The sequence below is a fragment of the Amycolatopsis stemonae genome (assembly GCF_054781455.1).
Genome location: NZ_BAAGUJ010000004.1, coordinates 566,342 through 620,563, shown reverse-complemented (window position 1 = coordinate 620,563; position 54,222 = coordinate 566,342). Strand labels below are relative to the sequence as shown.

59 protein-coding genes (2 of these 59 only partly in view) are annotated in these 54,222 nt (G+C 72.3%); 25 read left to right on the top strand and 34 right to left on the bottom strand.

Annotation, left to right across the window (positions count from 1 at the left end; genetic code table 11):
• Window positions 1–2,200: the 3' portion of a type 2 lanthipeptide synthetase LanM family protein gene (locus ACYVLJ_RS18650; RefSeq protein ID WP_460439549.1), read on the top strand. Its footprint begins 596 nt before the window's first position; the window shows 2,200 of its 2,796 coding nt (coding positions 597–2,796); its start codon lies off the left edge, out of view; its stop codon occupies window positions 2,198–2,200.
• 36 nt (window positions 2,201–2,236) lie between these two features.
• Here ACYVLJ_RS18650 and ACYVLJ_RS18645 read toward each other — a convergent pair whose 3' ends face one another.
• The gene (locus ACYVLJ_RS18645; RefSeq protein ID WP_460439548.1) at window positions 2,237–3,625 is read right to left on the bottom strand and encodes a KamA family radical SAM protein; all 1,389 of its coding nucleotides are present in this window, start codon (window positions 3,623–3,625) and stop codon (window positions 2,237–2,239) included.
• A 131-nt stretch (window positions 3,626–3,756) separates the two neighbouring features.
• Between ACYVLJ_RS18645 and ACYVLJ_RS18640 the strand changes: the two genes are divergently transcribed.
• The 4 genes from ACYVLJ_RS18640 (at window position 3,757) to ACYVLJ_RS18625 (ending at window position 8,671) form a co-directional block, all read left to right on the top strand.
• Entirely contained in the window at window positions 3,757–5,355 is a 1,599-nt protein-coding gene (locus ACYVLJ_RS18640) for an amidohydrolase (RefSeq protein ID WP_460439547.1), read from the top strand.
• 11 nt (window positions 5,356–5,366) lie between these two features.
• On the top strand, window positions 5,367–7,001 hold the full coding sequence (gene lnt, locus ACYVLJ_RS18635) for an apolipoprotein N-acyltransferase (RefSeq protein ID WP_460439546.1): 1,635 nt from the start codon (window positions 5,367–5,369) through the stop codon (window positions 6,999–7,001).
• Between the two features lie 26 nt (window positions 7,002–7,027).
• Complete coding sequence (locus ACYVLJ_RS18630) at window positions 7,028–7,795, top strand: polyprenol monophosphomannose synthase (RefSeq protein ID WP_451972718.1); 768 nt, start codon at window positions 7,028–7,030, stop codon at window positions 7,793–7,795.
• Window positions 7,796–7,879: 84 nt separating this feature from the next.
• On the top strand, window positions 7,880–8,671 hold the full coding sequence (locus tag ACYVLJ_RS18625; RefSeq protein ID WP_460439545.1) for a PIG-L deacetylase family protein: 792 nt from the start codon (window positions 7,880–7,882) through the stop codon (window positions 8,669–8,671).
• Here ACYVLJ_RS18625 and ACYVLJ_RS18620 read toward each other — a convergent pair.
• Window positions 8,604–9,353, bottom strand: coding sequence for a DeoR/GlpR family DNA-binding transcription regulator (locus ACYVLJ_RS18620; protein ID WP_460439544.1), 750 nt, complete (start codon window positions 9,351–9,353; stop codon window positions 8,604–8,606). The two genes, ACYVLJ_RS18625 and ACYVLJ_RS18620, sit on opposite strands and share 68 nt — an antisense overlap.
• Window positions 9,354–9,401: 48 nt before the next feature.
• Between ACYVLJ_RS18620 and ACYVLJ_RS18615 the strand changes: the two genes are divergently transcribed.
• Entirely contained in the window at window positions 9,402–10,016 is a 615-nt protein-coding gene (locus tag ACYVLJ_RS18615) for an NUDIX domain-containing protein (RefSeq protein WP_451972724.1), read from the top strand.
• 221 nt (window positions 10,017–10,237) lie between these two features.
• Here the strand turns inward: ACYVLJ_RS18615 and ACYVLJ_RS18610 are convergent, their stop codons facing one another.
• The 3 genes from ACYVLJ_RS18610 to ACYVLJ_RS18600 form a co-directional block, all read right to left on the bottom strand.
• A complete protein-coding gene (locus ACYVLJ_RS18610; RefSeq protein WP_003081521.1) occupies window positions 10,238–10,585 on the bottom strand; it encodes an RNA polymerase-binding protein RbpA in 348 nt (115 codons plus the stop codon).
• Window positions 10,586–10,811: 226 nt separating this feature from the next.
• Window positions 10,812–11,483, bottom strand: a complete 672-nt coding sequence (locus tag ACYVLJ_RS18605) for a thymidine kinase (RefSeq protein ID WP_460439619.1) — start codon at window positions 11,481–11,483, stop codon at window positions 10,812–10,814.
• 115 nt (window positions 11,484–11,598) lie between these two features.
• Window positions 11,599–12,999, bottom strand: coding sequence for an MFS transporter (locus ACYVLJ_RS18600; RefSeq protein WP_460439543.1), 1,401 nt, complete (start codon window positions 12,997–12,999; stop codon window positions 11,599–11,601).
• 245 nt (window positions 13,000–13,244) lie between these two features.
• Here ACYVLJ_RS18600 and ACYVLJ_RS18595 point away from each other — a divergent pair, with 245 nt between their 5' ends.
• Window positions 13,245–13,916 (top strand): transglycosylase family protein, encoded by a 672-nt coding sequence (locus ACYVLJ_RS18595; RefSeq protein WP_451972728.1) that lies wholly within the window; start codon window positions 13,245–13,247, stop codon window positions 13,914–13,916.
• 4 nt (window positions 13,917–13,920) lie between these two features.
• Here ACYVLJ_RS18595 and ACYVLJ_RS18590 read toward each other — a convergent pair whose 3' ends face one another.
• Complete coding sequence (locus ACYVLJ_RS18590; RefSeq protein ID WP_460439542.1) at window positions 13,921–14,715, bottom strand: glycerophosphodiester phosphodiesterase; 795 nt, start codon at window positions 14,713–14,715, stop codon at window positions 13,921–13,923.
• Between the two features lie 66 nt (window positions 14,716–14,781).
• Between ACYVLJ_RS18590 and ACYVLJ_RS18585 the strand changes: the two genes are divergently transcribed.
• The gene (locus ACYVLJ_RS18585; protein WP_451972732.1) at window positions 14,782–15,168 is read left to right on the top strand and encodes a hypothetical protein; all 387 of its coding nucleotides are present in this window, start codon (window positions 14,782–14,784) and stop codon (window positions 15,166–15,168) included.
• Between the two features lie 142 nt (window positions 15,169–15,310).
• A complete protein-coding gene (locus tag ACYVLJ_RS18580; protein WP_460439541.1) occupies window positions 15,311–16,372 on the top strand; it encodes a tryptophan dimethylallyltransferase family protein in 1,062 nt (353 codons plus the stop codon).
• Here ACYVLJ_RS18580 and ACYVLJ_RS18575 read toward each other — a convergent pair.
• From ACYVLJ_RS18575 to ACYVLJ_RS18555, 5 genes are all read right to left on the bottom strand, one after another.
• Window positions 16,361–17,350 carry a tyrosine-type recombinase/integrase gene (locus ACYVLJ_RS18575; protein WP_460439540.1) on the bottom strand — a complete coding sequence of 330 codons (990 nt, stop codon included), beginning with the start codon at window positions 17,348–17,350 and terminating at the stop codon, window positions 16,361–16,363. The two genes, ACYVLJ_RS18580 and ACYVLJ_RS18575, sit on opposite strands and share 12 nt — an antisense overlap.
• 537 nt (window positions 17,351–17,887) lie before the next feature.
• A complete protein-coding gene (locus tag ACYVLJ_RS18570) occupies window positions 17,888–18,328 on the bottom strand; it encodes an SRPBCC family protein (RefSeq protein ID WP_460439539.1) in 441 nt (146 codons plus the stop codon).
• Window positions 18,329–18,330: 2 nt separating this feature from the next.
• Window positions 18,331–18,666, bottom strand: coding sequence for an ArsR/SmtB family transcription factor (locus tag ACYVLJ_RS18565; RefSeq protein ID WP_460439538.1), 336 nt, complete (start codon window positions 18,664–18,666; stop codon window positions 18,331–18,333).
• Window positions 18,663–19,106, bottom strand: coding sequence for an SRPBCC family protein (locus ACYVLJ_RS18560; protein ID WP_460439537.1), 444 nt, complete (start codon window positions 19,104–19,106; stop codon window positions 18,663–18,665). Before ACYVLJ_RS18560 ends, ACYVLJ_RS18565 begins: the two co-directional genes overlap by 4 nt.
• A gap of 31 nt (window positions 19,107–19,137) precedes the next feature.
• Entirely contained in the window at window positions 19,138–19,656 is a 519-nt protein-coding gene (locus ACYVLJ_RS18555) for a GNAT family N-acetyltransferase (RefSeq protein ID WP_460439536.1), read from the bottom strand.
• Between the two features lie 43 nt (window positions 19,657–19,699).
• Here ACYVLJ_RS18555 and ACYVLJ_RS18550 point away from each other — a divergent pair, with 43 nt between their 5' ends.
• From ACYVLJ_RS18550 to ACYVLJ_RS18535, 4 genes are read left to right on the top strand one after another with little or no spacing between them, the layout of a single operon-like run.
• On the top strand, window positions 19,700–20,263 hold the full coding sequence (locus ACYVLJ_RS18550; protein WP_460439535.1) for a helix-turn-helix domain-containing protein: 564 nt from the start codon (window positions 19,700–19,702) through the stop codon (window positions 20,261–20,263).
• 49 nt (window positions 20,264–20,312) lie between these two features.
• The gene (locus ACYVLJ_RS18545; protein ID WP_451972748.1) at window positions 20,313–20,954 is read left to right on the top strand and encodes a DUF1345 domain-containing protein; all 642 of its coding nucleotides are present in this window, start codon (window positions 20,313–20,315) and stop codon (window positions 20,952–20,954) included.
• Between the two features lie 56 nt (window positions 20,955–21,010).
• A complete protein-coding gene (locus tag ACYVLJ_RS18540; protein ID WP_451972750.1) occupies window positions 21,011–21,616 on the top strand; it encodes a TetR/AcrR family transcriptional regulator in 606 nt (201 codons plus the stop codon).
• On the top strand, window positions 21,600–23,222 hold the full coding sequence (locus ACYVLJ_RS18535) for an acyl-CoA dehydrogenase family protein (protein WP_460439534.1): 1,623 nt from the start codon (window positions 21,600–21,602) through the stop codon (window positions 23,220–23,222). Before ACYVLJ_RS18540 ends, ACYVLJ_RS18535 begins: the two co-directional genes overlap by 17 nt.
• A 24-nt stretch (window positions 23,223–23,246) precedes the next feature.
• Here the strand turns inward: ACYVLJ_RS18535 and ACYVLJ_RS18530 are convergent, their stop codons facing one another.
• Complete coding sequence (locus ACYVLJ_RS18530; protein WP_460439533.1) at window positions 23,247–23,813, bottom strand: TetR/AcrR family transcriptional regulator; 567 nt, start codon at window positions 23,811–23,813, stop codon at window positions 23,247–23,249.
• Window positions 23,814–23,894: 81 nt separating this feature from the next.
• Here ACYVLJ_RS18530 and ACYVLJ_RS18525 point away from each other — a divergent pair, with 81 nt between their 5' ends.
• A complete protein-coding gene (locus ACYVLJ_RS18525; RefSeq protein WP_460439532.1) occupies window positions 23,895–24,905 on the top strand; it encodes an aldo-keto reductase family protein in 1,011 nt (336 codons plus the stop codon).
• Window positions 24,906–25,094: 189 nt separating this feature from the next.
• Here the strand turns inward: ACYVLJ_RS18525 and ACYVLJ_RS18520 are convergent, their stop codons facing one another.
• From ACYVLJ_RS18520 to ACYVLJ_RS18505, 4 genes are all read right to left on the bottom strand, one after another.
• Complete coding sequence (locus ACYVLJ_RS18520) at window positions 25,095–26,186, bottom strand: SWIM zinc finger family protein (protein WP_451972758.1); 1,092 nt, start codon at window positions 26,184–26,186, stop codon at window positions 25,095–25,097.
• Window positions 26,186–28,648 carry a DEAD/DEAH box helicase gene (locus ACYVLJ_RS18515; protein WP_460439531.1) on the bottom strand — a complete coding sequence of 821 codons (2,463 nt, stop codon included), beginning with the start codon at window positions 28,646–28,648 and terminating at the stop codon, window positions 26,186–26,188. Before ACYVLJ_RS18515 ends, ACYVLJ_RS18520 begins: the two co-directional genes overlap by 1 nt.
• A gap of 71 nt (window positions 28,649–28,719) precedes the next feature.
• Window positions 28,720–29,502 carry an ABC transporter permease gene (locus ACYVLJ_RS18510; RefSeq protein ID WP_460439530.1) on the bottom strand — a complete coding sequence of 261 codons (783 nt, stop codon included), beginning with the start codon at window positions 29,500–29,502 and terminating at the stop codon, window positions 28,720–28,722.
• A complete protein-coding gene (locus ACYVLJ_RS18505) occupies window positions 29,499–30,425 on the bottom strand; it encodes a DrrA family ABC transporter ATP-binding protein (protein WP_460439529.1) in 927 nt (308 codons plus the stop codon). The genes ACYVLJ_RS18510 and ACYVLJ_RS18505 overlap by 4 nt, the downstream gene beginning before the upstream one ends.
• Window positions 30,426–30,504: 79 nt before the next feature.
• Between ACYVLJ_RS18505 and ACYVLJ_RS18500 the strand changes: the two genes are divergently transcribed.
• Window positions 30,505–31,281, top strand: coding sequence for a TetR/AcrR family transcriptional regulator (locus tag ACYVLJ_RS18500; protein WP_460439528.1), 777 nt, complete (start codon window positions 30,505–30,507; stop codon window positions 31,279–31,281).
• Here ACYVLJ_RS18500 and ACYVLJ_RS18495 read toward each other — a convergent pair.
• The gene (locus tag ACYVLJ_RS18495) at window positions 31,264–32,433 is read right to left on the bottom strand and encodes a cytochrome P450 family protein (protein ID WP_460439527.1); all 1,170 of its coding nucleotides are present in this window, start codon (window positions 32,431–32,433) and stop codon (window positions 31,264–31,266) included. The genes ACYVLJ_RS18500 and ACYVLJ_RS18495 overlap by 18 nt on opposite strands.
• 86 nt (window positions 32,434–32,519) lie before the next feature.
• Here ACYVLJ_RS18495 and ACYVLJ_RS18490 point away from each other — a divergent pair, with 86 nt between their 5' ends.
• From ACYVLJ_RS18490 to ACYVLJ_RS18470, 5 genes are read left to right on the top strand one after another with little or no spacing between them, the layout of a single operon-like run.
• Window positions 32,520–33,590 (top strand): TetR/AcrR family transcriptional regulator, encoded by a 1,071-nt coding sequence (locus ACYVLJ_RS18490; protein WP_460439526.1) that lies wholly within the window; start codon window positions 32,520–32,522, stop codon window positions 33,588–33,590.
• 23 nt (window positions 33,591–33,613) lie between these two features.
• Complete coding sequence (locus tag ACYVLJ_RS18485; protein ID WP_460439525.1) at window positions 33,614–34,885, top strand: RNA polymerase sigma factor; 1,272 nt, start codon at window positions 33,614–33,616, stop codon at window positions 34,883–34,885.
• The gene (locus tag ACYVLJ_RS18480) at window positions 34,882–35,646 is read left to right on the top strand and encodes an alpha/beta fold hydrolase (protein WP_460439524.1); all 765 of its coding nucleotides are present in this window, start codon (window positions 34,882–34,884) and stop codon (window positions 35,644–35,646) included. The genes ACYVLJ_RS18485 and ACYVLJ_RS18480 overlap by 4 nt, the downstream gene beginning before the upstream one ends.
• A 1-nt stretch (window position 35,647) precedes the next feature.
• Entirely contained in the window at window positions 35,648–35,980 is a 333-nt protein-coding gene (locus tag ACYVLJ_RS18475) for a YciI family protein (RefSeq protein ID WP_451972776.1), read from the top strand.
• Complete coding sequence (locus ACYVLJ_RS18470) at window positions 35,980–36,465, top strand: AraC family transcriptional regulator (protein ID WP_451972778.1); 486 nt, start codon at window positions 35,980–35,982, stop codon at window positions 36,463–36,465. The genes ACYVLJ_RS18475 and ACYVLJ_RS18470 overlap by 1 nt, the downstream gene beginning before the upstream one ends.
• 1 nt (window position 36,466) lies before the next feature.
• On the opposite strand, the gene ACYVLJ_RS18465 is transcribed toward ACYVLJ_RS18470, so the two are convergent.
• Both ACYVLJ_RS18465 and ACYVLJ_RS18460 read right to left on the bottom strand, forming a co-directional pair.
• A complete protein-coding gene (locus ACYVLJ_RS18465; protein ID WP_460439523.1) occupies window positions 36,467–36,922 on the bottom strand; it encodes an anthrone oxygenase family protein in 456 nt (151 codons plus the stop codon).
• Window positions 36,923–36,939: 17 nt separating this feature from the next.
• Window positions 36,940–37,761 carry an NAD(P)H-binding protein gene (locus tag ACYVLJ_RS18460; RefSeq protein ID WP_460439522.1) on the bottom strand — a complete coding sequence of 274 codons (822 nt, stop codon included), beginning with the start codon at window positions 37,759–37,761 and terminating at the stop codon, window positions 36,940–36,942.
• A gap of 82 nt (window positions 37,762–37,843) precedes the next feature.
• On the opposite strand from ACYVLJ_RS18460, the gene ACYVLJ_RS18455 reads away from it, so the two are divergent.
• Window positions 37,844–38,770, top strand: a complete 927-nt coding sequence (locus tag ACYVLJ_RS18455; RefSeq protein ID WP_460439521.1) for an AraC family transcriptional regulator — start codon at window positions 37,844–37,846, stop codon at window positions 38,768–38,770.
• Between the two features lie 9 nt (window positions 38,771–38,779).
• Here the strand turns inward: ACYVLJ_RS18455 and ACYVLJ_RS18450 are convergent, their stop codons facing one another.
• From ACYVLJ_RS18450 to ACYVLJ_RS18420, 7 genes are all read right to left on the bottom strand, one after another.
• Window positions 38,780–39,211: an SRPBCC family protein gene (locus tag ACYVLJ_RS18450; protein WP_460439520.1), complete on the bottom strand. Its 432-nt coding sequence runs from the start codon at window positions 39,209–39,211 to the stop codon at window positions 38,780–38,782.
• Entirely contained in the window at window positions 39,208–39,549 is a 342-nt protein-coding gene (locus tag ACYVLJ_RS18445) for an ArsR/SmtB family transcription factor (RefSeq protein ID WP_460439519.1), read from the bottom strand. Before ACYVLJ_RS18445 ends, ACYVLJ_RS18450 begins: the two co-directional genes overlap by 4 nt.
• Before the next feature lie 39 nt (window positions 39,550–39,588).
• Entirely contained in the window at window positions 39,589–40,647 is a 1,059-nt protein-coding gene (locus tag ACYVLJ_RS18440; protein ID WP_460439518.1) for a coiled-coil domain-containing protein, read from the bottom strand.
• A gap of 205 nt (window positions 40,648–40,852) precedes the next feature.
• On the bottom strand, window positions 40,853–41,716 hold the full coding sequence (locus ACYVLJ_RS18435) for a helix-turn-helix transcriptional regulator (protein ID WP_460439517.1): 864 nt from the start codon (window positions 41,714–41,716) through the stop codon (window positions 40,853–40,855).
• Window positions 41,717–41,767: 51 nt separating this feature from the next.
• Entirely contained in the window at window positions 41,768–42,571 is an 804-nt protein-coding gene (locus tag ACYVLJ_RS18430) for a Rossmann-fold NAD(P)-binding domain-containing protein (protein ID WP_460439516.1), read from the bottom strand.
• Between the two features lie 104 nt (window positions 42,572–42,675).
• A complete protein-coding gene (locus ACYVLJ_RS18425; protein ID WP_460439515.1) occupies window positions 42,676–43,875 on the bottom strand; it encodes an RNA polymerase sigma factor in 1,200 nt (399 codons plus the stop codon).
• Window positions 43,872–44,216 (bottom strand): YciI family protein, encoded by a 345-nt coding sequence (locus ACYVLJ_RS18420; RefSeq protein ID WP_451972797.1) that lies wholly within the window; start codon window positions 44,214–44,216, stop codon window positions 43,872–43,874. The genes ACYVLJ_RS18425 and ACYVLJ_RS18420 overlap by 4 nt, the downstream gene beginning before the upstream one ends.
• A 79-nt stretch (window positions 44,217–44,295) precedes the next feature.
• Here ACYVLJ_RS18420 and ACYVLJ_RS18415 point away from each other — a divergent pair, with 79 nt between their 5' ends.
• The gene (locus ACYVLJ_RS18415) at window positions 44,296–45,330 is read left to right on the top strand and encodes a site-specific integrase (protein WP_451972799.1); all 1,035 of its coding nucleotides are present in this window, start codon (window positions 44,296–44,298) and stop codon (window positions 45,328–45,330) included.
• A 1-nt stretch (window position 45,331) separates the two neighbouring features.
• On the opposite strand, the gene ACYVLJ_RS18410 is transcribed toward ACYVLJ_RS18415, so the two are convergent.
• Window positions 45,332–45,502 carry a hypothetical protein gene (locus ACYVLJ_RS18410; RefSeq protein ID WP_460439514.1) on the bottom strand — a complete coding sequence of 57 codons (171 nt, stop codon included), beginning with the start codon at window positions 45,500–45,502 and terminating at the stop codon, window positions 45,332–45,334.
• A 25-nt stretch (window positions 45,503–45,527) separates the two neighbouring features.
• On the opposite strand from ACYVLJ_RS18410, the gene ACYVLJ_RS18405 reads away from it, so the two are divergent.
• Window positions 45,528–46,037: a CGNR zinc finger domain-containing protein gene (locus ACYVLJ_RS18405; protein WP_460439513.1), complete on the top strand. Its 510-nt coding sequence runs from the start codon at window positions 45,528–45,530 to the stop codon at window positions 46,035–46,037.
• Here ACYVLJ_RS18405 and ACYVLJ_RS18400 read toward each other — a convergent pair.
• A complete protein-coding gene (locus tag ACYVLJ_RS18400; protein ID WP_460439512.1) occupies window positions 46,034–46,906 on the bottom strand; it encodes an alpha/beta fold hydrolase in 873 nt (290 codons plus the stop codon). The two genes, ACYVLJ_RS18405 and ACYVLJ_RS18400, sit on opposite strands and share 4 nt — an antisense overlap.
• 42 nt (window positions 46,907–46,948) lie before the next feature.
• Between ACYVLJ_RS18400 and ACYVLJ_RS18395 the strand changes: the two genes are divergently transcribed.
• Window positions 46,949–47,725 carry an SGNH/GDSL hydrolase family protein gene (locus ACYVLJ_RS18395; protein ID WP_460439511.1) on the top strand — a complete coding sequence of 259 codons (777 nt, stop codon included), beginning with the start codon at window positions 46,949–46,951 and terminating at the stop codon, window positions 47,723–47,725.
• Here ACYVLJ_RS18395 and ACYVLJ_RS18390 read toward each other — a convergent pair.
• The 5 genes from ACYVLJ_RS18390 to ACYVLJ_RS18370 all read right to left on the bottom strand — a co-directional run bounded on the left by ACYVLJ_RS18390 (window position 47,705) and on the right by ACYVLJ_RS18370 (window position 51,460).
• On the bottom strand, window positions 47,705–48,313 hold the full coding sequence (locus ACYVLJ_RS18390) for a TetR/AcrR family transcriptional regulator (RefSeq protein WP_460439510.1): 609 nt from the start codon (window positions 48,311–48,313) through the stop codon (window positions 47,705–47,707). The genes ACYVLJ_RS18395 and ACYVLJ_RS18390 overlap by 21 nt on opposite strands.
• Window positions 48,294–48,770, bottom strand: coding sequence for an SRPBCC family protein (locus ACYVLJ_RS18385; protein ID WP_460439509.1), 477 nt, complete (start codon window positions 48,768–48,770; stop codon window positions 48,294–48,296). Before ACYVLJ_RS18385 ends, ACYVLJ_RS18390 begins: the two co-directional genes overlap by 20 nt.
• Window positions 48,767–49,087, bottom strand: a complete 321-nt coding sequence (locus tag ACYVLJ_RS18380; protein ID WP_460439508.1) for a metalloregulator ArsR/SmtB family transcription factor — start codon at window positions 49,085–49,087, stop codon at window positions 48,767–48,769. The genes ACYVLJ_RS18385 and ACYVLJ_RS18380 overlap by 4 nt, the downstream gene beginning before the upstream one ends.
• A 144-nt stretch (window positions 49,088–49,231) precedes the next feature.
• Complete coding sequence (locus tag ACYVLJ_RS18375; protein ID WP_460439507.1) at window positions 49,232–50,755, bottom strand: FAD-dependent monooxygenase; 1,524 nt, start codon at window positions 50,753–50,755, stop codon at window positions 49,232–49,234.
• An 81-nt stretch (window positions 50,756–50,836) separates the two neighbouring features.
• Window positions 50,837–51,460 (bottom strand): acyl-CoA-like ligand-binding transcription factor, encoded by a 624-nt coding sequence (locus tag ACYVLJ_RS18370; RefSeq protein WP_451972817.1) that lies wholly within the window; start codon window positions 51,458–51,460, stop codon window positions 50,837–50,839.
• A gap of 195 nt (window positions 51,461–51,655) precedes the next feature.
• Here ACYVLJ_RS18370 and ACYVLJ_RS18365 point away from each other — a divergent pair, with 195 nt between their 5' ends.
• A complete protein-coding gene (locus ACYVLJ_RS18365; protein WP_460439506.1) occupies window positions 51,656–53,002 on the top strand; it encodes an MFS transporter in 1,347 nt (448 codons plus the stop codon).
• A 51-nt stretch (window positions 53,003–53,053) separates the two neighbouring features.
• Here the strand turns inward: ACYVLJ_RS18365 and ACYVLJ_RS18360 are convergent, their stop codons facing one another.
• Window positions 53,054–54,222 carry the 3' portion of an SPFH domain-containing protein gene (locus ACYVLJ_RS18360; RefSeq protein ID WP_451973312.1) on the bottom strand. The gene runs 166 nt beyond the window's last position, so 1,169 of the gene's 1,335 nt are visible here — the last part of the coding sequence; its start codon lies beyond the right edge, outside the window; its stop codon occupies window positions 53,054–53,056.

Genomic DNA, 54,222 nt, shown 5'->3' with positions numbered 1-54,222 from the left:
GACCGCCGAGCGGATCCGGGTGCCCGCGGTGCTGCTGCGCGAAGGCTACGGCTGGGCCGACTACGTCGAGCCGCGCTACTGCGCCGACGAGCACGAACTCGCCGCCTTCTACCGCAACATCGGGCACTGGCTGGCGATCCTGCGGCTGTGCGGTGGCACCGACATGCACGCGGAGAACATGATCGCGGCGGGCCCGGTGCCGGTCATCGTGGACGCCGAGACGTTGTTCGACGCCCCGGCGGAGTTCCCGGCCAGTGGTCAGGGCGACGCCGTGGACGTCGCGACCGCGGCGATCCGCCGGACGGTCCTGCGCACGGGGCTGCTCCCGGTCCGCGGTACCGGGTACGCGCTGGGCGGGGTCGACATCTCCGGGATCGGCGCGCTGCCCGGGCAGCAGCCGCGCATCCCCGCGCCGGTCATCGCGGACGCGGGCACGGCCGCCGCGCGCCTGCGGGTCGACCTGGTGGACGTGCCGGCCGCGGGCAACCACCCCAGCCCGGAACCGGTGCTCCACGCCTACTGGGACCGCGTCCTGGCGGGCTTCCAGGAGATGACCGCGCACCTGCACCGCCTCGACGTGGCGCACCTGCTGCGGCACTTCGAGGGGGTCGAGGCCCGCCGGATCCTGCGGCCGACGCAGGCCTACGTCGACATCGGCCGGATGCTGTGGCACCCGGCGTCCCTGCACGACGAGGCGGCCGCGCTCGAGCGGGGCCGGGACATCCTGCGCCGCAACGCCGAAGTCCTGCACGGCGCGCCGCGGGACCTGCCGACGATCGACGCGGAGATCGCCGACCTGCTGGCCGGCGACGTCCCGTTGTTCGCCTTCACGGTGGACCGGGCGGCGATCGCGGCGTCGGTGGCCGACTGGCGCGGGGCGGACCTGCCGTTCGAGGAGGCGATCATCCAGGACGCGCTCGTCGGCGCCTACCTCAACGAGCGGACGTTGCCGACGCGGCGCCAGTACCCCGCGCACGAGCCGCACTGCCGGGACCGGGAGAACCGTCGTCGCGCGTTGGCCGCGCGGCTGGTCGGGCAGTTGTGCGACGGCGCGGTGCGCGGTGAGGACGGGACGGTCACCTGGGTCAGCCCGGTGTTCACGCCGGCGGGCTGGTCGATCCGGGTCCTGCCGGCCGATCTCTACACCGGCCAGGGCGGCGTGGTCCTCGCCCTGGCCGAGTACCTGGCCGAGGGGCGCGCCGGCCGGGCCGACGAGGTCGACGGCGTCCAGGCGTGCTTCGACGGCGCTTTGCGGGTGCTGACGAGCGTCGAGGAGCTCACGGAGACGCCGTCGGCCGGGGCGTTCAGCGGTGCCGCGTCCCAGGTGTGGACGTGGCTCGCGCTGCACCGCGTGCTCGGCGAGGACTGGCTGCTGGAGCGCGCGGCCGGGCGGGCGGCACTGTTCTCCGACGGCCGCCGGATCGCCGAGGACCTCGAGGTGGACCTGCTCAACGGCGTCGCGGGAGCCGGAGTGCCGCTGCTCGGCCTCGCCGGGACCGGCCGGCCGGAGTGGCTGCCGGTGGCCGCGGCGGTCGGGAACCGGCTGGTGGAGCTGGCGGTGCACGAGGACTACGGGGCTCGCTGGCCCACCCGGCTCAACCCCGAGGGCATCGGCGGCTTCGCCCACGGCGCCGCGGGCATCGGCTGGACCCTGATGCGGCTGGCCCTCAGCGACGCCGGCACGACAGCGGAACGCACCACCTGGCGGGAGCTGGCCGAGAAGGCGTTCGCCTACCAGGAATGGCTGTACCGCCCGGAGGAAGGCAACTGGTTCGACGCCCGGATCGGCAGCGAAGAGGACTTCTTCACCAGCTGGTGCCACGGCAGCGCGGGCATCGGCCTGGCAGCGCTCGACCTGCACCGGCGCACGGGCGAGCCGCGGTGGCTGGAGATGGCGGGCCGCGCCGCCCGCGCGAGCGCGGCGGAAGGGTTCGGCTGGAGCCACACGCTGTGCCACGGCGACATGGGCCAGTGGGAGGTGCTCGACGCGATCCGCCGGGCCGACCCGTCGTGGACCGGCCCGGGCCGCGACGAGATCGACGCCGAGCTCCTGACCGGCCTGGAGCAGCGTGGCCCGGTCGGCGGCCTGGCCCGCGAGGCGTTCTCGCCGAGCCTGATGTCCGGCTTGGCCGGCGTGGTGCACGGTTTGCTCCGCATGCACCCGGGCCACACCCTGCCCTCGCCGCTGCTGCTGGACTGATCCGGTGGGGCCCCGGTCCGGAGCCCCACCGGCAGGTCAGCCGCGCTGGTTGGCCCACCAGGCCTGCCCGGCCTCGGGCAGCGTCGCGATCGGGTCGTAGTACGGGTAGCGGCGCTGCAGGGCCTCCGGGTCGTCCAGCTCGATGCCCGTCCGGTAGTTCTTCGTCCAGTACGAGATGCCCAGCTCGCGGTCGTAGTCGGCCAGCTGGTGCACCCACCGCTTGCCGACGTAGGGCACGTCGCACACGATGCGCGGCGTCGCGTAGCCCGGCAGGTAGCCCATGATCGCGTGCTGCAGCTCCTGCGCCTCGTGCACCGACACCCGCCAGTGCTCGGCGTTCGGGATCATGTCGCACATGTAGAAGTAGTACGGCAGGATGTTCGCCTCGCCCTGCAGCGCGAAGCACAGGTCCAGCAGCGCCGCCGGGGTGGCGTTGACGCCGCGCATCAGGACGCCCTGGTTGCGGACGTCGCGCACCCCCACGTTCAGCGCCGTCTGGGCGGCCTCGGCCACCAGCGGGGTCACCGACTGGGCGTGGTTGACGTGGGTGTGGATCGCCAGGTTGACGCCGCGGCGCTGGGCGGTCACGGCGACGCGCTCCAGGCCTTCGACGACCTTGGGCTGGATCCAGTGCTGCGGCAGCGCCGCGAGCGCCTTCGTCGCCAGCCGGATGTCGCGGACGGTGTCGATGTCCATCAGGCGCATCAGGAACGACTCCAGCTGCGGCCACGGCACGTTGGCGACGTCGCCGCCCGACACCACGACGTCGCGCACGCCCGGGGTCTTCTTCAGGTAGGCGATCATCGCGTCCTGGCGGTCGACCGGCTTGAGCGCGAGCTTGTGCTTCTCGATCTGCTCGGTCGAGTTGCCGACCAGGTCCATGCGGGTGCAGTGGCCGCAGTACTGCGGGCAGGTCGAGATCATCTCGGCCAGCACCTTGGTCGGGTAGCGGTGGGTCAACCCCTCGACGACCCACATCTCGGCCTCGTGCAGCGAGTCGCGCTCCGAGTGGGGGTGGCTCGCCCAGACCGGGTCGCGGTCGCTGCGAACCGGGAGCATGTACCGGCGGATCGGGTCGGCGTAGAAGGCCTCGGTGACCTTCGCCGGGTCGGTGCCGGCCGTCGGCGCCATCGTGTTGATCATCTGCGGCGGCAGCAGCATCGACATCGTCGCCATCTCGCGCTGGTCGGCGAGCAGGTCGTCGTAGAAGCGCTCCTCCAGCAGGTCGCCCATCAGCGCGCGCAGCTGCTTGGCGTTGCGGACGCAGTGCACCCGCTGCCACTGCGCGTCACGCCACTCGGCCTCGGTCACGTCGTGCCAGCCCGGGAAGCGGCGCCAGTCGGGTTCCACCAGCTCGGCGCGGGCGTACTCGTAGGGCTGGTCAAAGGCGGCGGCAGGCGTCACAGGTTCCTGGATCGCAGTCACTTGTACTCCTAGTCGTCGGGAACGCGTAAAAATATCCTGTCATAACGCTCTCACAGAGTAAATCTTCCTGCATGCTCGCGGATCTTCCCCCAGGTGGAGGAGGGGGCGACCGGCGAGGCAGACTCAAGGGCGTGACGGACGAACAGACGACGACGCTCCTGCTCGGCGGGCGCATCTACACCCCCGCCGGCCCGGACGCCACGGCGATGGCCGTCACCGGCGGCACCGTGGTCTGGGTCGGGCAGGACGCCCCCGCCCGCGCCCTGCACCCCGGCGCCCGGGTCGTCGACCTCGACGGCGCCTTCGTCGCCCCCGCGTTCGTCGACGCGCACGTCCACGCCACCGCCACCGGCCTGCACCTGACCGGCCTCGACCTCACGGGCGTCAAGAGCGGCGCCGACCTGCTGGCCCGCGTCCGCGACGCCGTCGTGCCCGGCCGGGTCCTGCTCGCCCACGGCTGGGACGAGAGCGCCTGGACCGACCCGCGGCTGCCCAGCCGCGCCGAACTCGACGACGCCGCCGGCGGCGCCCCGGTCTACCTCAGCCGCGTCGACGTCCACTCCGCGCTGGTCTCCACCGCCCTGGTCGAGCTGGCCCCGGCCGCCCGCGACGCCGACGGCTGGTCGCCCGGCGGGCCGCTGACCCGCGCCGCCCACCACGCCGTCCGCGCGGCCGTACGCGCCGCCGTCACCCCGGAGCAGCGCGAACACGCTCAGCGCGCGTTCCTCGCCGAGGCAGCCCGGCAGGGGATCGTCAGCGTCCACGAATGCGCGGGCCCCGACATCTCCGGCCGCGACGACCTCGCCGCACTGCTCGCCCTCGCCGGCCCGGGCACGCCGGAGGTCGTCGGCTACTGGGGCGAACTCGGCGCCGTCGACACCGCCCGCGCACTGGGCGTCCGCGGCCTGGCCGGCGACCTGTTCGCCGACGGCGCGCTCGGCTCCCACACCGCCGCCCTGACAACGCCGTACGCCGACCACGACGGCACCGGTTCGCTCTACCTCGACGCGCGGCGCATCGGCGAGCACCTGGCCGTGTGCACCGAAGCCGGGCTGCAGGCCGGGTTCCACGTCATCGGGGACGCCGCCGCCGCCGAGGTCGTCGAAGGCTTCCGCCTCGCCGAAAAGGAAGTCGGGCAGCGCGCCCTGGCCGCCCGCCACCACCGGCTCGAGCACCTCGAGATGGTCACCGCCGAGCAGGCCGGGCTCCTGGCCGGCTGGGGCGTCGTCGCCTCGACGCAGCCGCTGTTCGACGCGCTGTGGGGTGGCCCGGACGGCATGTACGCCGAACGTCTCGGTGCGGACCGCGCGGCCGGACTCAACCCGTTCTCGACGCTGGCCGCCGAAGGCGTCCTGCTGGCCTTCGGCTCCGACGCGCCGGTGACGCCGCTCGACCCGTGGGCCGGCGTCCGCGCGGCCGCCTACCACCGGACGCCCGGTGCGGGCCTGTCGCCGCGGGCGGCGTTCACCGCCCACACCCGGGCCGGGCACCGCGCCGCGGGCGTCAACGACGGCGTCACCGGCAGTCTCGTCCCGGGCGCGCCGGCGCACTACGCGATCTGGGACGCCACCGACCTCGTCGTCGCGACCCCGGACAGCCGCGTGCAGCGCTGGTCCACCGACCCGCGCGCCGGGGTTCCGCCGCTGCCGCGCCTCGAGCCGGACGCCGCACTGCCACGCTGCCTGCGCACTGTCCGCGCGGGTGAAGTCCTCCACGACGCCATCACCTAGAGTTGTCACCCGTGGCAGTCACCGTCGCGGACCCGGAACCGGGCGTCCCGCACCACCCCGCCCGCACCCGGCGGTTCCCGCGAGCCTGGCTGCTGCGCCTGGCCGCCGCGCTGGTGTCCGGGTTCGCCTACTACCTGAGCTTCGCGCCGCGGCCGCTGTGGTGGCTTGCGCCCCTGGCGTTCGCCGGGTTCGCGCTCGTGCTGCGCGGGCGCCGGCGGTTCCGGGGCGCGTTCGGCTACGGCTTCGCGTTCGGGTTCGTGTTCTTCCTGCCGCTGCTGACGTGGCTGCTGGACTTCCTCGGCCCGGACTTCGGGCCGTGGCCGTGGCTGGCGCTGTCGTTCGCGCTGGCGCTCTACTACGGCCTCGCCGGCGGTCTCATGACCCTGGTGTCGCGCCTGCCGGGCGGACCGCTGTGGTCGGCCCTGGTGTTCATCGCCCTCGAGACGCCCCGCGCGTGGTTCCCCTTCGGGGGCTTCCCGTGGGGCCGGGTCGCGTTCAGCCAGCCCGAAGGCGCGTTCCTCCCGCTCGCTTCGATCGGCGGCGCGCCCTTGGTCGGCCTCGCCGTCGTGCTGAGCGGGTTCTGCCTGGCCGCGCTCGCCGGACGGCTCTGGGACGGCCGGAAGGCCCTCACGGCGGCGCTGCGGACCCGTCCGGCGGTCTTCGCGGCCGTCGGAACGGTGGTGCCGGTGGTGGCCGGGCTCGCGCTGTGGCCGACGATCGGCACCGACGCACAGGACGGCGAACGCACCGTCGCGACCGTCCAGGGCAACGCCCCCGACATCGGGCTGGCCCTGCAGGGCGAGCGCGACCTGCTGCGCCGCAACACCATCGCCGAAAGCGAACGGCTGCTGGCCGACATCCGCGCCGGGAAGGTGGCGAAGCCGGGCCTGGTGCTCTGGCCGGAGAGCGCCACGACGGTCACCGGGCCGGACCCGCAGGTCGACCGGCTCGTCGCGAACTTCGGGGTGCCCGCGCTGATCGGCGCGATCTACGAGCTGCCGGACCGGCACCTGCAGAACTCCGTCATCGCCTGGGACCCGGCCACCGGACCCGGGCAGCGGTACGCGAAGCAGCAGCTGGTCCCGTTCGGCGAGTACGTGCCGGCGCGAAAGGTCGCCGAGCTCGTCACCCCGTTCCTGGACAACGAAACCGTGGACATGGTCCCCGGCGACGGCGCGAACCAGGCGATGGCCGTCGCGGGCACCAAGGTCGGCGTATTCGTCTGCTACGAGGCCGCGTTCGACTACCCGGCCCGCGACGCCGCCCGCGACGGCGCGGAACTGCTCGTGGTGCCGACCAACAACGCCTGGTACGGCGACAGCGAGATGAGCGTGCAGCAGCTGGCGATGTCGCGGCTGCGGGCGGTCGAGCACGGCCGGGCCGTGGTGGTGTCGGCGGTCTCGGGGGTGAGCGCCATCGTCGCCCCGGACGGCTCGGTGACCAGCTCAACGGGCCTTTTCACGGCGGATTCCCTGGTCGGGCGCGTCCCGCTGCGGACGCAGACTACGCTGTCGGATCGACTCGGTGCGTGGACGGAGTACGGGCTGCTGGCACTGGCGATCGCCGGGGTGGCCGGCGGGCTCGTGCTCCGTTTTCGCACCCGGCGCGCGAGCGCCGGCACGGCAGCAGGGGAAACGGCGGAGTGACCGCCGGGGATATCGGAGGAACACGGATGTCGCAGGCGCCGCGGGGGGCCCAGGGAATCGAGCCGGTGCTGGTGGTGATCCCGACCTACAACGAGCGGGAGAACCTCGGCCCGATCCTGGATCGCCTGCACAAGGTACTCCCGGACGTGCACGTGCTCGTGGTGGACGACGGCAGCCCCGACGGCACCGGCGAGCTCGCCGACGAGCGCGCGGCGGCCAACGACCACGTGCACGTGATGCACCGCACGGAGAAGGCCGGCCTCGGCGCCGCCTACATCGCCGGGTTCCGGTGGGGCCTGGCGCGCGAGTACGCCACGATCGTCGAGATGGACGCCGACGGCTCGCACGCGCCCGAGGACCTGCCCCGCCTGCTGGACGCGGTCGGCGACGCCGACCTGGCGATCGGCTCGCGGTACGTGCCGGGCGGCGCGGTGGTGAACTGGCCGCTCAAGCGGCAGGTCCTCTCGCGCGGCGCCAACATCTACTCGCAGATCGCGCTGGGCATGCGCACCCGCGACATCACGGCGGGCTTCCGCGCCTACCGCCGTCCGGTGCTGGAGAAGCTGGCCCTGGACGAGGTCAACTCCCACGGCTACTGCTTCCAGATCGACCTGACGATCCGCACGGCCGACGCCGGGTTCGAGATCGTCGAGGTGCCGATCACCTTCACCGAGCGCGAGATCGGCGAGTCCAAGATGGACGGCTCGATCATCCGCGAGGCGTTCCTGCGCGTCGCCTCGTGGGGTGCGGAGCGCCGCTGGCACCAGCTGCGCCGCCTGCTCAGGCGCCGCTGACCCGCGCGGTCACGAGCGGGCGCCGAGAGCCGGACCCGGTTTCACTCATGCCGATTTCTCCTGTTCTCGGCCATCATGGGGCCGATGACGACCATCGTGGCCTTCCACGCCCACGCCGACGACCCCGTGCTGCTCAGCGGCGGCACCCTGGCCCGCGCCGCGGCGGACGGCCACCGCGTGGTGGTCGTCGTCGCCACCGACGGCATGGACGCAGCGCCGAGCCCACGGTGGGCCGAGCTGGAGGCGAGCGCGGCCATCCTCGGCGTCCGGCGCGTCGTGCACCTCGGGTACGCCGACAGCGGGCACGGGCCCGAGCTGTACCCGGACGCGCCCGGACGGCAGCGCTTCGCCCGCGCGGAGACCGAGGAGGCCGCGCACCGGCTCGCCGCGGTCCTGCACGAGGAACACGCCGACCTGCTGCTGGGCTACGACGCCAACGGCGGCTACGGGCACCGCGACCACGTGAAGGTGCACGCCGTCGCGCGGCGGGCGGCGCGGCTGACCGGGACGCGGCTGCTGGAGGCCACCATCCCGCGCGACTTCGCGCTGCGGTTCGTCCGGGTGGTGCGGGCGCTGCGGATCCCGTTCGAGTACGACGCCGAAGCGCTCGAGCACGCCTACAGCCCGGCCTCGGCCGTCACGCACCGCTTCACCGTGCGGCGGTTCGCCGGGCGGAAACAAGCGGCGCTCGCCGCGCACGTGTCCGACGTCCGCGGCACCGGACGGCTGGCGGCCGTGCTGCGGCTGCTCGTCTGGCTGCCGGCGCCGCTGTTCGCCGCGGTGGCGGGCCGCGAGTGGTACGTCGAGGTCACGCCCGCAGGATCGGCACGCCCCGCTCTGCAAGTTCCTGCACGTTCTGTTCCTCGGCGTCGGTGATCACGCCCGCGATGTCGGTGAAGGGCAGCACGGAGAACCGCGACGCCGCTCCGAGCTTCTCGGCGCTGGCCAGCACGTAGGTGTCGGCCGCGCGGCGGGCCAGGGTGCGTTTCATGGCGGCCTCGTCGGCGTCGCCGGTGGTGAGGCCGGCGTCGGGGTGGACGCCGGTGACGCCGAGCAGGAAGACGTCGGCGCTGATTGCCTGGGCGGCCTCGGCCGCGGCGGCGCCGCAGGTGACGGCGGAGTGCCGGAACAGGCGCCCGCCGAGCAGGAACACCTCGACGTGCCGGTGGTCGAGCAGGGCGACGGCCACCGTCGGGCTGTGCGTGACGATGGTGGCTTCGAGGTCCCTCGGCAGGGCCTTCGCGACGGCGAGGGTCGTGGTGCCGCCGTCGAGGATGACGGTCGAGCCGGGCCGGACCAGGCCGGCGGCCAGGGCGGCGACGCGGTCCTTGCCGTCGACGGCGATCGACGTCCGGCTCGCGTAGTCGCCGACAGCGGGGGAGACGGGCAGCGCGCCGCCGTAGACGCGCTGGCAGAGGCCGGCCGCGGCCAGGTCCCGCAGGTCGCGGCGGATGCTGTCCTCGGAGACGTTCAGCTCGGCCGCCACGTCCTTCGCCAGCACCTTGCCCTCAGCCGCCAGCCGGGTCAGCAACAGATCGCGACGCTCACCGACCAGCATGCACAGTCCTCCTTGTTTCTGCCGAGTCATGCACATTATGGTCGGGGCATGACCTCTTCGACAAGCCTCGACCGCAACCCGCGTGTCCGGATCACGGACGTGGAGCTGCTGGCGTCGGCCTGGCACGTCCTGCGCCGCACGACGTTCGAGTACCAGCACGGCGACGGCCACTGGACGACCGAGCAGCGCGAGACGTACGACCGCGGCAACGGCGCGGCGGTCCTGCTCTACGACCTCGCCGGCGGCACGGTGCTGCTGACCCGCCAGTTCCGCTACCCGGTCTACGTCAACGACCACCCGGACGGGATGTTCATCGAGGCCGCGGCGGGCCTGCTGGACGCCGACGACCCGGAGACGGCGATCCGTCGCGAAGCCCAGGAGGAGACGGGCGTCCGCATCGGCTCGCTGGAGCACGTGTTCGACGTCTACACGAGCCCGGGCTCGGTGACGGAGCGCCTGCACTGCTACGCGGCGCCGTATGACCCGGCTGCCCGGGGCGCTGGCGGCGGCATCGCGGAGGAGGGGGAGGACATCGAGGTGGTCGAGCTGCCGTTCGAGGAGGCCATGAAGATGATCGAGACGGGGGAGATAGCCGACGCGAAGACGATCATGCTGCTGCAGTGGGCCGCCCTGAGCGGCCCGTTCCGCGGTGCACTGGGGTAGGCGGGCCAGTGCGCACAGCCTGGCCGCCGCGCGCCCGAAGTGCGCCCTCGGCCGGGCAAGCCGACGGGTGACCACGTGGGCTTTCCGGGTGCGTGCCCGCGTCGCGTCACCAAGCCGCGGCCTGGCTGTTCCGGGCATGCGAAAGGCCCCCGCGGGGGGAGGTCGCGGGGGCCTTTCCGTTGTGGTGGGAGCGGCTGGCTACGGGCCGACGCTCGGAGGGCTTACGCGGACCGGGAGGTCCGGCGGCCCTTCAGCTCGGCGAGACGTTCGTTCAACAGGTCCTCGAGCTCGGGGATGGTGCGCCGTTCGAGCAGCATGTCCCAGTGCGTGCGCGGCGGCTTGACCTTCTTCTGCTCGGGCTGTCCGCCGTCGACGATCTCCGATTCGCTGCCGTGCAGGCGGCACTCCCAGACCGTCGGGATCTCGGCGTCGTCGGAGAACGGCACCTCGAACTCGTGGTTCTTCGGGCAGGCGTAGCGCACGGTGCGACGTGGGGCGAGGTCGTGGTTGCGGTCGGTCTCGTAGCTGACCGCTCCCAGCCGGCTTCCACGAAGAACACGGTCGGCCATGATGGGGGTCCTTTCAGTCAGCTCCGGGTGGAGCCAGGGTGATGCTCACCCTATGCAACGACTCGGGATCCCCGGGGATTCCCGGGAGACCATGTCGTTGCTCACGATGAGCTGCGTCACCCAACGGCATCAGCTTCCTCTAGTAGGAGGCGTTTCGCGCTCCGGCGTGACGTCAATACGGCCTTCTTAGTGCTGATATCCCCCGGATGGGCTACTGGCACCCGCGTCAGGTCAACCGTAACTGACCGTGACGACCAGTAACGGGCCCCAAGTCACCCGATCGAAAGTGGCGGCGGCACAATACCTGATAACGCAGAGTAGCGTTTTCGGCCTCAAAACCGGCCAAAGCTGAAGATTCAACTACGGATTGTTCGGTATCTGCCACCACAACGGTGTCGCCCTCGCGCACGACCTCGCCGTCGAGCACCCGCGCGTTGAACCTCCCGGGCAGCCCGCACCAGCACAGCACCTCCACCTGAACCGGCTGCAGCTCGTCCGCCAGTTCGAACAGGCGTGCGGCTCCCGGGAACAACCGGCTCCGGAAGTCCGTCGCGATGCCGAAGCAGTACACGTCGATCTCGACCTCGTCGGCCAGCTCGGCCAGCTGGTCGACCTGGCCGGGGGAGAGGAACTGCGCCTCGTCCACCACGACGTAGTCCACGTGCTGCCCGCGCGCCCACTCCCGCCGCACCAGGTCCCGCACGTCGGTGTCCTCGCCGACCTCCACCGCCTGCCGCGTCAGCCCGATCCGGCTCGAGATCTGCGGCGCTCCCGACCGGTCGTGGCGCACCAGCACCAGCCCGCGCCGGCCCTGCCGCGCGTGGTTGTGGTCGATCTGCAGCGCCAAGGTCGACTTCCCGCAGTCCATCGGCCCGTAGCAGAACTTCAGCCTGCCCACCGGCGGTGTCCCGCGGCGCGAACCGGCCGCGGGAACCGACGAAAGGGCATCGGTGGGATCGGGGCCGGCGGCCCGGTCGTTCACGAAGGTCACGACGGCCGACCCTATCGGGGCGTCACAGCACCTCCGGCGGGGTGTTGCCCGACGCCACGATCGCCCGCCGCACCGGCACCAGCCACACCAGCACCAGCCCGGCCGCGAAGAAGACCACCAGCGCCACGATGGCCAGCCGGAACGACCCCGTCGCCTGCCCGACCCCGGCGAACAGCAGCGGCCCCAGCCACGACGTCCCGCGCTCGCCCACGACGTAGAGCGAGTAGTACTGCGCGTCCTTGCCCTTCGGGATCATCTGGCTGAACAACGACCGCGACAACGCGTTCGTCCCGCCCAGCACCAGCCCGATCCCGACCGCCACCGCCAGGAACTGCACCAGTTGCTTCGGCTGCACGAAGTACGCCCCGGCCAGCACCACGATCCACAGCACCAGGCTGCCCAGGATCGTCCGCTTCGCCCCGATCCGGCGCGCCACCAGCCCGTGCAGCGTGCCACCCAGGTACGCCACGAACTGGATCACCAGGATCGTCACGATCAGCACCTCGTCGCCGAAGCGCAGCTCGTCCTTGCCGTACTGCGCCGACACCGTCACCACCGTGTTGATCCCGTCGGTGAAGACCAGGTAGCTGCCCAGGAACGCCAGCGTCAGCGGGTACGCCTTCGCCGCCACGATCGTCTGCCGCAGCTCCGCGAACCCCGCCCGCAGCACCGAAGACCCCGGCGCGACGTCCACCGGCGTGTGCCGCCGGGGGAGCGCCCGCACCGCCGGGAAGGTGAACACCGCCCACCACAGCCCCGAGGTCAGGAAGCAGATCTGCACCGCCAGGCCCTTGCTCACGCCGAAGGTGTCGTGCCCCAGGTAGAACCCGAGCTGCAGCGCCAGCGCCAGCCCGCCGCCCAGGTAGCCGAACGCCCAGCCCTTCGCCGAGATGTCGTCCCGCTCGTCCGGCCCGCCGATGTCGACCAGGAACGAGTAGTAGATCACCAGCGAACCGCCGTAGCCGATGTTCGCGATGATGAACAGCACCACGCCCAGCTGCCAGTCCGAACCGGCGAAGAAGAACATCGCCGCCGCCGCCGCCGCGCCCAGGAACGCGAACCCGCCCAGGATCCGCCGCTTGTTGTGGCTCCGGTCGGCCACCGCGCCCGCGATCGGCAGCACCAGCACCTGCACCACCGTCGCCACCGACAGCAGGTACCCCCACACCGAGCCGGCCGGGAAGTGCAGCCCGAACAACGTCACGTCGCAGTTGTGGAGCGTGTCGGTCTCGCCCGCCGCGTTCAGGCACGCACGGTCCCCGTTAAGGGTGAAGTTCGTCTTCGCGTCCGCGGCCGCGATCGTGCTCATCGACAGGGCGCCGAACACCGTCGTCGTCGACGAATAGAACGGCGAATTCGCCCAGTCGTAGAAATACCAGGCCCAGCGCTCGCGCTTGGTCGAGCGCGTCCCGGCCAGCGTCATCCACGGCTCCTCAACTCCGGAAAACAGCAGGTCAGCGCGGAGACTACTGGTGCGCCGAGGAGCGCGTGCCCGGACCACCCGAACCGTGTCCGCTTTGTCGCTTCGTGCTCATCCGCCACTTCCGGGGCGAATCACGGTCCGCCCCGCGCGGCGTGTCGCGCACAGAAGTGAACGGTGTTTCGTGTGAGACTGAGGTGCGCAGTGTGTCTCTTGTGGTCAAAGGGACACGCTCCTACTGTGCTCCCATGATCCAAAACCGGAGACGCACCGCGGCGAGACTCCTGCTGCTCGCCATCGCCGCCTTGGGTCTGCAGCTCACCGTCCCCGCCGTGGCCTCCGCGGATCCCGCGTCGAGCACCTGGGCCAAACTCCGCATGTGCGAGTCGAGCGGCCGCTACGCCACCAACACCGGCAACGGCTACTACGGCGCCTACCAGTTCGACCTGCCCACCTGGCGCAGCGTCGGCGGCGCCGGCCGCCCCGACCAGGCCGCGCCCGCCGAACAGGACTACCGGGCCCTCTACCTCTACCGCATGCGCGGCTGGCAGCCCTGGCAGTGCGCCGGCATGCTCAAGCTCACCGGCGACGCCGACGCCCGCAGCAAGCGCGTCCCCACCTACGCCGAAGCCGCCTACATCGGCGGCGGACCGGCCCCCGCACCCACCCCCGCCCCACCCGGCGGCCCGATGCCCGCCTGGCCCGGCGTCGTCTACTCCTACGGCGACTGCGCCGCCCCGCTCAAGGCGTTCCAGCTCCGCATGAACGCCTACGGCTACGGCTTCACCGGCACCGGCTGCTACTACGACAAGACCCGCACGGCCGTGCTCGACCTCCAGCGCGCCAACGGCATCAAGGACAGCGGCCTCCTCGGCCCGAAAACCTGGACCGCCGCCTGGCAGGGCAAAGCACCCCGCTGACCACTCACGACGGATCTTGGGACCGCGGCCACGCACCCCGCTCGATGAGCACCTCGCGCAGCAGGTCCGGCCGGTCCGTCACGATCCCGTGCACCCCCAGGTCCAGCAGCATCCGCATCTCCGCCGGGTCGTCGATCGTCCAGGTGTGCACCTCGATGCCGCAGCGCCCCGCCATCTTCAGGAACGCCTTGTCCACCACCCGCAACGCACCCTGGCGTACCGGCACCTGCGCCATCGCCCCCAGCACCTGCCGCCGCAACGGCAGCAGCGGGAACCGCCCGCAGCTCCACAGCACGAACGCCGACCGCGGCCCCATCGCCGTCACCAGCTTCGGCCCCGCCAGCTTCCGCAACCGCGCCAGCCGGCCGTCCGAAAAGGACGCCGCAGCCACCCGGTCGTGCGCCCCCGTCCGCTCCAGCACCGCCACGAACGGCTTCACCGCCTGCTCAGCCTTCACGTCCACGTTGAACCGCGCTTCGGGCAGTTCCTCCAGCACGTCCTCCAACCGCGACAGCGGAGCCTTCCCACCCACCTTGACGTGCTTCAGCTGCGCCCACGTCTGCGTCGCGATCGGCCCCGACCCGTCCGTCGTCCGGTCCAGGTTCGCGTCGTGGTGCACCACCACCACACCGTCCGCCGTCGCGTGCACGTCCGTCTCCAGGTAGCGGTACCCCTCGGCACACGCCCGCCGGAACGCCGGCAACGAGTTCTCGAGCCCCTCGAGCTCGTCGAGGTGCCACCCCCGGTGCGCGAACGCACGGGGGAGCGGATCGGCCAGGTACGGAAACGACGCCTGCATCCCCCCAGTGTGCCCTTCCGCCATGACCCCGGCGTGAGCAACCGGTGGCCAGCTAGGGTCTCCCGGGTGAGGGAAGCCGCCGAACTGACCCAGCCCGCCGCCCCGACCGTCGACGTCATGCCGGGCCGGCGTGGCGCGCCCCGGCACTGCGGCTGGTGCGGACGGCGCCTCCCCGAAGGCGGCAACGTCGGCCGCCGCCGGCGCTACTGCGGCCAGTCCTGCCGCCAGCGCGCCTACGAACGCCGGACCGTGCTGCAGCGCAGCGGCCTCCCCGAAGACGCCGTCGTGCTCTCCGAAACCGAGGTCGCCGCCCTCCAGGACCGCCTGTTCCAGCTCCGGTGCGCGGCCGAAGACATCGTCACCGCCGCCGACGACGGCGCCGGAGCCGGCGAACTCCGCGGCCTCGCCGACGAAATCGCCCGCGCCGCGAAAGACCTCGAACAGCTCCGCTGACCGGCACCCCCGAGCACATTCGTGCACATCTCGATCACCCGGTCACCCCACTTGCCCGCCAAGGATCGCCGCCGCCGACCCCGGCCTGAAACCCTGACGCTCAGTGGCCGACCGGTGAGCCGAGCGTGGGGGAGACATGCGGATGACAGGGCGGGCCCGGGCCTGGGCGAGCGTCGACAGCCAGGACACCCCCACCTACCGGGACGTCGTCACGGCCCACCTCGCCGTGTCGTCCCTGGCCCTCGGCCTCGAACACGCAGCCGTCGCGCGGCACGTCGAACTCGCCGGCTCCCTGATGGGCGACTGGGCCGACCAGCCCGTCACCCGGCTGGACAACCACCACTCCTTCGCCGCCAACGACGGCTCACCGGTCGAGTTCTCCTTCGCGATGACCCGATCCGGCGCCGAAGCACGCATGGGCTTCGAATCGCTCGACACCCCCGCGCGCCTGACGAACCACCACTTCGTCCGCTGGCTGCACGACGTGCTCGCCGTCGACGTCACCCGGCTGCACCTCGTCGAAGACCTCTTCACCCCCAAGCCGTCAGACCTCTTCTCGATGTTCTGCGCCACCGCGTTCCGGCCCGGCGAACCCCTCTTCAAGGTCTACCTGAACCCGGGCGCGGCACCGCACCGAACCATCGGCGAAGCCCTGCACCGCCTCGGGCTGAGCGAACCCTGGACCCTGCTCGACGACCACCTCGGCCCCGGCTGGGCCGACTCGCCCCAGCACGAGATCGCCGTGTTCGCCCTCGACCTCGGCACCACACCCGAAGCCAGGGTGAAGCTCTACTTCCGCCACACCGGCGCCGAACCCGAAGCCGTCGAACGGATCGCAAGCCTCGCCGACGACCACCAACCGGACCTCTTCACCAAGATCCTCACGCGCATCCACGGCTCGACAGCCGACCTCGCCAAGGCACCCATGACCTGCCTGGCCTTCCGGGAAAGCCGGCCCCGGCCCGACTCCGCCACCCTCTACTGCCCGCTCGACCCGAACCTCCGCGACGACGCCGAAGCCGCCACCCGGGTACGCGACCTCCTCGAGATGTCCGGCATCGCCCCCGAAGACTTCGACGCCATCGCCACCGCCGTCTCCGGACCCGACCTCACCACCGGACGCCGGCTCAGCTGGCTCAGCTACAAACAACCGGCCGACCCCGTCGTGACGGTCTACGCCGGCCTCGACGGATCACCCACCTGACCCCAGACCGTCCAACGCCCGGTAAGTCCGGTTGCTCGCGGCCGCCGCACGCTGCTCCCGGCCCGTCGCCTCGATGTAGTTCTGGCTCGTCGCCAAGCTCGCGTGCCCCAGCAACGCCATGATCTCCGACGCCGTCGCCCCGTCCTCCGCCAGCCGCGTCGCGAACGTGTGCCGCAACGCGTGCAGATTCGCCCCCGCCGGCACCCGGTCGTGCAACCCCGCACCCCGGTAACACGACTTCACCAGGTACTCCAGCGCACCCCGCCCGATCGGCTCACCCGCGCGATCCAGCAACAACGGCGAACCAGGGGAGAAGCGCACGTGCGGGAACCGCACCCGGCACGACGCCCGGTACCGCTCGATCAGCTCCGCCAGCACCGGCTGCACCGGGATCGACCGGTCCCGGCTGCCCTTCCCCTTCACGTGCAACCGCGGCTCACCGGCCCGACCCACCAGCGACCGGCCGGTCAACGCCCGCATCTCCGCCGCCCGCAAGCCCGCCACCAGCCCCAGCGCGATCACCAGCACGTCCCGCTCCGGCCACGGATCCCGCGCGCGCCGCGAACCCGCGGCCGCCGCCGACAGCAGCTGCTCCGGGGTTTCCTCGCCCCGCAACGGCTTCGGCGTCAACGCCGGCGTCCGCGGCCGCGCCACCGCACCCATCGGATTGCCCTCCAAGAGCCCGTCCGCCACGCAGAACGTCAGGAACTGGTTCCACGTCGACCAGGCCCGCAGCACCGAGCTCTTCGCGTGCCCGTCCGCGAACGCGCCGAACACCGACCGCAGCGCCGGCCCGGTCAGATCGGCGACGTCCAGGTCCTCGGCGGGGCGGCCGAGCTCGGAAACCAGGAGAGTGGTGATCCCGGCGAGGTCACGGCGGTAGGCGTCGGTAGTGTGCGGAGAGTCCTTGCGAGGACGGCGAGCGGCGAAGAAGGCTTGCTGCGCCTCGGAAACCTTCATGTGGATCTTGTACCGCACACCACCGACAATTCCGGCCCCTGGGTCCTCCTCGACATTTCATGCATAATCAACATTATGCATGAAATGTCGGTTTGGCCGGGATTCGTCCCCTGGGGGATCCGAGGCTCTCTCGGGTCGGATCCGAGCCTTCCACAGCCCGCCGAGTGCCCTTGACGGGGAAACGCACAGGTGTTCGATCAGCCAGTTCGGGCTGCGGCGGCCGCTCGCAGGGGTCGACTGGGCGGTGAGCCGTTCAAACCTCGTCGGCTGCCAGTTCTGCACTGAATCGCCTGATCGAGTTTTGTCACCGTGACGTTTTGCGGTCGGGTGGCAGCGCATCAGTCCGCCGCTCCAGGGGACGCCACTGCGGCGTCCAAAGGCTTCTTCAGGGAGGAAGTTCCGCCATGGTCGATACAGGAAGGGTGCGCTTTCGTCAGCACAAGCCGTCCTGACGAAGCGCGAGCCCTCCCGTGATCAGGCGGGTTCTTCCGCCCCTCTCGGCATTCCGCCGCAGCTGGCCCCAAGTGCCGATAATGTACATTATGTCAAGTAACGTCAGTGCCAGTCGCTGATCGCCACGTCGTTCGGGTCCGGGGCGCCCTCCCCGGTCTCCAGGAGCTGTTTGAGGCTCATCAGGAAGATCGCCCACTTGGTGCTGCAGTGGTGCATGAACTCGACGGCCTCGCGCCAGCCTTCGTGCTTGAACAGGACGATCGTGTAGTCGCCGCGCTGCTCGACGTCCCAGCGGATCGTCGTGCCGACCCATTCCGGCGGGCCGTCGACGACCTCCCAGCGGACGAGCTTGCCCGGGTCGAGTTCGGTGACCTTCATGTCGAACCCGCCGGCTCTGAACCGGAAGGCGATGACGCCGCCGAGCTCGGTGTCCCCCACGGTCTTGCGGGCCCACCACGCGGACAGGCCGTCGAGAGTGGTGAGTGCTTCGTAGACGTGGTCCGGTGAGGACTTCTCGATGCCGATGCGGTGCAGGATGTCCATGGCTACTTCTTCTTCCGTTCGATGGTTTCGGCGATGCGCTTGATGCGGCCGAGCCGGGCATCCCAGGCGGTGCCGACGGTGGTGAGCTGGGCGACGGCGCGGGCCAGTTGGGCTTCGTCTACGCGGTACTGCTTTTCGCGCCCCGCGGCGGTGGCGTGGACGAGGCCGACGCGATCGAGGACGGCGAGGTGCTTGGCGACGGCCTGCCGGGTGACCGGGAGGTGTTCGCTGAGGCTGGTGGCGGTTCCGCTGCCGTCGTCGAGGAGCAGGTCGAGCATCCGGCGGCGGGTGGGGTCGCCGATGGCGGACCAGAGGTCGTCGTCCACGACGGTGCTCACGGTGCGACGATCTTTTCGGCGTACGGCGGCAGGCGGGGCAGGAAGTGGTCCCAGCCGGTGACGTGGTCGGCGTACTCGGCGGCGATCTTCACTTCTTCCCAGCCCTGTTCGCGGAAGCCGGTTTCGGTCATCCGCAGGCGGGTTCCGGTGCCGTGGGGTTCGAGTTCGAAGACGACGAGGAACGAGTTGCCGGGTGCGGCGGTCTCCCCTTCGGCGTGGGCCCACCGGAAGGAGAAGTGTTTCGGGGGCTGGGCGTCGACGACGGTGAACTGGACCCAGCTCCCGCCGAAGCCGATGCGGCCCGCTCCCCCGGGTTCGACCGGGTATTCGGCCTCGTCGGGCCACCATTCGCGGAGGTGTTCGGGGCTGCTGACGACGTCGAAGACGACTTCGGGGGTGGCGTCGATGTGGATCTCTCGTTCGATCGTCCCGTGGTCCATGTCCGCTCCTTGTGCAACGTTTGGTTGCGTGTCACGTTAGCGGGACCGGCGGCGTTGTGCAACCTTCGGTTGCGTTGAGGTCCTTCTGGACCCAGGCGACGTCGTGCCACGCGCCGTGCTTCCAGCCGACGCGGCGGTAGACGCCCGCGGGTGCGAAGCCGAGTGCGCGGTGGAGGCCGGCGCTGGCGTCGTTCGGGAGCGTCATGCCGGCGAAGGCGCGGCAGAACCCGTTGTCCCGCAAGCGTTCGAACAGCTTCTCGTACAGCGCGCGGCCGGCGCCGGTGCGGCGGCGGCCGCGTTCGAGGTAGATGCTCGTCTCGCACGACCACTGGTAGGCGGCACGCTCGGCGAATCGGTGGGCGTAGGCGAATCCGGCGACGCGGCTGTCGTCTTCGAGGACGAACCAGGCGTGGGCGTCGGTCATGCGCCGGGCGATTTCAGTGGCGTCGGGTGGTTCGGTCTCGAAGGATATGGCCGTGTCGGTGACGTAGGGCGCGTAGAGAGCGGTGCACGCTTCGGCGTCGGAGGAGGTGGCGTCTCGAATCAACATGGCTCACATGGTAGCCATAGTGGTTCCTATAGTATCCAAGCTTATGACGGACCTTCTCACCGCTCGGCTGGCCGCGACCGTGCACGCCGCCCGGACTTCCCGTGGTCTTTCGGCCGTGGCGCTGGCGGAGCATTCCGGCGTGTCACGGGCGATGATCGGCAAGATCGAGCGGGGTGACGTGCAGCCGACGGCCGCGTTGCTGGCGAAGCTGTCCGCCGCGCTGGGCATGACGTTGTCGGAGCTGATCGCGCAAGCCGAGGGTGACGAGCGGCGGCTGGTGCGCGCGGCGGAGCAGCCGGTGTGGGTGGACCCGGACACGGGGTACCGGCGGCGGTCGGTCTCCCCCGCGGGTGGTCGTCCGCTGGAGCTGGTGGAGGTCGAGCTGCCGGCGGGTGCGGAGGTGGCGCTCGCCGCGGGGACCTACACGTTCCTGCACCAGCAGATCTGGGTGCTGGACGGGCACCTGCGGTTCCACGAGGGCACGCAGGTGCACGAGCTGGACGCCGGGGACTGCCTGCAGCTGGGGCCGGCGGCGGACTGCGTGTTCGCGAACCCGGGGCCGCTCCCCTGCCGGTACCTGGTGGCGCTGGTGAAGCGGGCCACCTGAGCGGGTGATCCGGGGTGCCGTCGCGCGCGGCGGCCGCTAGCTTCGCGCCGTGCGTCGACTGCGGAGTTTCTGGTACCAGGGTGCGGAGTTCCTGCTGGTCCTGCTGGGCTTGGGGTGGCTGGTCGGGCCGAACACCGGGCTGGACGTGGTCTTCCTGCTCGCGTGGGACCTGCTGGCCGTGGCGGTGATCGCGACGCGGTTCCTGCGCATCCGCCGGTACCGGCTGGTGGCCGACGGCGAGCCGACGTGGTTGCACAGCCTGCTGGGCCGGCGGATCAGCCTTGCGGCGACGGTCCTGGTGAGCATCGTGGGCATGACCGCGGGCGGGCTGATCCTGACGGCGAACGACATCGCCGAGCAGGACGACGAGTTCGCGCTGGCGCTGCAGATCTGCGCCGTGCCGGCGGTGCTGGCGGCGTGGATCCTGCTGCACTTCGGGTACGCGGACCGGTACGCGCACCTGCACTACCGGGCCGCGCCGGAGCCGGGGCTGTGGTTCCCGGCGACGGAACGGCCGAACCTGCTGGACTTCGCGTACTTCGCCTTCACGGTGGGGACGTCGTTCGCGACGTCCGATGTGGAGGTGCGGGCGCGGCCGATCCGGTACACGGTGCTGACGCACAGCGTGGTGGCGTTCGTCTACAACACCGCGATCCTGGGCATCGCGGTCGGGGTGATCACCGGGAAATAGCGTCGACGCCGGAGTGACGTTGACTGAAGCAATGAATCAGTGCTTCACTTCTTGACGTGCCCTACCGCCGCACTCCGAAGGTGCAGGAACGCCTCGACGCCCAGCGCGCGACGATCGTCGCCGCCGCCACGGAACAGCTGGCCGGTTACGGTTACAGCGGCTGTTCGGTCGCCGCCGTCGCCGAGCGTGCCGGGGTGGCCGTGGGCAGCGTTTACCAGCACTTCCCCACCAAAGCCGACCTGGTCGTGCACGTGTTCCGGCAGGTCGTGACGCGGGAGGTCGAGGCCGTCCGGGCCGTGTCCGCGCAGCCGGGTGAACCCGCCGAGCGGGTCGTCGCCGTGTTCGAGACCTTCGCCCAGCGCGCCCTCAAGGCGCCACGGCAGGCGTACGCCCTGCTCGCCGAGCCCGTCGACCCGCAGATCGACGCCGAACGCCTCGAGTTCCGGCGGGCGTTCACCGACGTCGTCGCCGAGCACGTCGCGGCCGGCGTCAAGGACGGCACCCTGCCGCCGCAGGACGGGCGGCTGACCGCCGCCGCGCTGGTGGGGGCCGCCGCCGAAGTCCTCATCGGTCCGTTGACCAGCGGAAACGCCGGTGACGTCGCCGAGCTCCGCACCTTCGTCGTCCGCGCTCTAGGAGGTTCCGATGCCCGCCACGCATGAGGTCACCAACCAGGTCCCGCCGTTCGCCGGCCACGACGTCGCGGACGACCCGGCCCTGCTGGCCGGGCTCGAGCGCGCCGGCGCCGGCTGGGCGGCCGACGAGGTGCACGAGCTGGGCAAGCTCGCCGGCGGTGAGCAGGCCCAGGAGTGGGGCCGGCTGGTCAACGAGAACGAGCCGGTACTGCGCACCCACGACCGGTACGGGCACCGGATCGACGAGGTCGAGTTCCACCCGTACTGGCACGAGCTGATGACCGTCGCGGTGTCGCACGGCCTGCACGGCACGCCGTGGCAGGACCCGCGCGAAGGAGCGCACGCGGCCCGGGCGGCGAAGTTCTACGTCTGGGGCCAGGTCGAGGCCGGGCACAGCTGTCCGATCTCGATGACGTACGCGGCGATCCCCGCCCTGCGCGCGAACCCGGAGCTGGCCGCGCGGTACGAGCCGCTGCTGGCCTCGACCGAGTACGACTTCGGGCTGCGCGAGCCGAGCGGCAAGCGCGGGCTGATCGCGGGCATGTCGATGACCGAGAAGCAGGGCGGCTCCGACGTCCGCGCCAACACGACCACGGCGACCCCGAGCGCCGACGGCAGCTACACCCTCGTCGGGCACAAGTGGTTCACCTCGGCGCCGATGTCGGACATGTTCCTGACCCTGGCCCAGTCGCCGGGCGGGCTTTCGTGCTTCCTGCTCCCCCGCGTCCTGCCCGACGGCTCGCGCAACCCGATCCGGCTGCAGCGGCTGAAGGACAAGCTGGGCAACCGGTCCAACGCGTCGTCGGAGATCGAGTACGACAACGCCGTGGGCTGGCTCGTCGGCGAGGAGGGCCGCGGGGTCCGCACGATCATCGAGATGGTCAACAACACCCGGCTGGACTGCACGCTCGGCAGCGCGTCGGGGATGCGGCTGGGGGCGGTCCGGGCGATCCACCACGCGACCCACCGGCACGCGTTCGGCAAGGCGCTGGTCGACCAGCCGCTGATGGCGAACGTGCTCGCCGACCTGGTGGTCGAGTCCGAAGCCGCGACGACGGTCGCGATGCGGCTGGCCGCGGCCGGCGACCGGCGCGACGACGCGCAGGAGCAGGCGTTCCGGCGGCTGGGGCTCGCGGTGTCGAAGTACTGGGTGTGCAAGCGCGCCCCGGCGCACGCGGCCGAGGCGCTGGAATGCTTCGGCGGCAACGGGTACGTCGAGGAGTCGGGCATGCCGCGGCTCTACCGCGAGGCGCCGCTGTCCTCGATCTGGGAAGGCTCGGGCAACGTCGCCGCGCTGGACGCGTTGCGGGCCATGGGCAAGCAGCCGGAGTCGGTCGCGGCGTTCTTCGCCGAGGTCGAGCAGGCGGCCGGCGGGGACGCGCGGCTCGACGACGCCGTCGACCGGATTCGCAAGGAGCTAACCGACTTCGACGGCATCGAGTACCGCGCGCGGCGGGTGGTGGAGTCGATGGCGCTGGTGCTGCAGGGCTCGCTGCTGGTGCGCCACGGTCACCCGGCGGTCGCGGACGCCTTCTGCGCGTCGCGCTTGGGCGGTGACTGGGGCATCGCGTTCGGCACGCTGCCGTCCGGGGTGGACACGGGCGCGATCATCGAGCGCGCGACGGTTCGCTGAGCCAGGGAGTCGCGGGCTACGCGGTCACGCCCGTGGGGTGAGCCCGTCGGCGAGGACCGCGACCATCCGCTGGTTGTACTCCAGGTCCTCGCCACGTACCGGCTGGCAGAGCAGGGCCACGGCGTGCAGGAGGTCCTTCGCGCTCACGTCGGCGCGGACCTCCCCCGCCGCGGCCGCCGCGTCCAGCAGCTCGGCCAGGGCGGGCTCCATGCGCTGCATGAAGTACCCGGGCAGGGCGTCGAAGGCGGGATCGCCCGAATGCAGCGCGGTGGCCAGCCCGCGTTTGGTGCCGACGAGCTCGGTGTAGCGGTGCAGCCACTTGCGCAGCGCGTCCCCCGGCGCGTGGTCGGCGCTCAGCGGCGGTCCCGCGTCGGCCAGGGCGTCGATCTCGCGCTGCAGCACGGCCGCGACCAGGTCGGCGCGCTGCGGGAAGTGCCGGTAGAGCGTGCCGACGCCGACCCCGGCCAGGTCGGTGATCTCCTTCGCCGGAGCGTCCACCCCTGAGGTGGCGAACACGCTCTTAGCCGCCTCCAGCAGGGCGTCGATGTTGCGCTGGGCGTCGGCGCGCCGGCGTCGCGGCTCTGCGGTCACGGTCCTCCTCGTGGCTACCCGGAAAGTCTTTCCGTATAGTTGTGGAAAAGCTTTCCGGTTGAGGTTACCCGAGGAGTCCCGATGCAGTACCGCACGCTGGGCCGGACCGGCATCAAGGTCAGTCCCTACGCCCTGGGCACGCTGATGTTCGCCACCTCGATCGGCAACGCCGACCCCGAGGACTCCGCCCGGGTCCTCCACAAGGCCCTCGACGCCGGCATCAACTTCGTCGACACCGCCGACGCCTACGGCGACTCCGAGGAGGTCGTCGGCAAAGCCCTCGAAGGCCGCCGCGACGACGTCGTGCTCGCCACCAAGTTCGGCCGCCCCACCGGCCAGGATCCCAACCACCAGGGCGCCTCCCGCCGCTGGATCGTCACGGCGGTCGAGAACTCCCTGCGGCGCCTGCGCACCGACCACATCGACCTCTACCAGCTGCACCGGCCCGACCCCGGCACCGACATCGAGGAGACCCTCGCCGCCCTCACCGACCTGCTGCGCAGCGGCAAGGTCCGCGCGATCGGCGCGTCCGGGACCCCGGCGTCCGGCATCGTCGACGCCCAGTGGGCCGCCGAGCGCCGCGGCCTCACCGGGTTCCACACCGAGCAGCCGGTCTACTCCCTGCTCAACCGCGGCATCGAACGCGAGCTCCTGCCCACCACCCAGCGCTTCGGCATGGGCACGCTGGTCTGGGGCCCGCTCGGCCAAGGCCTGCTGACCGGCCGCCCGCACGGCGAACTGCGCCGCGCGGGCCTGGTCCGCCACCTCACCGACGAAACCCGGCTCGACGTCGTCGAGAAGTTCGCCGCCCTCGCCGCCGAAGCCGGCCTGCCCCTGACGCACCTGGCGATGGCCTTCACGATCGCCCATCCCGGTGTGACGAGCGCACTGCTGGGTGCCCGCACGATGGCCCACCTCGACGACCTGCTGGCCGGCCTGGACGTCACCCTCTCCGACGACCTCCTCGACCGCATCGACGAGATCGTCGCGCCCGGCACCGACATCGGCACCCTCGACCAGACCTACCAGCCACCCGCCCTGCAGCAGCCGGGACTGCGCCGCCGTCCGCTCGCCGAACGCGCCGCGGCCTAGACTCGCCCGATCCGGACCCGCGACAGAAGACCGGGCGGGCGCGCGGAGAGCAGCACCCGCGCGCCCGCACCCCCAGTCGCCAGGCGGAACCCGCCTTCGGGGGGACAGGAGACACCGGCCCGGACGCTGGATACGTCGAATTCCCACGAAAATCCTTGACGTGGCAACCCTTTTCCGCGTGAAGAAGCCTCAGCCGAGCAGCAGGCCGGGGTCGGTCTCCGGCGGGCCCGCGGGCCACCACGTCCCGCCCTCGCGCCGGTACGGGTGCCACCGGCCCCGGCGATCCAGTCGCAGCTGCACGTCCCCGGCCGTGCAGTGGTTGCGGTCGAACACCGGCTCCACGTCGGCGAGTGCGGCCCGCGCCGCGGCCAGCACGGGCTTCGGCGGCGTCCACGACGAGTCGAGCACCTCGAGGCCGTCACGCCCGCCGTACGTCCACGCCGCGACGGCTTGCTCGAAGCCGGTGCCTTCGCCCAGCCGCGACGCCACCGGCGGGAACTCCGCGGCCAGCCGGACCGCGTCGGCCCGCCGTCCCGGCCACGGCTCCCCCGCCAGCACCGCCCGGGCCCGCGCCGCCGCGTTGGCCGACAGCAGCGCGAACGCCTCCGCGGGCACGCCGGGCGCGGCCGGAACCGACGGCGCTCCCGACGGCCGGAACTCCGCCAGGTCCGGCAGTTCGCCGGGCGTGCGGTCGGTGACCTCGAGCTCGGCCCGCGGCGCGGTCCGGCTCTCCAGCTCCTCGCGGATCTCCCGCTCGCCCCTGCCCCGCATCAGCAACAGCACGAACGGGTCGGCGTCCAGCAGCCACGACGCCTGGAACGACAACGCGGCCGCGTGCTTGCACGGCAGCTCCCAGCCCGGGCAGTCGCACTCCGGATCGAGATCGCCGATCCCCGGCAGCAGGTGGACGCCGGCGTCGCCGGCCGCGGCCACCAGGTCGTGCGGCATGTCCCGGTCCAGCAGCGCCGCCAGGTGCCCGGCCCGCGACGCGACCCGGTCGAAGAACCGCGTCCAGTCCACTTCGGACAGCTCCGCCAGGCGCAGCTCGGTCCGGTACGGGCCGCCGTCGGCGTCGTCGACCACCGCCGCGATCCGGCCCGGGCTCACCGTGATCGGCCCGACCAGCCCCGCCGCCGCGTACCGGCGCCCGGCCTTGAGCTGACGCAGGTCCAGCGCGGTGTCCTCCATCGCGCTCAGCCACGCCCGGCCCCACCACGACGTCGCGAACCGCCCGCGGACGCCGCTGGGCCCGAACGCCGGGAACCCTCGCACGTCGCTCATCAGCGGCTCCTCAGCTCGACGAGCTCCGCGAGCTCGGTGTCCGACAGTTCCGTCAACGCCGCCTCGCCCCCGGCCAGGACCGCGTCGGCCAGGGCCCGCTTCTCCCGCAGCATGGCCGCGATCCGGTCCTCGACCGTCCCTTCGGCGACCAGCCGGTGCACCTGGACCGGTCGGGTCTGCCCGATCCGGTAGGCCCGGTCGGTCGCCTGGTCTTCGACCGCCGGGTTCCACCAGCGGTCGAAGTGCACGACGTGGTCCGCGCGCGTGAGGTTCAGCCCGGTGCCCGCCGCCTTGAGCGACAACAGGAACACCGGGACCTCGCCGTCCTGGAACCGCTGCACGAGGTCTTCGCGCCGGGCCACCGGGGTGCCGCCGTGCAGCAGCTGGGTGGGGATCCCGCGCGCGGCCAGGTGCTTCTCCAGCAGCCGGGCCATGGCGACGTACTGGGTGAACACCAGCACCGCGCCGTCTTCGGCGAGGATCGTGTCCAGCAGCTCGTCGAGCAGCTCGAGCTTGCCGGAGCGGCCGCCGGGTTCCTTGAGGTACTGCGCCGGGTGGTTGCAGATCTGCTTGAGCGCGGTCAGCAGCTTGACGATCCGGCCGCGCCGCGCCATCCCGTCGCTCGCGGCGATGTCGGCCATCATCTCGCGCACCACGGCCTCGTACAGCACCACCTGATCCGGGCTCAGCGCCACCGGCCGGTCCGTCTCGGTCTTCGCCGGCAGCTCCGGCGCGATTCCGGGGTCGGACTTGCGCCGCCGCAGCAGGAACGGCCGCAGCAACCGGGACAGCCGCTCGGCCGCGGCCGGATCGCCCGCCTCGATCGGCTTCGCCCACCGGGCCCGGAACTCGCTGAGCGAACCCAGCAGCCCCGGCGCCGACCAGTCGAGGATCGCCCACAGCTCCGAGAGCGTGTTCTCCACGGGCGTGCCGGTCAGCGCGACCCGCGCGGCCGCGGGCACCAGCCGCACCGCCTTCGCCGTGCCCGACCGGTGGTTCTTGACGTGCTGGGCCTCGTCGGCCACCAGCAGCCCCCACCGCACCTGCGCCAGCGGCGCGGGATCGGCGCGCAGCGTGCCGTAGGTGGTGAGCACGAACCCGTCGAGGTCCGCCAGCGACCGCGCACCGCCGTGGAAGCGCCGCACCGGCACGCCCGGAGCGAACCGGCGGATCTCGCGTTCCCAGTTGCCCAGCAACGACGCCGGGCACACCACCAGCGTCGGCCCGGACGCGCGATGCAGGTGCAGCGCGATCAGCGTGACCGTCTTGCCCAGCCCCATGTCGTCGGCGAGACAGCCACCGAGCCCGAGGCCGGTCACGGTGGCCAGCCACTGCAATCCGCGCAGCTGGTAGTCCCGCAGCGTCGCGGCCAGCCCGGCGGGCGGCGCCTGGGGTTCCGGCGGCGCGGACAGCCGTTCCCGCAGCCGCGCCAGCCAGCCCTCGGTGACGACCTCGACCGGCTCGCCGTCGACCTCGGTGGTCCCGGTCAGCACCGCGCCCAGCGCGTCGACCGGGGTCAACGGCTTCAACGTCCGCTCGCGTGCCTTCGCCGCCAATGCGGGGTCGACGAGCACCCAGCGGTCGCGCAGCCGCACCACCGGACGGCGGGCCTCGGCGAGCGCGTCCAGCTCCGCCTCGGTCAGCACCTGGCCGCCCAGGGCGAGCTGCCAGTCGAACGCCAGGGCCCGCCCACCGCCGAAGAACGACGGCAGGTCACCCGGTGCGTCCCCGGCGTTCACGACCGCTCGCGCGGTCAGCGACCCGGCGAGCTCCGCCGGCCAGTGCACATCGATCCCCACCGCCGCCAGCCGCGGCGCCGCGGCCGCGACCAGCTCGGTGACGTCGTCCTCGCCCAGCGCCAGCTCGTCCGGCACGGCCGAGGTGAGCAGCGGGCCCAACGCCGGCCACACCTGCGCACCGCGGCGCAGGGCCAGCACGACGTCGATGCGGGCCCGCGGCCCGAACCGGCCCGTCTCCCACAGCTCGGCCGCGTCGGCGATCCCGGCATCACCGTGCACCTGCACCACGGCGTGGAACCGGCCCGCGTCGAAGCCGTCCGGCGCCTCGATCCGCAGCGACACCCGGATCCCCGAGTCGAGCCCGGCTGCCAGTTCGTCGGCCCAGTCGCGCAGGGACTCCGCCCGCTGGGGTGCGACGGCGGCGAACAACCGCGTCCCGGCCGCCTTCACCGCGGCGGGCGTGCGGGGCAGCGTGTCGGCGACGGCGTCGAGGAACGTCCGCAGCAACGGCCCCGGCGCGCGCACGTCCGCCGGCATCGCCGCCGCGAGGTCCCGCAGCCACGCGGCTTCGGCCGGGGCCAGCGGCCCGACTCGCCAAGCGTCGTAACCGCCCTCGGTGACCCCGGGCAGCAGCCGTCCCGCGGCGACGAGCTTCAACGCGGCCTGTGCCGCGGTCGCCCAGAACGCGTCGGCGCCGCCGAGCAGTTCCGGCAGTCCGTCCACAAGGGACAGCTCACGGCCGTCGATGACCAGGCGTCCCGCCCGCGGCGGCTCACCCGGGTGGAAGTCGACGTTCAGTTCCCCAGCCTCCCGTATCGGCGCACGGACAACGGCACGAACACCGCGAGCAGCACCAGCGGCCACACCACCGCCATGAGCACCGGGTGCGTGCTCACCCAGGACTCCCCGCCCGCGCCCGGGTTGCTGAACAGCACCCGCGTCGCTGTCACCGTGGAGGACAACGGGTTCCACTCCGCCACGGTTCCCAGCCACGCCGGCATGGTCGCGGTCGCCACGAACGCGCTGGAGAGGAACCCGAACGGGAACTCCAGCGTCTGCGCGAGCGTCACCATCGACGGATCGGTGGTCAGCAGGCCCAGGTAGATCCCCGCCCACACCAGGGCCGTGCGCAGCAGGAGCAGCAACCCGAACGCCGCGAGCGTCTCGGCCAGGCTGCCGTGCGGGCGCCAGCCGACGGCGAACCCGCAGCCCAGCAGCACCGCCAGCGCGAGCACCGCGTTGAGCAGGTCCGCGGCCACCCGGCCGGTGAGCACCGCCGAGGGCGCCATCGGCAGGGAGCGGAACCGGTCGGTGACGCCCTTGGCCGCGTCGTCCAGCACCGCGATCATCGTGCCCGACAACCCGAACGCCATGGTCATCGCGAACATCCCGGGCATCAGGAACTCGCGGTAGGACCCGCCGCCCGGCACGGTCATCCCGCCGCCGAGCAGGTAGGCGAAGATCAGCACCATCAGGATCGGGAACGCCACCACCGTGGCCAGCCGCGCCGGGCGCCGCGCCAGCTGCGCGAGGTAGCGCTGGGTCAGCGTCCAGCCGTCCTCGAGGGCCCACCTCATCGCGGTACCCCCGTCAGCTCCAGGAACACCTCGTCGAGCGTCGGGTGCCGCAACGCCACGTCGGCGAACGACAGCCCGGTCGCCGCCAGCTCGCGCACCGCGTCCGCCAGCATCGGCGGCTCGGCCGGCGCGCTGACCCGCAGCTCCTCGCGGACCGGCTCGCCCCCGGTGACCCGGGCCAGCAACGCCGTTGCCGCGGGGACGACGTCGGGGTCGGTCAGCACCAGCTCGATCCGGGTCGCCCCGAGTGAGCCCTTCAGCTCGGCCGGGGTGCCTTCGGCGATCACGCGGCCGTGTTCCACCAGGGAGATGCGGTCGGCCAGCCGGTCGGCCTCCTCCAGGTACTGCGTCGTGAGCAGCACGGTCGTGCCGTCGGCGACCAGCGACCGCACCGCCCGCCAGACCTCGGTGCGGCTGCGCGGATCGAGGCCGGTGGTCGGCTCGTCGAGGAACAGCACCCGCGGCGCGGCCAGCAGCGACGCCGCGAGGTCCAGCCGCCGACGCATCCCGCCCGAGTACGCCGAAACCGGCTTCGCCCCGGTGTCCACGAGCCCGAACCGCTCGAGCAGGTCGTCGGCGCGGCGCACGGCTTCACGCCGGCCCAGGTGGTGCAGCCGGCCGAACAACACCAGGTTCTGCCGCCCGGACAACAGCTCGTCGACGGCGGCCTGCTGCCCGACCAGCCCGATCGAGGACCGCACTTTTGCTGGCTCAGCGGCGACGTCGAAGCCGGCCACCCGCGCGAGGCCCCCGTCGTGACGCAGCAGGGTGGAGAGCACGCGGACCGCCGTCGTCTTGCCCGCGCCGTTGGGTCCCAGCAGGCCGTGCAGCGACCCGGCCGGGACGGAGAGATCGAACCCATCGAGGGCGTACGCGTCGCCGTAGCGCTTGCGAAGTCCCTCGGCGTGGATCTGCGGAGTCATCAAGCCCCTTAACTCTGTACTGTGTACGAAGAAGAGGTTAGCACAACTCTGTACGACGTACGAGAATCGAGTGGACAGAATGAGCGGCGTGCGCACGGAGGACAACGACAGCGGCGACCCGAAGCGGACGATCGAGCTGCTCTGGGGCGTCTCCGGCCCCCCGAAACGCGGCCCGAAACCGAAGCTGACCACGGCCGACGTCGTCCGCGCCGCCGTGGCGCTCGCCGACACCGACACCATCGAGGCCGTCACCATCCGCGGCGTCGCCGACCAGCTCGGCGTCTCCCCCATGTCGCTCTACACCTACGTGCCCGGCCGCGCCGAACTGCTGGACCTGATGATCGACCACGTCCACGGCGAGCTGCCGGCCCCCGAGCCCGGCCTCGGCTGGCGCGCCGCGCTCACCGCGATCGCCGACGAGCTGTGGGCCCTGTTCCACCGCCACCCGTGGCTGCTGCAGGTCACCACCAGCCGGTCGGCGCTCGGCCCGCACAGCTTCGCCAAGTACGAGCACGAGCTGCGCGCGGTCGACGGCATCGGGCTCGACGACGTCGAGATGGACGCCGCCGTCGGCCTCGTCACCGGCCTGGTCCGGACCACCGCGCGCAGCTCGATCGACGCCGCCCGCCTGGTCCGCGCCAGCGGCATGACCGACGCGGTGTGGTGGGAACGCGCCGCGCCGGTCCTGGCCGGTATCCCGGCCGCCGACGCGGCGCACTACCCGATCGCCTCGCGCGTCGGCCAGGCCGCGGGTGAGGCCCACAACGCCGCGGAAGACCCCGCCTACACCTTCCGCTTCGGCCTCGCCCGCGTCCTCGACGGCATCGAGGCGCTCGTGTCAGAGCGTCAGAAGTAGCCGCGCCGGACGCCACGTCCCGCCGTCGGGTGCCCGCGGCACGTCACCCGCGAGCGCCAGGTCTGGGAACCGGGCGAACAACGCCGACAGGGCGACCTCCGTCTCCACCCGCGCGATCGACGCGCCCAGGCAGAAGTGCGGGCCGTGCGAGAACCCCAGCTGGGCCGGTCCCGAGCGAATCACGTCCAGGCGGCCGGCGTCGGGGAACACGCGCGGATCGCGATCGGCGGCCACCATCGCCGCCGTCACCCGCTCGCCTTCGCGGATCAGCTCACCGTCGATCTTGACGTCCTCCCGCGCGAACCGCGGCGTGGTCAGCAGCTGCGGGCTGCAGAAGCGCATCAGCTCCTCGACCGCCCCCGGCCACCACCCGGGGTCCGCCCGCAGCAGCTCGAGCTGGTCCGGGTGCCGCAGCAGGGCTTCGACGGCGTTGGCGATGAGGTTCACCGGCGTCTGCCCGGCCAGCACGAGGTGCCAGACCAGGGTGACCAGCTCGGTGTCGGTGAGCCGGTCACCGTCCTGGGCGTGCACGAGGTCGCCGATCAGGTCGTCGCCCGGGTCGGCCCGGCTGCGCGCGACCGCCGCCTTCGCGCCCTCGATGATCGCCGGGATCGCCGCCGCGAAGTCCGGACCGGCGCCGCCCGCGACCGCGGCGCCGTACTCACGCCACTGGGGCCGGTCGGCCTCGGGAATGCCCGCCAGCTCGCAGATGACGTCCATCGGCAGCGGCCGCGCGAAGTGCGGGACGAGGTCCACGACGCCGTCTTCGGCGTGCGCGGGCAGCTCGTCGAGCAGCCGTTCGGTGAGCGCGACCAGCCGCGGCCGCAGCTGTGCGGCGCGCTTCGGGGTGAACGCCGGGGCCACCAGGCGGCGCAGCCGCAGGTGCTCGGGCCCGTCGCGCTCGGCCATCGTGCGCAGGTACTCCAGGCAGTGCTCGGGGATGCCCGGCGGCCTCAGGAAGCTTTCCGCGCGGACCTCGAACCGCGGGTCGGCCAGCATCGCGCGAGCCTCGGCGTAGCGGGTCAGCGCCCAGAACGGGCCGAAGCCGGGGATCACCAGCTTGGCCACCGCGCTCTCCTCGCGGGCGCGGTCGTAGGCGGTGAACGGGTCGGTGAGGACCGCGAAGTCGGTCAGGTCGATCTCGGGGGTCATGGGCCACTCCAGATGTTCACATCAGATGTTCTAATCATCTCAGTGGTCACGGTATCTTGGCTCGCGACGCCACGGCAAGGAGGACGATGGTCAGGCTCAGCAGGGCGGAGACCCAGGAACGCAACCGCGCGAAGGTCCTCGCCGCCGCCCGCGACGAGTTCGCCGGACGGGGGTTCCGCGAGGCCAAGATCGACGTCATCGCCGAACGCGCCGAGCTCACCCGCGGCGCGGTCTACTCCAACTTCCCCGGAAAACGAGCCCTCTACTTCGCGGTCCTGGCCGACCTCGCCGAACGCGCGCCCCGGCCCGCCACCCCGCCGCCGGATCCGGCCGCGGCCGATGTCCTGGCCGCGTTCGCCCGCGCCTGGGTCGCCCGGCTGCCGCTCTCCACCGACAGCGACAGCCCCGAAGCCCGCCTCGGCCGCGACCTGCTGCCCGAGATCCTCGCCGACGAGCACACCCGCCGCCCGTACGCGCAGCTCATGCGCGTCAACGCGATCCTGCTCGGGCTCGCCCTCGAACGCCGCCGCCCCGGCCGGCGCCTGGTCCGCGTCGCCGAAGCCGCCCTCACGACACTCTCGGGCGCGAGCCAGCTCGCCGCGGCCGCGCCCGGCTTCGGCGAGCCGTTCCACGTCGTCACCGCCTGCGCGGCCCTGCTCGACCTGGATCTGAGCGACGACTGGCCCGGCGTCCCGCCGATCACCTCGCAGGCCCGGCCCGTCGACGAGCCGTGGACCCCGCCGCCCGCGACCGACCTGCTCACCGGCGGCACCGTGCGTCCCGGCGACGGCGTCGTCACCGTCCTGGGCCTGCACCGCGCCTCCGCCTTCGAAGAAGCCGTCCGCGCCGGCGCCGACGTCACCGCCGTGCTCGTCACCAGCGACCCCGGCGAGCTCGCCCCGCTGGCGAGGCTCGCCGTCGCCGACCTGCGCGGCTGCCTCGACCAGGCCATCGCCCCACCGGTCCGGCCGCGGCTGCGGATCGTCTGCGACGCCACCGGAGCACTCGCCGCGGCGGCCGGCGTCACCGCGGTCAGCGACGCCACCGAGACCGCCATCCGCGTCGAAGGCGGCCGGATCGTCGCGCGTGCCGAGGGGTTCGGGGCCTGCCACGCCGCGGCTGTCGGTTTCGGCCCCGGCCGTTCGTCGGGCGGGTGAACCGGCGGGAGGAGGAGCGGGTGGTGGACGTCGAGACCGTGGTCGCGGAGGCGTTCCGGGAGGAGTGGGGCCAGGTCGTGGCCACGCTCATCCGGATCACCGGCGACTGGGACCTCGCCGAAGAGTGCGCGCAGGAGGCGTTCGCGCTGGCCCTGCGCACCTGGCCCCGCGACGGCGTTCCGGCGCGGCCCGGCGCCTGGCTCACCACCACCGCCCGCAACCGCGCCACCGACCGGCTCCGCCGCGACGCCCTCGGCGCCGCCAAGCTGCAGGAGGCCGGCCGCATGCACGTCCCCGAAGAACCACCCGAGGACGACAGCGGTGTCACCGACGACCGGCTGCGGCTCATCTTCACCTGCTGCCACCCGGCACTGGCCACCGAAGCCCAGGTCGCGCTCGCCCTGCGCACGTTGTCCGGGCTGTCGACCGCCGAGATCGCCCGCGCCTTCCTCGTCCCGGAAGCCACCATGTCCCAACGGCTCGTGCGGGTGAAACGCAAGATCCGCAACGCCGGCATCCCCTACCGCGTCCCGCCCGCGCACCTGCTGCCCGAACGCACCGCCGCCGTCCTCGGCGTGCTCTACCTGACCTTCAACGAGGGCTACTCCGCCAGCGCCGGCCCCGGCCTGCTGCGCCCCGACCTCGCCGCCGAAGCCGTCCGGCTCGCCCGCGTCCTGGCCCACCTGATGCCCGACGAGCCCGAAGTCCTCGGCCTGCTCGCCCTCATGCTCCTGCAGCACGCCCGCCGCGAGACCCGCACCGACGACGGACAGCTCGTCCCGCTCGAGGAACAGGACCGCACCCGCTGGGACGCCGCCGAAATCGCCGAAGGCACCCAGGTGCTGGAGACCGCGCTGCGGCGGCGCAGTCCCGGGCCGTACCAGATCCAGGCCGCCATCGCCGCCTGCCACGCGACCGCCGCCCGGGCCGCCGACACCGACTGGGCCCAGATCGCCGGCCTCTACGGCGAACTGCGCAAGTACCTGCCCAGCGCGGTCGTCGAGCTCAACCGGGCCGTCGCGGTCGGCATGGCCGACGGGCCGCTCGCCGGGCTCGCCCTGCTCGACGAGCTGACGATGGACGGCTACCACCTGCTCCCGGCCACCCGCGCCGACTTCCTCCGCCGGCTCGGCCGCCACGCCGAAGCCGCCGAGTGGTACGCGAAAGCCCGCGACCTCGCGCCCACCGAAGCCGAGCGCGCCTACCTCACGCGAAGAATTTCCGAAGGGGTGTCGGTCCCGGGCGAACCCGTTCGTCGGTCGGTCGAACCACGATCACCGGAGGAGCGCCCATGACCACCCTCGCCGTACCCGGCGCCCGGCTCACCTACGACGTCACCGGCAGCGGTCCCGTCCTGCTGCTGGTCCCCGGCGGCCCCGCCGACGCCGCCGTCTTCACCCACATCCGGACCGTCCTGGCCCAAGACCACACCGTCGTCACCTACGACCCGCGCGGCCTCGGCCGCAGCCCCCTCGACGGCGAACCGGGCGACGACGTCGTGCGCGAGCACGCCGACGACGTGCACCGCCTGCTCACCGAGGTCGGCCCCGCCGACGTCTTCGCCAACAGCGGAGGCGCCATCACGATGCTCGACCTCGTCCCGCGCCACCCCGGCGACGTCCGCACGGTCGTGCTGCACGAGCCGCCGGTCACCCGCTACCTGCCCGCCGGCGCCCTCGACGGCCCGGACATCCCGGCGGTCTTCCGCGACCAGGGCATCGACGCCGCCTTCGCCGCGTTCATGGCCCTCGTGGGTGTCGAACCCGCGCCCCCGCTCGACCCCCGCGGCCACGGCAACTTCACCTACTTCTTCCGCCACCTGATGGCCGCCACCGGCGCCTACGAACCCGATCTCGACGCGCTCAAGGCGACCTCGGCGCGGCTCGTCGTCGCCGTCGGCGAGAAGTCCGCCGGGTCCACGGCCCACGAAACCGCCCTCGGGCTCGCCGGCGGCCTCGGCCTCACCCCGGTGGAGTTCCCGGGCGACCACGGCGGGTTCGCCACCGAGCCCGAACCCTTCGCCGCGCGCCTGCGCGAAGTCCTGGAAGGACACTGACGTGCGCTACCTCCTGCTCATCGCCGGCGACGAGACCGCCGAAGACCACCAGTACGACGGCTGCGACGGCTGGGGCGAAGACCTGGCCCGCCGCGGCAAGATCCACGGCGGAGGCGGCCTGCGCCCGCCGTCGGAAGCCACCACGATCCGCGTCCGCGACGGCGAAGTCCTGCTCACCGACGGGCCGTTCACCGAAGCCAAGGAACAGGTCGGCGGCTACGTCCTCATCGAGTGCGACGACCTCGACGAAGCCGTGGAGATCGCGGCCCAGCACCCCGCCGCGACCTACGGCAGTATCGAAGTCCGCCCCGTCTTCGTCCCGGAGGAACCCTGATGCCGTCCATCGTGGACCGACCCGCCCAGCGGTACGTCGCCGAGCGCGCCACCCTCGGCATCGAGGAGTTCCCGCGCATCGCCGACCGGCTGCCCCCGCTCATCGGCACCCTCGCCGGCCATGGGATCGTCCCGGCCGGCGCGCCGTTCTTCCGCTACCGCGTGCTGCACCCCGGCATGCGCTTCACCGTCGAAGCCGGCGTCCCGATCGACGCCGCCTTCACCCCGGACGAACCGGCCTTCCCCGGCGAAGTCCCGGCCGGCAAGTACGTCCTCGAGACCTACGTCGGCGCCCCCGACGGCCTGGCCGCCGCGACCGAAGCGGTTCTGGCCTGGGGCGCCGCCGAGGGCGTCACGTGGGACGTCACCGAAGGCCCCGACGGCGAGGAGTGGGGCGGGCGCCTGGAAGTGCTGCGCACCAACCCCCTCGACGTCCCGGACCCCGCCCAGTGGGTCACCGACCTGCTCTTCCGCGTCGCCGGCTGACTCAGTTCCGGGTGAGCACGGCCGCCACCAGACAGCCGAACCCGGCCGTGCTCACCACGGCACGCACGACGTTCCAGCGCACCCACACCGTCTCGAACGCCGCCCGCACCGCCGCGTAGTCGTCGCCGCCCCTGTCCAGCGCGTTGTTCAGCGGGATGTTGACCACCCCGGTGATCACGACCATCGCCAGCAGGAACACGAACCCCGCGATCACCCACGGCAGCGACCGCGACCCCAGGTGGAAGAACACCGCGACGGCCGCCAGCAGCGGCGCGCCCAGGAACGTCAGCATGAAGACCGGGTTCACGATCGCGACGTTGATCCCGCGCATCGCCTCCACGAACGTCTTGTCGTCGCCCCGCCCGATCCCCGGCATCACCGAGCACGCGTAGGCGTAGAACAACCCCGCGACCAACCCGGCCGCGACCAGCGCGGCCACCAGCACCACCGTCGACATCGGTCTCTCCCTCCTCGTCACCGGGCCCAGACCCCGGTCGCCGCCGCGTCCCGCGCGAAGGCGGCGAAGTCCGTCGCGGGGCGCCCCAGCACCCGCGCCACGTCGCCGGTCACCGACTCGTTGCGCCCGTCGAGCACCCGCGCGAACAGCTCCGTCAGCGCCCCGACCTCTTCCGCGGGCACGCCGTACGCCACCGCCGCGGCCGCGTACTCCGCCCCGGAAACCGGAACATAGCGAACATTTCGCCCCGATGCGGCCAAGATCTCCGCGGCAGCGTCGGCGAAACTCAGCAGCCGCGGACCGGTCAGCTCGTACAACTCACCGGTGTGACCGGGCTCGGTGAGCACCTTCACCGCGACGTCGGCGATGTCGCGGACGTCGATGAACGGCTCGGTCACGGTGCCCGCCGGCAGCGCGATCTCCCCGCCGAGCACGGCGTCCAGGAGGAAGTGCTCGCTGAAGTTCTGGGCGAACCAGCTGCAGCGCAGGACCGTCCAGCCGGTGCCGGCGTCCCGGACGATCCGCTCGCACGCCTCGGCGTCCTCCTCACCGCGCCCGGACAGCAGCACGAGATGCTGAACTCCCCGCGCCACCGCGAGTTCGGCGAACGCGCGGATGTCGGCCGCCGCCTCGGGCACCACCAGATCGGGGTAGTAGGTCAGGTACACGGCGTCGACGCCCTTCAGCACCGGCGCCCAGGTCTCGCGATCGGCCCAGTCGAACGGCGGTGTCCCGCGCCGGGACGTCGTCCGCACCGGCAGGTCCCGCTCCCGCAGCCGGTCCGCCACGCGCCGCCCGGTCTTGCCCGTGCCGCCCACCACCAAGAAGTTCGTTGTCATGGCACTGAGTCAACCGGCACCCCGTAAGACTCTCCATAGTTCAAAGCCTCGATCGCATGTTTCAGCGTCTACACTCAGGGCCATGGACCCGCTCGCCGCGCTGCTCGACGGACCCCGCGCCCACGGCGCGTTCCTGCTGCGCTCGGTCATGACCCCGCCGTGGTCGTTGCGCATCGAGGACCACGCGCCGCTGACCGTCGTGTCGGTAGTGCGCGGCGAAGCGTGGATCGTGCCCGACGCGGGCGAAGCGGTGCTGCTGAGCGAAGGAGACGTCGCGATCGCTCGCGGCCCGGCCCCGTACCTGGTCGCCGACCACCCGTCGACGCCACCACAAGCCGTCATCCTGCCCGGCCAGGAATGCCGGACACCCGACGGCGGCCACCTCACCGCGTACGCCGATCTCGGCGTGCGGACCTGGGGCACGGGTGGCCCGGTCGACCTGCTGACCGGCACCTACGGCATGGAAGGCGAGATCAGCAAGAAGCTCCTGGCCGCGCTGCCGGCGCTGATCGTCCTGCGCGCGGCCGACTGGCCGACGCCGCTGGTCGGGCTGCTGGCCGCCGAGATCAACCGGGACGTCCCCGGCCAGGAAGCGGTCCTCGACCGGCTGCTGGACCTGCTGCTGATCGCCGCGCTGCGCGCGTGGTTCGACCGGCCCGGCACCAGCGCGCCCGCCTGGTACCGCGCCCACGACGACCCGGTCGTCGGGCAGGCGCTGCGGCTGCTGCAGCACCAGCCCGCCGAGCCGTGGACGGTCGCCAAGCTCGCCGCGAACACCGGTGTCTCGCGGGCGGCACTGGCCCGGCGGTTCGCGGTCACGGTCGGCGAGACCCCGATGGCCTACCTCGCCGGCTGGCGCCTCGCCCTCGCCGCGGACCTGCTGCGCCAGCAGCCGGACGCCACCATCGCCGCGGTCGCCCGCCAGGTCGGCTACGGCAGCGCGTTCGCGCTCAGCGCGGCCTTCAAACGCGAGTTCGGCGTCAGCCCCCAGCAGTACCGGACGGCGTGAGCGTGGTCGTCACTTCAGCTCGTCGCCGAGCTTGTCCAGCCAGTCACCCGTGCCCTGCTCGCGCCACTCCGGTTTCTCGGCGCCGTCGAGGAACGTGTCCTGCTCGGTGAGGACCAGCCGGGTGCCGTCGCCCTCCGGCACCAGTTCCACCGTGGTGATGGAAACGGTCGCGAGCGCACCACGGCCGGTGAGCGTGGAGGAGTAGACGATCCGCTGCTCCGGCACGATCTCGTGGTAGGTCGACACGAGGTTCAGTGCACCGCCGTCGGGGGTGAGGCCGTCGAGGGTTTCCCGGCCGCCGACGCGGAAGTCCAGCTCGTGCGACCCCTCGGACACGAACCACCGGTCCTTCGCGACCGGGTCCGCCCAAGCGGCGAACACGCGCGCGGCCGGGACGGGATAGGTCCGTTCCAGCGTGAAAGTCGAGTGCTTGACGGTCATTCCGTGCTCCCTTCCGAGGTGCCGGGCCCGGCGAGGAAGTCGCCGAGCCGGTCGAGCCTGCCCTCCCACGTGGTGCGCTGCCGTCCCAGCCAGTGTTCGCCGGCGCGCAGCACGTCCGGCTCGATCCGGCAGGTGCGGACGCGGCCGACCTTCTCCGACCGCACGATGCCGGCGGATTCCAGCACCTGCAGGTGCTGGACGACGGCGGCGAGCGACATGGTCAGCGGTTCGGCCAGCTCGCTGACCGACGCGGGCCCGCGCACGAGCCGTTCCACCAGCGCCCGCCGCGTCCGGTCCCCGAGGGCCCGGAACACCAGGTCCAGCTCATGGTCAAGCATGTACTTAAGTTATGTCGAGCCGTCATGATAGTCAAGTAACTACTTAAGCATTGCCGCGACATCCTCGGGCACACTCGTGTCGGCCTCCCGCAGGACGGCCAAGACCCTGGTCAGCGCGCGTTCGGCGTTGTCGGCACGCCCGGCGGACGCGCGGAGCTCGGCGCCGAGGTGCGTGGTGGTCTCGTGCATCGACCGGATGGTCTGCTCGTGACCCGCCTGCAGCTCGGCCAGGCGCCGGTCCGCGTCCGCCCGGGCTTGACCGAGGGCGGACTGGTGAGCAGCAGCTGCCTTGGTCAGCTCTTCGCGGGCTACTTCGAGGCGCGCGTCGAGCGCCTGCGCACGTGCTTCGGCCGCGTCGAGGCGGCCCGACATCACCTCGGCCTGGGCCTCTGCCGCCTCAGTCCGCGCGGCGGCTTGGCGACGCTCGTCCTCGATGGCCGTTCGTGCGGCCGCGAGTTCGGCGGTCAGGGTGGCGATCGTCGCGGCGCGTTCACCGGCGAGAGCGGCCGCGGCGTCGGCCCGTTCGGCCACGCGGACCAGCTCGTCCCGGACTGCCGCCAGCTGCCCTTCGGCGCGTTGCTGCTCCTGCTGGGCAGCCCGGCGGGCGGCGCGATCCTCGTCCCGCTCACGCAGTGCCGCGGCTTTCTCCTGCTCGGCGGCTTTGGCCGCGCGGACCGCCTCATCGGCGTCCTCTCGGGCCTGGGTTGCGACGGCCTCGGCACGGCCGCGCTGCCGGCGGTGCTCATCGGCCTCGGCGAGGGCCGCGTCCCGTTCGGCCAGTGCGGTGGCCGTGGTGGCTTCGAGCTGGTGGCGCAGGGTCGTGAGCGTCTCGACGAGCCCGCGGGCGGGGTCGAGCACCCGGTCGACCTGGCCGGCGAGCGCGGTGACGGCCGTGTCGTCCAGCTCGGTGTCGCTCTCCCGCAGCGACTCGGCGTCCGAAAGCACGGCTTCGGCGTCACGGCAGGAGAGGTTCCGGCGGCCCCAGGTCTTCCCGTCCTGGCAGAACCGCGCCCGGCTCCCCCGGCCCACAGCGGGTGGCAGCGGCGCCCCACAGCGCCGGTACTCGCAAATCCGGGCCTGACCAGCGTCTTCCGTCATGATCAGGACCCTAACACAGCTTCTAATCAGAACTAGGAAGAGCTGTTCAAAATCAAAAGAAACCTGATAGCCCTCTTGGGTTTGGATAAGGTCACATATCCCAACCCAGAATGGCCTAGGACGGGCTCATGCGGATTCAGGGCTTGCGAAAACTGGGTACCCCTCAGAACGTCAACCACGGGTTGACGAACGAGGGTCCGCCCGATCAGTTGGGCGCTTGAATCTTCTGAGCCGCCGCCCACGACGCCAACAGCGCCAGACCGTCCGAAGACGGCGTGCCGACCGGCGCCGTGTAGACGTTCAGAAGAAGGCCGGAGTCGGCAGGCAGATCCATCGACTCGACGTCCAGGTCGAGCCGCCCCACCACCGGGTGGTGCAGCCGCTTGCGACCGGACCGGTGGAGCCGGACGTCCTGGGACGCCCACCGCTTCCGGAACAGCTCACTGCGCGTCGACAGTTCGCCGACCAGGGCGAACAGCTCCTCGTCGTGCGGAGTGCGGCCGGCTTCCATGCGGAGTTTCGCGGCCACGTCGCCGACGATGCGGTCGTAGTCGACGAAGAACGACCGTGCCGCCTCGGGATTCAGGTACACGAACCGCGCGGTGTTCGCCTGTCCTCGTGCGTCGGCCAGCATCGGTGAGTACAGCGCGCGGGCGAGGTGGTTGGTGGCCAGCACGTCATAGCGGCCGTTGCAGATCCACGCCGGTGCATCGGTGATGGCGTCAAGGACCTGCCGAAGCGCCGGACGCACCGTCGCGGCGGTCCGGCGGCGTGGGCCGCCGGACCGCCGCGCGAGGTGGACGAGGTGGTCACGTTCGGCCTCGTCCAGGTGCAAGGCCGAGGCCACCGCGTCCAGGACCCCGTCGGAGGCGCCGGCGAGGCCGCCGCGCTCCATGCGCACGTAGTAGTCGACCGAGATCCCGGCCAGGAGAGCGACCTCGTCCCGACGCAGACCTTTGACCCGGCGGTTGCCGCCGTACGCGGGCAGCCCGGCCCGCTCAGGTGCGATCCGCGCGCGGCGCGAGCTCAGGAACTCCTTGATCTCGGTGCGCAGGTCGATCTTGGTCACCTCCTCACCCTAGGTCCGGTCCGCGGGCGCAGGGAGGTTCTGCCGGTACCCCTATGTCCCGGTCGCGGTCGTGGCGATGCCGCCGTCGACCGGGATGATCGTGCCCGTGAGGTACGCCCCGGCCCGGGCGGCGAGGAACACGGCGATCCCCGCCATGTCGTCGTCGCGGCCGAGCCGGCGCAGCGGGGCCTTCGCCGCGATCGTGTCGCCGATGGCGTCGAGCGTGGCCGCCATCATCTGCGACGGGAACGGTCCGGGGGCCACCGCGTTCACCGTGACGTGCTGGGGGCCCAGTTCCCTGGCGAGCACCCTGGTGAGCTGGTGCAGCGCCGCTTTGCTGGCGGCGTAGGAGTAGTTGGGTGACTCGGCGACGTGGATGGCGGCGATGCTGCCGATGTTGATGATCCGTGCGGGATCGTCGGCCGTGCCCGCCCTGCGCAGCGCCGGGAGCAGCGCCTGGACCAGCCAGAACGGCGACTTGAGGTTGAGGTCGACCACCGCGTCCCAGGCCTCGGCCGGGAACGTCTCCAGCGGCTCGCGCCACATCGCTCCCGCGTTGTTGACGAGGATGTCCAGGTGGTCCGACTCGGCCTTGACGAGATCGGCGAGACGCCGGCACTCGTCGTGGTCGGACAGGTCGGCGGGGATCGCCTGGACGTCGCCGAATTCGGAGAGGTGTTCCTGGGCTTCCGCGCACGCGTCCGCCTTGCGTGAGCAGACGATGACGCGGGCACCCGCCTGCAGCAGGCCGCGCGCGATCATCACTCCGATGCCCCTGGTTCCGCCGGTGACAAGGGCGCGTTTCCCGCGCAGATCGAAGAGGTCCGCGTGGGTGGTGAACGGGTTTTCCGCCATGGGTTTTCGTTCTTTCTGCCGGGGAATTCCCCACCAGGCTGGCAGCCGTTCCGGACGTCGGGGAGACCCTGGTGATCCAGGTACCGCGGGAGCCCCCACGAACGTCAGCGCCGGGCGAGCTTCCGCTCCAGAAAGGCCTTCTCGGCGGCATTGTGGGTCAGCTCGATCGCCGCGGTGTACGCAGCCACGGCGTCCTCGGCCCGGCCGAGCCGGTCCAGAAGGTCCGCGCGGATCGCGTGGAAGAGCGGGAAACGCGGCAGATCCAGGGCTTCCACCAGGGCCAGCGCGGGAGCGGGACCGTCGACTTCGGCGACCGCGACCGCGCGGTTGAGCGCCACCACCGGCGTCGGCGCCACGGCCAGGAGCTGGTCGTAGAGCGCTTTGACCTGGGACCAGTCCGTGGGCGCGTCGCTGTGGACGGCCTGGATCGCCGCCTGGATCTGGTACGGGCCCGGCTGGTTGCGGCGCAGGCACCCGCGGACGATCTCCTGGCCTTCGGCGACCAGGTCCGCGTCCCACCCGGCCGGGTCCTGGTCGGCCAGCAAGACCAGGTCGCCGGACGCGGTGGTGCGGGTCGCGCGGCGGGCGTCGATCAGCAGCATCAGGGCCAGCAGGCCCCGCACCTCCGGCTCGTCGGGCATCAGCCCGGCCAGCGCGCGGGTCAGCCGGATCGCCTCGCGGCACAGGTCGTCGCGGACCAGGTCCTCCCCCGCGCTCGCCGCGTAGCCCTCGTTGAAGATCAGGTACAGCACGCCGAGCACCGCCGACAGCCGCGCCGGCAGGTCGGCGTCCTGCGGGACGCGGTACGGGATGCCCGCGTCGCGGATCTTGTTCTTCGCCCGGACGATCCGCTGGGCCATCGTCGGTTCGGCGACCAGGAACGCGCCGGCGATCTCCGCGGTCGTCAGGCCGCCGAGCAGCCGCAGGGTCAGTGCGACCTGGCCGGCCCGTGCGAGGGCGGGGTGGCAGCAGGTGAAGATCAGCCGGAGCCGTTCGTCGGGCACGGCGCCCTCCTCGACGGGCTCGACCGCGTCGTTCACCGAAGTGGCCTGGAGCAACGCCGCCTGGGCGTGCTTGTCCTCGCGCGCGGCCTCACGGCGGAGACGGTCGATGGCGCGGTTGCGCGCGGTGGTGATGATCCAGCCGGCCGGGCTCGGCGGCTGCCCGGCTCCCGGCCACCGCCGGACCGCCTCGGCGAACGCGTCCTGCACGGCTTCCTCGGCGACGTCGATGCTGCCGAAGACCCGCACGAGCACCGACACGGCACGGCCGTACTCCGCGGTGAAGACCTCTTCGACGCTCATCCGGCGAACGGCCGCACCTCGACCGGCAGCGGTGCGACGGCGTCGGCGAGGCGGCTGCCCCACGCGATCGCCGCGTCGAGATCGGGCGCGGTGATGATGGTGAACCCGCCGAGGTGTTCCTTGCCTTCGGCGAAGGGCCCGTCGGTGACGAGGGTGTCGCCGTTGTCGGCCCGCAGCACGGTGGCGGTGGCCGGCGGGTGCAGCCCACCGGCGAACACCCAGGCCCCGGCGGCCTTCAGGTCGGCGTTGAGGGCGTCGAGCTTCTTCACCACGCCGTCGAGCACTTCGGGCGGCGGGGTCGGGCCGTCGGGCTGGTAGATGCTGAGCAGGTACTGCTTCACAGCGGCTCCTTTCGCGGGTTCACCCTTCATACGAACGGCTCCCGGCCGGATCGACAGCATCATCCCGTAACCTCGGCGCGTGCCCGAGCTCGAACCGGTGATCGACACCGCCCTCAGCCCGGCGGACCGGCTCGCCCTGCTCGACCAGGCCGCCGCGCGGCACGTCGAGGGGCAACGGCCGCCCAACACCCTCAAGGCCTACGCCCAGGACTGGCAGGTGTGGCAGGACTACACCGCCGAGGCCGGGATCCCGCCGCTGTCGGCGTCCGTCGGGGCGCTGACCGGGTTCGTCGTGTGGCTCGAGCGCGGCCGGACCCTGCGTCCGGACGAGCGCGCGGTGCCCGAGGTGCCGGAACGGGCCGCGCCGGCCGCGCCGTCGACGATCGAGCGGCGGCTCACCGGTGCCCTCGCCGGGCTGCGGCACCACAAGGTCGTCGTCGATCCCGAAGCGAGCCGTGCCGCGTGGCGGGCCCTCAAGGGCTACCGGCAACGGCTGGCGCGCGAGGGGATCCAGCGCGGCCGGGGCAAGGCCACCATGGTCACCCTCGCCGACCTGCGCGCGATGTCGCGGGCCTGCCCGGACACCCTGTCCGGTGCCCGCGACCGGGCGATGCTGCTCATCGGGTTCCCCATCGCCGCCCGGTGCTCCGACCTGGCGAACCTGCTGGTCACCGACGTCGAGCCGGTCGACGATCGCGGGCTCCGCGTGACGGTCCGGCACGGCAAGAGCACCGGCGACATGGTCGTCCCGCGGCGCGAGAACGCCGACACCGACCCGGTGCGGGCCTGGCACGCGTGGCGCTCGGGGGCGGGGATCGCCGAGGGGCCCGCGTTCCGGCGGGTCGACCGGCACGGCAACGTCGGCGCGCCCGCGCTGACCACGACCGGCGTCAACCAGATCCTCACCCGCGCCGGGACACGGGCGGGCCTGCCGTACCCGGTGACCGGGCACTCGCTGCGGTCCGGGTTCGCCACCGAAGCCCGTCGCGCCGGCGCGGACGACGTCGCCATCGCCGACCAGGGGCGCTGGGTGCGCGGCAGCCGGGCGCTCTACGAGTACATCCGCCGGGTCGACCAGTGGGACGACAACGCGGCGGGCGTGCTCGACCTCTGAGTCACCGGCTCAGCCGAGCCTTCGTGGCGCCGACGACCTCGCCGTCGAGCCGGGCGAGCCAGCTGCCGCAGACGCAGCGCACGTAGTCGAGCCGGTGGGTGACGGCCTGGGCCGCGCTCGCCGGCAGTTCGGCGAGCGGCCAGCCGCAGCGGGGGCAACGGTTCCGGTCCATGCCCCGATCGTGGTGTAATGACTTAGTGCACTTCAACCCTTACGGCGGTCCGGCCGCGCTCGTGGCCGCCGACCTGGTGAACGCGGGCTCGGCGAGCGAGCTGCTCGACGGGATGGTCCGCAACGGCATGTCCATCGCGGCGCTCGCCGACGACGAAGCCACCCGCATCGGCGAGTGGGCCCGGCGGCTCGAGCCGGTGTTCGCGGCCGGCGCCGACGCGCGCCCGGCCCTGGTCAACGACCTGCTGGCCGAAGCGGCGTGCCGGCCGTACATCGCCACCCACGACGGCAAGCCGCCCCACCTGCACTACTCGGCCGAAGACGCCGGGCCGGTCGGCCGCGTCCGCGCCTTCACCGCGGGCGGGCTCGCCCACCTGGTGTGCGAAGCACCGGACCGCCTGGGGATCTGCGGCCGCGAAGGCTGCGAGACCGCGTACGTCGACACATCTCGCAACGGCCGCCGCCGGTTCTGCTCGACGCGCTGCGCGACCCGGGTCCACGTCGCCGACCACCGGGCCCGGCAGGTCACCGCCTAAAGCAGGGCGCGTACCGCGTCCGCGAACTCCGCGGGCGCCTCCTGCGGCACGTTGTGCCCGGCGTCCGGCACCACGCGGTGCTCGTACGGGCCGGTGAAGTACTCCCGGTCGCCGGCCGCACTCGGCCCGGCGATGCCGTCGGCACCGCTCTCCAGGACCACGGTCGGCACGGTGATCTCCGGCTCCGCCGCGATCAGCTCCTCCAGCCGGTCGTAACGCGGATCGCCCTCGGCCAGGCCGAAGCGGTGGCGGTAGGAGTGGATCACGACATCGACGAAGTCCGGGTTGTGCAGGCTCGGCGCGCTGGCCGGGAACGCCTCGGCCGCGCCGGCCCACGTCGGGGACCACGTGCGCCACAGCAGCTCGCACAGCTCGTCGCGGTGGCGTTCCAGGCCCCGGCGGCCGCGTTCGGAGTGGAAGTAGAACTGGTACCAGTAGGTCCGCTCCCACTCCGGCGGTGCCGGCTCGCCGGAGTAGGCGAGGTTCTGGACGTTGTAGCCGTCGACCGACACCAGCCCGCGCACCCGCTCCGGCCACAGCGCCGCGGCGATGCAGGCCGCGCGGCCGCCCCAGTCGAAGCCCGCGACGATGGCCTGCGGGATGTCGAGGGCGTCCAGGAAGTCGAGCAGGTCCTGGGCCAGCGCCGCCTGCTGGCCGGAGCGCGTCGTGTCCGCCGAGCGGAACCGCGTCCCGCCGAACCCGCGCAGGTACGGCACCAGTACGCGGGCCTCGGGCAGCCGCGCGGCGACGTCGTCGTAGCACCGGACGTCGTACGGGAACCCGTGCAGCAGGACCACCGGTACCCCGTCCGGTGCACCCGCCTCTTCGCCGGCTATGTCGAGCAGTGGCGTGGTCGTGGTGAAGCGCATGGGCGTGATCCTTCCACCCGGCGGCCCGCTTAGACTGCAGACATGAGCAAGCGCTTAGTGGTCTTGGGGGACTCGTTCACCGAAGGCGTCGGGGACGACGACCCGGCCGCCCCGAACGGCGTCCGCGGCTGGGCCGACCGCGTCGCCGAACAGCTCGCGGCGCACGAGCCGCAGTTCCGCTACGCCAACCTCGCCATCCGCGGCAAGCTGCTGCCGCAGGTGCTGGCCGAGCAGCTCGAGCCGGGACTCGCCCTGGGCCCGGACCTGGTGTCCCTCTACGCCGGCGGCAACGACCTCATGCGGCCCAAGGTCGACATCGACGCGCTGCTCGCCGACTACGAGACCGCCGTCGCCCGCGTCCGCGAGACCGGAGCCCGCCTGATCCTGTTCACCGGGGTCGACGGGGTCGAAGACCCGCTGTTCCGCGCGATCCGCGGCCGGGTGGCGATCTACAACGAACTGGTGCGCGGCATCGCCGCCCGCCACGGCGCGCTGCTGGTGGATCTGTGGTCGATGCGGCAGCTCTGCGACCGCCGGTTCTGGGCGGCCGACCGCCTGCACCTCAACTCGCTCGGGCACACCGAGGTCGCCATCGAGGTGCTGCGCGTCCTCGGCGTCGAGCACGGGCTGACGAACCCCGTGCCGGCGCCGCGCGAGGTGCTCAGCCCGGCCGAGCGCCGCAGCCAGAACCTGCAGTGGGCGCGGGAGCACGCGCTGCCGTGGGTGCGGCGGCGCGTCAAGGGCGAGTCGTCCGGGGACACGCTGGCCCCGAAGCGCCCGGCGCTGGAGCCGGTGGCCTCAGCGCCGCTCCCCCGCTGACGGGCGGAGGCCGTCGAAGAGGATCGACACCGCCCGGTCGCGCAGCCGTGCGTCCGGACCGGCGTATTCGGCGGCCTTGGCCACGCCGATGATGATCGTGATCAGCTCGCCGGGCACGAGGTCCTCGCGGACCGCGCCCACGGCCTGGGCCCGCGACAACAGGACACCGAGCGCCCGGAGCAGCCGGGCGCCGATGTCGGACTTCTCCTTCGGCATGGTGATCCCGGCGGCGGTCAGCGCCTCGAAGTAGGCGTTCTTCGCGCTGGACATCTCGATCCAGCTGGTGAGGAACGTGAAGAACGCGGCACCCGGGTCGGCGGACTCGGCCGCGGCGACCGACTCGGCTTCGTCGGCGAACCGGTGCAGCCGGGCAACCAGCACGGCTTCGAGCAGAGCTTCCTTCGTCGGGAAGTGCCGGAACACGGTGCCGATGCCGACGCCGGCGGCTCGGGCCACCTCCTCGGTGGGCGCTCCGGTGCCCTTGGCGGCGAACACGCTCTCGGCCGCGTCCAGCACGCGCGCCCGGTTGCGCCGGGCGTCCGCGCGCAGGGGTTTCGGATCGGTGCGATCAGGGGCGGCGGGGGTCACCTTCCGATCGTAACCGGGCCGGGTCGTCGAGGGTGTCCAGCAACCGGGCCAGTGCGCGTGGCACGTGGGAGCGCCAGCCGCCGCCCATGATCCGCCGTGAGACGCGCTGGAACTCGTCGTCCGGGTCGAACCCTTCGTGGCTGAGGAAGAGCCGGGTGCCGGTGCCCTCCGGCACCAGCCGCCAGGTGACCGTCCACTGCGGACCCCAGCGGATGCTCAGCTTGCGCTCGGGCTCGACCTCGAGGACCTCGCAGTCGACCGGGCCGCCGGCGAACCCGGCCGCCGGAACAGGCTCGGCCAAGAGGCGGAACCGGTGTCCCACCACGGGTTTGATGTCGTTGGGCATGCTGATCCAGCGCTCGAGCAGGTCGGGCTCGGTCAGCGCGCGCCACACCTTGCGGGCCGGGTGGGCGAGGAACTGGTCGACGTGGATCGCCGTCGGGTCGTCGCCGGTCATCGGTCGTCCTCTTCGTCGAGCAGGTCACGCAGGTTGGCCAGCTTGCTCCGCCAGAACCGCTCGTACGGCGTGAGCCAGTCGGCGACTTCTTCGAGCGGGGCCGCGTCGAGCCGGTAGACGCGGTGGCGGCCCTGCCGCTGTTCGGCGACCAGGCCGGCCTCCCGGAGCACCCGCAGGTGTTCCGAGAGGCTGGGCCGGGCCATCTCGAACCGCTCGGCGATCGCGCCGGCGGCCATCGGGCCGTCCAGCAGCAGCCGCAGGACCTCCCGCCGGGCCGGGCTGGCCAGGGCGGCGAACACGTCGTCGTTGACCGGCATCAGCGGGGCACGTTCCCGAAGTCCGTGGTGTGCCGCTGGTCGGTGAGGACCACGCCGGGCTGCGCGCCTTTCGGGGCGGCGTCGTGCAGGGTGAGGAATTGGACGTGGGTGATCGTCATGCCGCGACAATACGTAGGAGATCTCCTACATGTCAACGGGGCTGCCGAACCACCGTTCGAGCGCGGTCCGCAGCGCCTTCCGCTCGGTGTCGTCGGGCTCCTTCGCGTCGGACGCCCAGGCGACGTAGCCGTCCGGGCGGATCAGCAGCGCGGTCGCCTCCCCCGAGGCCTCGCCGCACACGGGGTCGACGCGGTCGGTCCAGCCGCGCAGCTCGGCGCCGAGCGCGCCGGTGAAGTCCAGCAGCAGCGGCCTGGCCGTCCTGGTCAGCTCGGCCAGGCGGGTACCGTCGGCCAGCACCAGGTCCGGGGCCCACCGGCCGTCGAGCGGGTGGCCGGTGCCCGGCTCGTACCGGACGTCGGCGCCGGACATCAGGTCGGCGATGTGCCCGACGACGTCCGGTTGCCGGAGCAGCTCGCCGAACAGCGTGCGCAGCGCCGTGACGTCCCGGCCGGGCGCGACCAGCGCGGACTGCGCCTGGGTGTGCATGACGACGCGCTCGGCGACCGGGCGGCGTTCGCTCTCGTAGGTGTCGAGCAGGCCGGCCGGGGCCCAGCCGTGCACCTCGGCGGCGAGCTTCCAGCCGAGGCCGACCGCGTCCTGCAGGCCGAGGTTCAGCCCGGGCCCGCCGATCGCGGAGTGGACGTGCGCCGCGTCGCCGACCAGCAGCACCCGGCCTTCGCGGAACCTGTCGGCCAGGCGGGTGTTGCGGCCGCGCAGCCGGCGCAGCAGGTGCGGCCCGTCGCCTTCCGGCGGCCCGATCGGCAGGTCGAAACCGAGCACGCGCTCGATACTGGCGCGCTGGTCGTCGAGTGTCATCGGAGGCTCGTCCACGGGCTCCTCGCCGTCGACCCATTCCGTGGTGGTGACAAGCGCCCCGGTCGGGAACGGCGCGTAGACGAACAGCCCGGTTTCGGTGCGGTAGTGGAAGAACGGCGGGATGACGCCGTGGCCGGGCACGTTCAAACCCCCGGACTGGGGGTCGACGAACTCAGCGGGGACGGTCGCGTGCGACGTGCGGGAAAGCGTCCGGTCCTCCGTGACGCCGGGGAAGCCGATCCCGGCGAGCTTGCGCGTGACGCTGCGGCCGCCGTCGGCGCCGACGAGGTACCGGGTGGTGAGCCGGCCCGGGCCGGCCGGGCCGGTGAAGTCGACGGTGACGGCGTCGGCGTCCTGGGTGAGGCCGGTGAGCTCGTGGCCGTGGCGGACCTCCACGCCGAGTTCGGCGGCGCGTTCGGCGAGCATCGCCGCGACACGCCGTTGCGGCACGCCGAGGATGGTGAGGGAGTTGTGCTCGGGCAGGGTCAGGTCGAGGCGCATGCCCCCGAAGACGAACGCGGGCACGGGCGGCCCGATCGGGCCCGCGAGGCGGTCGTGCAGGCCGCGGCGGTCGAGCAGCCGGACGACCTGGCCGACCAGGCCGTTGGCGCGGTTTTCCGCGGTCGGCTCGGGCAGCCGTTCGAGCACCAGCGGGCGGATGCCGGCCAGTGCGAGCTCGCAGGCGAGCATCAGGCCGTTGGGCCCGGCACCCGCGATGACGACGTCTTCCATGGCGGAACTCCTTGCGGTGGCAGAAAAAGGGCAGGACGAACCAGCCCTGCGGGTGCCGGGCGCCCCAGGGTTCGGTGAAGGTCAGCGCGGTTCGGGCAAGCCGGCGGCGAGCCGGGCGAACACGTCCCGCAGGAGGGTGCCGAGTGGCAGTGGCGGTTCGGTGCTGAGCCACTGCTGCGTGACGACGTTGAGCGCGGCCGCGACGACGCCGGCGACCAGCCGCGGGTAAATGTCCTTTTCGACGTCGGTGCCGGTGCGTTCGGCGACGACGCGGGCGATCTCGGCTTGGCCCGCGGCCCCGGCCTTGTGGAACTCGCCCTGCAGTGCGGGTTCCGCGACGAGGAGCCGGACACCGGCGAGCCACGCCCGGTCGGGGACGTGCCCCTCGGTGACCGGTTCACCGAGCGCGAACCCGGTCACCGAGGCTTCGGTGACGGCGTCCCAGATCGGCTCACCGGCCGGACGTTCCCGCAACGCCGCGGCGATCGCCCGGGCCCGGTCGTGGTGGCGGGCGACGATGGCCTCGCCCTTGCTGCCGAAGTAGTTGCTGAAGGTCCGGGTGGACACCCCGGCTTCGGCGGCGATGTCCTCGACCCGGATGTTCTGGTAGCCGCGCTCGACGGTCAGCCGGATCGCGGCCCAGCTCAGCGCGGTCCGCGTCTCGTGCTTCTTGCGCTCCCGGAGTCCGGCGCCGTCGGTGTCCACGACCCCACCGTACCGAAACTTGCCGAATCTGCAAAGTTGCTGAATCTGCAGTCTTTACGGGCGCGTGCGGCCGGGCACGTAGGCGGTCTTCCGGGCGAGAGTTCACGCCTCGGTAGCGATCCGCGTCAGAAATCGCCGAATTCGTCGACGAGCGTCACACTGTTGTGTGACATCAGTCACCGGAGGTGTTGCGAGATGGTCCTGGGCGACAACAACGTCACTCACAAGGTCGAACCGGACAGTAAGTCCGGGCGAGTGCAGGTCCGGCGAGCCGCGCTGGCCAGCGCTATCGGTACCACCATCGAGTGGTACGACTTCTTTCTCTACAACACCGCGGCGGCGTTGGTCTTCCCGCACCTGTTCTTCCCCGCGTCGAGTGCCTACGCCGGGGCCATGCAGTCCTTCGCGACCTACGCGGTCGGGTTCGCCGCGCGGCCGGTCGGCGCCGCGATCTTCGGGCACTGGGGTGACCGGATCGGCCGGAAGGCGACGCTGATCGTCACGCTGCTGCTGATGGGTATCTCCTCCGGCGTCGTCGGGGTCCTGCCCGGAACGTCGGCCATCGGGTTCGCCGCCCCGCTGATCCTGGTGCTGCTGCGGCTGGTCCAGGGCATCGCGATCGGTGGCGAGTGGAGCGGCTCGGTGCTGCTCGCGATGGAGTGGGGTGACCAGCGCAAACGCGGCCTGCTCGGCAGTTTCGCGCAGATCGGCGTGCCGGTCGGGCTCGTGCTCGGCACCGGCGGGATGACGCTGCTGTCGGCGACCCTCTCCCCCGACGCGTTCGACTCCTGGGGCTGGCGGCTGCCGTTCCTGGTCAGCCTCGTGCTCGTCGCCGTCGGCCTGGTGATCCGGCTGAAGATCCTCGAGACGCCGATGTTCGCGAAGCTGATCAAGAACCAGCAGACCGCGCGGACACCGGTGCTCGACGCGATCAAGCACCACTGGCGCGAAATCCTGCTCTCGGCGGGCGTGCGCTTCAGCGAGCAGATGCCGTTCTACCTGTTCACCAGCTACGTGCTGATCTACGTCGTGGCGCGGCACGAGTTCAGCAAGACGTTCGTGCTCAACGCGGTCCTCGTCGGCGCCGCGCTCGAGCTGGCGATGATCCCGTTCTTCTCGATGCTCTCGGACCGCATCGGCCGGAAGAAGGTGTACCTCGCCGGGGCGGTGTTCACCGGCGTGATCGCGTTCCCGTACTTCACGATCCTGGCGCACGGCGACCACGCACTGGTGTTCGTCGCGGTCGTGGTGTCGTTCATCCCGCACGCGCTGCAGTACGGCCCGCAGGCGGCGTTGATCGGCGAGAGCTTCCCGACGCACTTGAGGTACGGCGGCGCGGGGCTGGGCTACCAGCTGGCCTCGGTGTTCGCGGGCGGGCCGGCGCCGCTGCTGGCGACGTGGCTGCTGCACGCGACCGGGACGCCGTACTCGATCTCCGCCTACATCGTCCTGTCCGCGGTGGTCACGATCCTGTGCGTGATCTTCCTGAAGGACCGGTCGAAGGCCGACATCGACGACGTCACCGTGTACCAGCGCGCCTGAACGCCGTGAAGGCCGCCTTGATCCTCAAGGCGGCCTTCACGGACGGACGCGTCAGCGGCGCGGGCCGCCGAACGGGGGTTGCTGCGGGAACGGGCCGCTGCCCGGGTTCTGCTGCGGGCCGCCGAACTGGCCCGGCGGCGGGGACTGCGGCGGCGGGCCCTGGTACTGGCCGCCCGGGGGCGGGCCGGCCGGCGGCTGCTGCGGCTGGGGCAGGGGCTGGCCGCTCTGCGGGGTCGGCGGCTGCTGCGGCGACGGCGTGACCTCGGTGCCGCGTTCCTCGTCCGCTTCCGGCTCGGGCTGCTGCTGCACCGGACGCGGGATCGACGGCCGAGACGGCGTCGACGACGCACCGATCGCCGGGACCTCCTTGCGCGCGACGGCTTCCGCGGCCGCGACCGCCTCGGCGACCTTGGGGTCGCTCTTCGTCTCGAACCAGCTGGAGACCTCTTCGTCCTCGAGGTCGGGCTTCTCCGGGACGTCGTCGTCCTTCGGCGGCTCGTAGCGGAACACGCCGTCGTCGCCGGGGGCCCCGAGCGCGCGGGCGAAGCCTTCGAGGGCCTTGCCGTAGTCGCTGGGGATCATCCAGACCTTGTTCGCGTCGCCCTGCGCCATCTGCGGCAGCGTCTGCAGGTACTGGTAGGCCAGCACCTCCGGGGTGGGGCGGCCGGCCTTGATCGCGGCGAACACCTTCTCGATCGCCTTCGCCTGGCCCTGCGCCTGCAGGTACCGCGCGGCCCGCTCACCCTGCGCCCGCAGGATCCGGGACTGCCGCTCGGCCTCGGCGGCGAGAATGGTCGCCTGGCGGGCACCTTCGGCGGCGAGGATCTGGCTCTGCTTCTGGCCTTCCGCCGTCTTGATCGCGGACTCCCGCTGACCTTCCGCGGTGAGGATCATGGCGCGCTTCTCACGGTCGGCGCGCATCTGCTTTTCCATCGAGTCCTGGATGGACGGCGGCGGGTCGATCGCCTTCAGCTCGACGCGCGCGACGCGGATGCCCCACCGGCCGGTGGCCTCGTCGAGCACGCCGCGCAGCTGGCTGTTGATCGAGTCGCGCGAGGTCAGCGTCTGCTCGAGGCTCATGCCACCGACCACGTTCCGCAGCGTGGTGGTGGTCAGCTGCTCGACACCGACGATGTAGTTGGAGATCTCGTACACCGCGGCACGCGAGTCGGTGACCTGGAAGTACACGACGGTGTCGATCGACACGGTCAGGTTGTCTT

Coding starts and splice junctions, on each gene's coding strand:
- ACYVLJ_RS18630 (WP_451972718.1), top strand. CDS start 7,028: ATGTCGCAGGCGCCGCGGGGGGCCCAGGGAATCGAGCCGGTGCTGGTG.
- ACYVLJ_RS18625 (WP_460439545.1), top strand. CDS start 7,880: ATGACGACCATCGTGGCCTTCCACGCCCACGCCGACGACCCCGTGCTG.
- ACYVLJ_RS18620 (WP_460439544.1), bottom strand. CDS start 9,353: ATGCTGGTCGGTGAGCGTCGCGATCTGTTGCTGACCCGGCTGGCGGCT.
- ACYVLJ_RS18615 (WP_451972724.1), top strand. CDS start 9,402: ATGACCTCTTCGACAAGCCTCGACCGCAACCCGCGTGTCCGGATCACG.
- ACYVLJ_RS18610 (WP_003081521.1), bottom strand. CDS start 10,585: ATGGCCGACCGTGTTCTTCGTGGAAGCCGGCTGGGAGCGGTCAGCTAC.
- ACYVLJ_RS18600 (WP_460439543.1), bottom strand. CDS start 12,999: ATGACGCTGGCCGGGACGCGCTCGACCAAGCGCGAGCGCTGGGCCTGG.
- ACYVLJ_RS18595 (WP_451972728.1), top strand. CDS start 13,245: ATGATCCAAAACCGGAGACGCACCGCGGCGAGACTCCTGCTGCTCGCC.
- ACYVLJ_RS18590 (WP_460439542.1), bottom strand. CDS start 14,715: ATGCAGGCGTCGTTTCCGTACCTGGCCGATCCGCTCCCCCGTGCGTTC.
- ACYVLJ_RS18580 (WP_460439541.1), top strand. CDS start 15,311: ATGACAGGGCGGGCCCGGGCCTGGGCGAGCGTCGACAGCCAGGACACC.
- ACYVLJ_RS18570 (WP_460439539.1), bottom strand. CDS start 18,328: ATGGACATCCTGCACCGCATCGGCATCGAGAAGTCCTCACCGGACCAC.
- ACYVLJ_RS18560 (WP_460439537.1), bottom strand. CDS start 19,106: ATGGACCACGGGACGATCGAACGAGAGATCCACATCGACGCCACCCCC.
- ACYVLJ_RS18555 (WP_460439536.1), bottom strand. CDS start 19,656: ATGTTGATTCGAGACGCCACCTCCTCCGACGCCGAAGCGTGCACCGCT.
- ACYVLJ_RS18550 (WP_460439535.1), top strand. CDS start 19,700: ATGACGGACCTTCTCACCGCTCGGCTGGCCGCGACCGTGCACGCCGCC.
- ACYVLJ_RS18535 (WP_460439534.1), top strand. CDS start 21,600: ATGCCCGCCACGCATGAGGTCACCAACCAGGTCCCGCCGTTCGCCGGC.
- ACYVLJ_RS18525 (WP_460439532.1), top strand. CDS start 23,895: ATGCAGTACCGCACGCTGGGCCGGACCGGCATCAAGGTCAGTCCCTAC.
- ACYVLJ_RS18520 (WP_451972758.1), bottom strand. CDS start 26,186: ATGAGCGACGTGCGAGGGTTCCCGGCGTTCGGGCCCAGCGGCGTCCGC.
- ACYVLJ_RS18510 (WP_460439530.1), bottom strand. CDS start 29,502: ATGAGGTGGGCCCTCGAGGACGGCTGGACGCTGACCCAGCGCTACCTC.
- ACYVLJ_RS18505 (WP_460439529.1), bottom strand. CDS start 30,425: ATGACTCCGCAGATCCACGCCGAGGGACTTCGCAAGCGCTACGGCGAC.
- ACYVLJ_RS18500 (WP_460439528.1), top strand. CDS start 30,505: ATGAGCGGCGTGCGCACGGAGGACAACGACAGCGGCGACCCGAAGCGG.
- ACYVLJ_RS18495 (WP_460439527.1), bottom strand. CDS start 32,433: ATGACCCCCGAGATCGACCTGACCGACTTCGCGGTCCTCACCGACCCG.
- ACYVLJ_RS18490 (WP_460439526.1), top strand. CDS start 32,520: ATGGTCAGGCTCAGCAGGGCGGAGACCCAGGAACGCAACCGCGCGAAG.
- ACYVLJ_RS18480 (WP_460439524.1), top strand. CDS start 34,882: ATGACCACCCTCGCCGTACCCGGCGCCCGGCTCACCTACGACGTCACC.
- ACYVLJ_RS18470 (WP_451972778.1), top strand. CDS start 35,980: ATGCCGTCCATCGTGGACCGACCCGCCCAGCGGTACGTCGCCGAGCGC.
- ACYVLJ_RS18465 (WP_460439523.1), bottom strand. CDS start 36,922: ATGTCGACGGTGGTGCTGGTGGCCGCGCTGGTCGCGGCCGGGTTGGTC.
- ACYVLJ_RS18460 (WP_460439522.1), bottom strand. CDS start 37,761: ATGACAACGAACTTCTTGGTGGTGGGCGGCACGGGCAAGACCGGGCGG.
- ACYVLJ_RS18455 (WP_460439521.1), top strand. CDS start 37,844: ATGGACCCGCTCGCCGCGCTGCTCGACGGACCCCGCGCCCACGGCGCG.
- ACYVLJ_RS18450 (WP_460439520.1), bottom strand. CDS start 39,211: ATGACCGTCAAGCACTCGACTTTCACGCTGGAACGGACCTATCCCGTC.
- ACYVLJ_RS18445 (WP_460439519.1), bottom strand. CDS start 39,549: ATGCTTGACCATGAGCTGGACCTGGTGTTCCGGGCCCTCGGGGACCGG.
- ACYVLJ_RS18440 (WP_460439518.1), bottom strand. CDS start 40,647: ATGACGGAAGACGCTGGTCAGGCCCGGATTTGCGAGTACCGGCGCTGT.
- ACYVLJ_RS18430 (WP_460439516.1), bottom strand. CDS start 42,571: ATGGCGGAAAACCCGTTCACCACCCACGCGGACCTCTTCGATCTGCGC.
- ACYVLJ_RS18425 (WP_460439515.1), bottom strand. CDS start 43,875: ATGAGCGTCGAAGAGGTCTTCACCGCGGAGTACGGCCGTGCCGTGTCG.
- ACYVLJ_RS18410 (WP_460439514.1), bottom strand. CDS start 45,502: ATGGACCGGAACCGTTGCCCCCGCTGCGGCTGGCCGCTCGCCGAACTG.
- ACYVLJ_RS18400 (WP_460439512.1), bottom strand. CDS start 46,906: ATGCGCTTCACCACGACCACGCCACTGCTCGACATAGCCGGCGAAGAG.
- ACYVLJ_RS18395 (WP_460439511.1), top strand. CDS start 46,949: ATGAGCAAGCGCTTAGTGGTCTTGGGGGACTCGTTCACCGAAGGCGTC.
- ACYVLJ_RS18385 (WP_460439509.1), bottom strand. CDS start 48,770: ATGACCGGCGACGACCCGACGGCGATCCACGTCGACCAGTTCCTCGCC.
- ACYVLJ_RS18380 (WP_460439508.1), bottom strand. CDS start 49,087: ATGCCGGTCAACGACGACGTGTTCGCCGCCCTGGCCAGCCCGGCCCGG.
- ACYVLJ_RS18375 (WP_460439507.1), bottom strand. CDS start 50,755: ATGGAAGACGTCGTCATCGCGGGTGCCGGGCCCAACGGCCTGATGCTC.
- ACYVLJ_RS18365 (WP_460439506.1), top strand. CDS start 51,656: ATGGTCCTGGGCGACAACAACGTCACTCACAAGGTCGAACCGGACAGT.